Below are 55039 nucleotides of genomic sequence, written 5' to 3'. Positions count from 1 at the left end.
ATGAATTAGATGAATTAGATTATTCATTCATGTTAGTTACCCATATAGAAGAAAATGGATAAATTCATATTGCGCAACTATTAACACCAGCAGTTGACTGTCGAGACAAAGCGGGTAAGAAGGAAAATATGAAACCATTTGATATAAATGGAAAGGTAGTGAAAATGGAAAGTTTTTGTGCGAATGAATATACGTCATTGACATATCCATTAACAAATGTAGGAAGAAAATATCTAATAAATGAATTGAAGAGAAAGAATTTTATCACCTTCAACTCATGGAAATATTCAGCGAGAGGGTTCACAAAAATTTTCAACACTATGAAAAAAAACAACAATGCCATTTGAAAACAAATATGCTTACTTCTTATATACTCCTTTGCTGTTCTGGAGTATAAATGCGTTTTCCGTTCAACTTACATATGCAGACGAAGTTTCTGCGTTTAAAGCCGCAGGCTATAGCTTCGATGGCAAATCTTGGCGTAGTAATTGTCAGGAATTTCGCTTCACCTCATTGGGTGAAATAACTGTTGTACGAGATTTGAATGGTGATGATCAGCCTGAGGTGATTATCACAGAAAGTAATACATATTGTTATGGAAATACTGGCTATCACTATACTCTCGTCAGTAAATGGAACAATAGTAGTTGGAAGCTAATCACCAGTGGAGTTGGAATACCGAATTTTATAATTACTCAGGAACCTCACGGTTGGCCGGATATTGAGATAGGCGGCCCGGGTTTTTGTTTTCCTGTCATGCGTTGGAATGGCCGTAATTATGTATTTAGTCGGTATCAATATAACGAGGCTCCTTGTTCTCTACAATAATTCACGATGCTACATTAACAAAGCCCCAATAATGTGCACCGCAACACGCTTCACCGCCTGTACGCATGAGTGGCATATTTGTTATTGTAGTCAGTAGTTTAGAGCGGGTTACTACTTATGAAGTATGACCTTACCATTTTTGTCTACGGCATGGTGGCTAAAGTGGTTTTTGGCTATGTCGATATCGCAGAAATAAGAATAATCAGACATGGTGCCTCGATGCAATTAGTTACCACATAATTATGGCAGAGCCTCGGAAGTGGGAAGCCATGTCATTCTTTATAAGTATTAAGGGTAAATAAGTGAAAAAAGTTCTATTTCTTTTGCCATTGGCATTTAGTTTAAATGCAGCGGATAGCGCGAATTACGATGAGAAACGACGCTTGTTCTGCGAGTTGACGTCAATTAACCCATTGCTAAGTGATTTGGGAAAAGGGGATGTGAGAGATGGTTGGCTTCGAATCCAAGATGATATGTATTATTCCATAGAAATTGGTGGCTGGGTTATGTTGCGTTATGGTTCAAATGACGGCGTAAATATATCAAATACAAAAAATAGTCTTTATATTAAGGATTATGTCGGACTGACGAAATTTGATAAAAAGACAGGCAAGGTGACAATGAATTATTCTACAAAAGATATGTCACAAAAATTAGTGTGGTCATGTGATGTGGGCTTGAATCAGCCAAATAATAGCGAAATGTAATACTGATAACAAACGTATTAGGCGCTGCCGGATCCCCTAATAACTTCCCCAATCCTGCGTTTGCAATATAAAGCTACTGGTGAGGTGTCTACCTATCTTGGTGATTCTGAAGTTGTAGTGTCAGCGGGTTTGAAGGAAGAACCTATCAATTTAGCTAAAAAGGAAGATTAAAAAGCAATTGAGGATCGTGAATAAGAACAATCAGATGTGGACTCTGACGATGAGTCAAACAATGCTGAGATCCAGCGCTCGGTGTTGACGAAGCAACTGAGATGGTAGCCGAGAATGAAAAGGAAAAAGGAGGATGTGGATAATCCATATATGGACTCTTATCCACATCCTCCAGACATTCCACAAGAAGTTACACCGCTGGGTGTTGTGGAGGGTATGTATAACTTTGATGATGCAAGCGGCTTTGTTGCGTAATTCGAGGGAACTAAATCTACAACCTACACTCTGTTCAGCAACACTCACTTTTCCTCGTAGCCTCATATCTAAGCCTCGTTACAAAACAACCAAATGGAAGCAATACAACCCGAGCACTCATTAAACGTGGTTCTCTGACTCTTTGGATTGATGAGGAATCCATAAGCGGGTGGTCCAAAGCATGCAAAACCGGCGTGGTAGACCACGTCGGTTTAGTTATTTAGCGTTTAACACTGCCGCTCATGGTGAAGCGAGTCTTCTCTATGCCACTGGGGGCTTTACAATGATTTATCTATTCAATATTTAGGCTAGCCAATTTTCCGTTAAGTTGTCCGCATTAGACCTGCCTCAGTCGTGGAGCAAAGTAAGTTGAGGTCTCATTTAGTACTAAAACGAGAGGAGCAAGTCAGGACCAAGCCATTGATGCTACTGGCCTTAAGGTTTACTACGAAGGTGAGTGGAAAGTCAAAAAAACACGGGACGGAGGGCAGCGTAAAGTTATTTTAATTATATATTTCTTTTGCTTGGTCAAAGAAGCTGGATTGGAAGTAAGACGAGAAATAGGCTTATTGTTGACCTTATTTTTATCTTGGAGAGAAAAATTTGTCGCCAGTTTGTCGCCATTAGTAATTTTATTTTGTGGTAAGTGTCTGTTTTAAATTAACTTTTCTTATCGTTGTATACAATGGCTTCACTAATCCAGTCTGGCCTAGATCTAACACCAATCATTACTCACCACTACAAAGTGGATGACTTCCAGAAAGGCTTCGACATGATGCGCTCTGGTATGTCAGGTAAAGTAATCCTAGATTGGGAATAATTCTGAATTAGGAAGCTAACTTAAGAAAGCTTAATAGAAAGGCGACAGTTTTTACTGTCGCCTTTTTTGTGTCTATCCCGCTTTGATATGTGTTTGCACTTTTAGAAACGCTTGTGACAAGAAAAGCACATAACAAAGAGCGACATGATCAAAGGTCCTGTCGCCCATATCGTTTTTATTTCGAGGCTTATTAACCTGCCGCAGCCTGCATAATTAGGCCACAGATGTAAGCGCCGTATGTACCGAGTGCGTAACCAAGTACCGCCATTAGGATACCTACTGGCGCCAGAGCTGGGTGGAATGCAGCTGCTACGATAGGAGCCGATGCTGCGCCGCCAACGTTAGCTTGGCTACCGACAGCCATGAAGAACAGTGGTGCACGGATAAGCTTCGCCATCACAATCATTAGAATGGCATGGATAGTTAGCCATGTGATACCAATGAAGAAGTAGCCTGGATTGTCTAAGATAGCCGTCACATCCATTTGCATACCGATGGTTGCAACTAGGATGTAGATGAACGCTGAACCAACTTTAGACGCGCCGCTGTGCTCAAGGCTGCGTGTAGATTTGAAGCATGAAGCGATGAGCGCGAACGTTGTCACCATAACGATTAACCAGAAGAAGCCTGATGTAAGGCTGTATTTCGCGAGTTCTGGAGCGTTGGTCGAGATCCAAGGTGCGATTAGGTCACTGAATAAGTGAGCTAGACCGGTAAGACCGAATGCAATTCCCGTGATCTTCATTAGATCTGTTGTGGTTGTTGGGCGAGCGTTCTCTTCTTGGTATTTAGAAACCGTCTCTTTTAGCTCTTCGATAGATGATGTGTCAGCTTTTAACCATGCATCAATCTTCTTTTGGCGACCTGCCATGATAAGTAACACGGCCATCCAAATGTTCGCACAGATAACATCAACCGTAATCATTGCAGAGAATAACTGGTCATCAACCTCGAACACTTCTTTCATTGCTGCTTGATTTGCACCGCCGCCAATCCAAGAGCCAGCCACTGTTGTAAGGCCGCGCCATACATCGCCAGATACAAGGTCAGGGTTAACTTGGTCGATAATTAGAATCGCTAAAGGCCCGCCAATGATAATGCCGACAGTACCGGTTAGGAACATGATGACGGCTTTAGAACCAAGGCCAAATATTTTACGAAGGTCTGCTGAGATGATCAGAAGAACGAGTGCACTCGGTAATAGGTAGCGACTTGCAACGAAGTATAGCTTTGAGTTTGACGCATCGATGATGCCTAAACTATTCAATAGAGAAGGAACAAAGTAACAGAGCAATAGACCCGGAACGAACGAGTAGAATTTTTTCAGAGCGCTATTTTGGCTACTTTCCGTGATAAAAACACCGCCAAGAATAACAGCTAACATGCCCATTATTACTGCATCATTAGTAATCATTATTATATCTCCTTTAAGGTGAGCGCAACCGCCTCACTTTTTGAAGTGCAGGACTATACCGACAACTGGTATTCGTTACAAATTGTAACGATAGACATACTTTGAAACGTTTGTGTTAATTTTTATGGTTTGAATTTGTGAGTGCGGAGCGTTAATTATTGGCGATGTGAATGCTTTAGTGGCGACTTGTGAGGCGTGTTTAGATATATGCAATGTAACTCAAACGTTAGAGAATGGTCGCTACGAATTAGAACGACGACTGAAGGGCTTAAAAGAATGCATATATACCCACATTGATGGTGTGGTTTATGTGGGGAGGTAATGTTTTATAAATGTAAAAAGTGAATTCATTTTTGACGGGTAGCTTGAGATTGAAAATTATAACTGGATCACATAAATGTCGTGGTTCATCTGATTTAGGTTCCGTGTTTTGGCTTCATCGGTCGTGCTATTCGTATTTAGAGAATGAAAAAGCGACCCGAAAGCCGCTTTTTGAGTGGTTGTTAACCTCGAATTTGAGCTCTGCTTAGGTTTGTTCTTCCTCAAAGCCATCTGCATAGCCTTTCGGTGGCGGTGTCCAACCTCGTTCTGAGCGAGAGTGCTTGTCTGAACGGTCTTTTTTCATGTCTTCTTTCATTGCTTCTTCAAGGTGAATGAAGATTTGTCGGTAGTTGTTGTCGTAACGTGGGTTCTCTTCAGCGTCAGACCAAGCTTGGTATAGTTTTTCAGACTTACGGCTTTCAACACGTTGATACGTTGATTTTTGCTGTTCAACGAAGAATGGATGGTGCCCTAAAGAACGTAGAGCTTCTGAGCCCATTTCGAGTGCCGAGTGGTACGTTTCTGAGATTACAGAATCTGCACCGGCTTCTCGTAGGCGGTAACTGTGACCACGGTCGAATGCACGCGCTAAGATTTTCACATTAGGGTAGGTGTGTTTAACGTATTTCACTAATTCAACGCTTGAGTCTTGGTTGTCGATAGCGACGACAAACATTGCTGCTTCTTCGATTCCTGCGGTATGCAATAAGTCATGACGAGTTGCATCACCAAAGTAAGATTTGATATTGATGGAGCGTAACAAATCGACTTGGTTAGCTTGGTGATCCAGAACCACAGTATTGACATCATTCGACACCAGTAAGCGGTTAACGATTTGACCGAATCGGCCAATACCAGCAATGATCACCGTACCTTTCTCTTCGATAGTATCGGCTTCTCGGTCGTTAGACTTTTGCTCGTAACGAGGAAGTATCACTTTATCAAATAGAATGAATAAGCCTGGAGTTAGGAACATTGAAAGGGCAACAACCAGCGACAGAGTTTGAACTATATCAGCAGGCAATACGTGGTTTTGAGCCGAGAAGCTAAGTAGTACAAAACCGAATTCACCGGCTTGAGCCAAGCTCAACGTAAACAACCATCGGTCACTATTTTTGATTTTAAAGATCAGCGCCAATGTAAACAACACCAAGGCTTTAAGTAGCATAACGCCAAGAGTGAGGCCAATGATCAAACCAAAGTCGTTGAATAGAACATCAAAGTTGATGCCCGCACCTACCGTAATGAAGAACAAGCCAAGTAGCAGCCCTTTAAACGGGTCTATATTAGACTCAAGCTCGTGGCGGAATTCACTGTTCGCCAATACCACACCCGCAAGGAAGGTTCCTAAAGCTGGTGAGAGGCCGACTAGGCTCATTAGTGCAGCAATACCAATAACCAACATCAGTGCGGTTGCAGTAAAGATTTCTCGCAAGCCTGAGCTCGCCACAAAGCGGAACAGTGGACGACTCAAGAAGTGCCCGCCGACCACAACAATCGCAATAGATGCTGTGATCACAAGGCCATAAGCCCAGCCGGGTAGGCCAGCAACAAGACTCAACTCTTCATGGTGATCAGAAGTCGAAGCGACCGCGCTTTGTGCAGCTTCGATTAATTCTGGCAATGCCAATAGAGGGATAAATGCCAGCATCGGAATGACAGCGATATCTTGGAACAGTAAGACCGAGAAAGCATTCTTGCCGCCTTCTGTCTTGGAGAGCCCTTTCTCATTAAAGGTTTGGAGAACAATCGCGGTAGATGACAGTGCGAAGATCAAACCGATAGTCAGCGCGATCGTCCAAGGTTGCCCGAAGAACAGAGCAATCCCCATGACTATGGCCGTTGTGCCACCGACTTGTAGGCCGCCGAGCCCCATCAGGCGGTTTCTCATTGCCCAAAGCATCTTCGGCTCAAGCTCAAGCCCGACCAAGAACAGCATCATTACTACACCGAATTCGGCAAAGTGTTGAATGGTCGTGGTCTCTTCACCCACTAAGCCGATGATTGGGCCAATCACCACACCGGCAATCAGGTAACCAAGCACAGAGCCGAGGCCAAGCCTTTTGGCGATAGGGACGGCGATGACTGCCGCGAGCAAATAGATAAATGCTTGTAGAAAATATCCTGTCATGATCTAACCTCTGCTCATCATTTCATCGACATAATGGTTTAGCTTTTCAGCCTTGCTTGCCTTTTTAAGATCGACTTCGCCCGCAACAAAAGCCTCTAAAAGCGATTTGTAGCTATTTACATGATCTTGAATTCGGCCTTCTTCTAACGCAGTACGTGAACCAAACAAAGCCAATGGAGCCAAGTAGTTCATGCCGCACAAAGACGCCGTTTGTTCGATTGGGTGAAGCAGTTCACGGATGGTGAAGTGGTTATAACCGTCAGTTTGATAAGCCTCTTTTTTGCCGCCAGCGGTGATACTGCATAACAAGCTCTTACCTTGCAGTTCATTACCGTCGGTGCCGTAAGCAAATCCGTATTCTAGGACGAGGTCTTGCCATTCTTTAAGAATCGCGGGTGTTGAGTACCAATATAGTGGGAACTGAAAAATGATGATGTCATGGTCCAACAGGCGTTTCTGTTCACGATCGATATTGATCTTGAAGGTCGGGTATTCAGCATAAAGATCGACACAGGTGACGCCTTCAATACGCTTGGCTTGCTCAAATAAGGGTTTGTTCGCTTCAGAGCGATGCTGAGAAGGGTGGGCGAATAGCACCAAGACTCGATTTTTCGACATATAGCCCTCTTTGTCCATTAACGAATAATATTTATTGGAATTATAGATATACAATAATAGAAGAATGGTTGAACAACAACGAATTAGCCCATACTTATCTAGTTAGATGCACGTGTTTTTAGGGACTTAATTATATAAAACACCCGTCAATTTGAGTATTTCCGGCACACGCAGCCGATGACTGCGTAAAACTAATTATTCGCTAATAATAAAAGCGAAGAGGTGCACTTTATGTCACCGTTGAAGGCTAACGTAAATAATTCAATCACCCTACATAGAACGACAATGAATAAAGGAAAAGGTATGAGCACGGACTTGCGTCAACAATGTAATTTGCTGCTTTCTGGTCACTTCGATCCAACACCAGCACAAACCTTCGCGCAAATGGCTGAATGGTGCGAAACACATGATGTGGCGCACGACACCTACGGTGATGGCGATTTTATTGAGAGTTTTGAAAGCAAAGTGGCTGATTTTCTCGGCTATGAAGCCGCCGTGTTTGTGATTACTGGCACAATGAATCAACCGACAGCGTTAGAGATTGCTTGCCAAGAAAAAAGAAATCCTTTGGTGGCGATGCACGAATCCAGCCATATTATGCGCCATGAACGCCAAGGGTATCAGCTCCAGAACCGTTTCAATATACTTCCGGTTGGTAATGTATTTCGCACTTGGAATGTCGACGACTTAAAGGCTTGGCCTGATGAGATTGCCGCGGCATTGTATGAACTACCGATGCGAGAGATTGGTGGTCAGCTGCCTGAGTGGGGAGAGCTTGAAGCGATAAAGCAGTACTGCAAAGAACAATCGATTCATCTGCATATGGATGGTGCTCGTTTGTGGGAGTGTGGCGCGTATTATCAAAAGCCATATAGCGAGATTGCTAAGGGGTTCGATACAGCTTATGTTTCGCTCTATAAAGGGTTAAATGGTCTTGGGGGGTCACTCCTACTAGGTGATAAGGCTTTCGTAGCAAAAGCTTCAGCATGGATGAAGCGTCAGGGCGGAAATGTTTATCATCGCACGCCTTACGTAGTTTCGGCAGCAATGCAGTTTGATCAACGGATTGAGTTGATGCCAGCATTGTATGAGCGTACTAAGCAAATCTATCAAATCCTACAAGATTACCCTCAGTTTACGATTAACCCGCAACAACCGCAGGTCAACATGCTTCACCTCTATTTACCTGTGAGCTACGAAGACGGCATTATTGTGAGAGACAACATAGCGAAGAAACACAAGGTTTGGATAGGAAATCCAGCGATCAGCGAATTGCCAAACCAATGTAAGATTGAATGGTATGTGGGTGATAACTTACTGAATCTGCCTGATCATGAGCTGATCGACATTCTTGATTTTATTAACGAAGAGCTGATTTGATTACGGAAAAGTTGATTTGATTACAGAAGAGCTGACTGCAGAAGAACGGATCTAATGGAAATGGATACAGGAAATCGGTCCGGTATCCATTTATGCAGCTAGGCCGGCGGGCTCTGTCACATATACTGGTTGATGTACACGTCGACTAAGAACATGAACACTGGAACCGTACTGAGAAGCCCGAAGAAGAGGATTGGCACCCAATTTTTCATTTTCTTTTTAGGTTGCTCTGTATTGTTCATAGGTTCGGCCTTAAATTCGTTGTTGAGTCTGCGCTTAGGTTAGAGCTGAATGGTATCAAATAAATGGGTTGAGCCCTATGCGGATATAGAGAACCGTGGTGTGTATCAATCACATAAAATGTAAGTGATTCATAAACGGTTCATAAAGGTTCAACAATAATGAACCTATTACAACAAGCATTGCCTTACTCGGCATATGAAATAAACAGCATTCAAAGATTTGGAGAATACAGAATGAAAACAATAGGAAACATCATTTGGTTTCTGTTCGGTGGCGTATTTATGGGACTAGCTTGGTGGTTCTTCGGACTGCTCGCATTCCTAACCATCGTTGGTATTCCATGGGGTAGAGCGTGTTTTGTTATGGGTAACTTCTCATTCTTTCCATTTGGTCAGGAAGCGATTTCACGCGATGAACTGACCAATGAAATGGACATTGGCACGAGCCCGCTAGGTGTGATTGGTAACGTTATTTGGTTCTTATTTGCGGGAATCTGGCTTGCGATTGGTCACATCATGTCAGCAGTAGCGTGTTTCATTACCATCATCGGTATTCCGTTTGCGATTCAGCACCTTAAGCTCGCGGTTATCTCATTGGCGCCAATCGGTAAAACCGTTGTCGACAAGCGTGAAGCAGAAGCGGCACGAGTAAGAAACTACAAGGGTTAAGACTACAGCTTAAGCCTTATATAGAACTGAAAAAGCACATCACATGATGTGCTTTTTTTGTGTCCATGTTTTTATCTCACGATGCTCATCTCATAAATACTAACTAGGCGTTGTTGAGCTAGACATTATTGAATAGGACTTCAAGCCGTAGGGTGATGTTGGCCTCTTCGGTGTGTTTCTCATGGGGCTCTCGTTCCCATTGATAGCGCGGAATCAATTCGTAGAACAGCCACTCTTTCCAAACGTTTTCTCGGTAGGTTATCGACACTTGTGAATATTCGTAGTGGTTATACGGCTCGCTGGTTGCTGCAATCGTCGCGCTGTATTGTAGAGCTTGGTCTTGAGAAAGATAGTGATACAAAGTTAGCCCCGTACCGTACTCCCAGCCTTTAAGGTCGTCGTTATAACCTGCAAAGTTCGACCATCGCGCTAAGAAGTCATCACTCAAAGAAAGATCAAAATCGATATCGGTGATCTCGCCAGTTTCTTGCTTTTCTTGATACACACGTTGGGTCAGCCTGAATACGGCATCGGTAGTGAGAGGGTAGGTAAAGCGATAACGAGCTTCAATACGCGGACGCAGTGTCGCTTTAATATTGAAGCTACTGTAACCCTTCGCATAAGCATCGTAACGAAGGCCGAGTGCGCTCTCTAATTCCTCTGAATCTTGTGGAAAGAAATCAAAGAACTCTTCATCGCTGACAGATTCGTAGATTAATTTTAAGCGCTTACTCGCAAAGGGAAGATGTAAACGTGCGTTGAGCTTGGTTGAGTAGTCGACGTCACCACCTTCTGAGTAAATAAAATCGTTGTACCAACGGACAGAAGTGCCCGCTCGAGCATCTTCGGTAATGCGGTCATCGACAAAGAAACTGTCAAACCATAATGCGGGTTGGCAAAATTTACTGTTTAGGTAGTGGTAGGCTTTTTCGACAGGGGCGTCTTCTAGCGGCTGACTGTGGCACCCATTTTGTTCCTCTGCTTGAGCGGAGTGGACAACGAGTGAAGCTAATAATGAGGTGCTAACTATCCAACGACTCAATGGAACCTGTTTGTCATTCTATATATCAATAGTTTGACTATAACCAAGCGATCGCAACAATGCGACTTTTTAGTGGTGAGTAGCTAGTGATTCGTCGTTCTTGGTTGGCTATGAAGGCAAAGAATTGAAAGAGACAGGAAGATAAAAAAACGGGCTCAGAAGGTGAGCCCGTTTGTGTTAGCTATTTGTTTTTAGCAAGAGCCGCGTGTTTCTAGCTCGAATAACTTGTCGCTAGATTACATTGCCGCTTCGAAGATCGCTGAGATTTCTTCGTGAGTCGCTTGTTTAGGGTTAGTGAAACCACAAGCATCTTTTAGTGCGTTGTCAGACAGAGTCGGGATGTCTTCCAATTTAGCACCAAGTTGAGCGATACCTGTTGGGATGTTCACGTCATTTGCTAGTTGAACAATCGCGTTGATAGCTGCTTCTGCGCCTTGTTCTGCTGTCATACCTTCAACATTCACACCCATCGCTTTTGCAACATCACGTAGACGCTCTGGACAAACTTGCGCGTTGTAACGTTGAACGTGTGGTAGCAAGATAGCGTTACATACACCGTGTGGAAGGTCGTAGAAACCACCCAGTTGGTGCGCCATTGCATGAACATAGCCAAGAGAAGCGTTGTTGAATGCCATCCCCGCCATGAACTGTGCGTAAGCCATTTGCTCGCGAGCTTCAATGTCTTCACCGTGCGCTACTGCTGTTCTTAGATGTGCTTGCACAAGTTCGATTGCTTTAATCGCAACTGCGTCTGTGATTGGCGTTGCTGCGATTGAAACGTAAGCTTCGATTGCGTGTGTCAACGCATCCATGCCTGTTGCTGCCGTTAGTGATGCAGGTTTAGCAAGCATCAACTCAGGATCGTTTACTGAGATAAGCGGTGTTGTGTGCTTATCAACGATAGCCATCTTAATGTGACGAGCTTCGTCAGTAATGATGCAGAAACGCGTCATTTCAGAAGCTGTACCTGCTGTTGTGTTGATAGCAATTAGAGGCATCATTGGCTTTTCAGACTGGTCTACGCCTTCGTAATCTGCAATCTTGCCGCCATTAGAGGCAACCAGAGCGATACCTTTTGCACAGTCATGTGGCGAACCGCCACCTAGTGAAACAACGAAATCACAATCGTTGTCAGTTAGTAACTCAAGACCATCGTTCACGTTAGTGATGGTTGGGTTTGGTTGAGTACCGTCGAATACAACTGCGTCTACGCCACGTTGGCTAAGTAGGTCTTGTACCTGTTTAACCACGCCAATTTGGTTAAGGATCTTATCCGTTACGATCAGACCTTTTTTGAAGCCTTGAGACTGAATGCTATCAGCAGCATCTTTCAAACAGCCAGTACCCATGAAGTTGATTGTAGGGATGTAAAATGCAGTAGACATTGGAAAACTCCGTTAATTATGATTTTTTAATTTCCTACATGTTGTCGGCAATCAACTGGTCGACCATTGATCTGGAACAACTTTGATTCCGAACTACCACTTTGTGATTATGTGTTGTGATAGGGCTCATATAGCAATCGTTTTTATGGTTTTCTTATGTGTTTATTGTCAGTAATGGAAAGCGAACTATTGATTGATTTAATAACAGAATTACGTTCCATGACCATGAAAGTAAAGGCTATTCACTCAACGTCGGTTCAAGTTCAGTTTGTGTCGATGGTTTGCGTGAGTCATCGTTAGCTTCAATTTGAGGTTGCTGAGACTCATCGGTATCTAAGGCGTCAGAGGTGTCTTCTGGTTGTTCATCATAATACTTAACAAGGAATGGGGTGAGCATGACGGATGACGGTAAGAAGTGCTTCATGGTACCTCCCGGTACTTAAGTGTATTTCTTGTATGGTATTGGTTTAATATGTGGCAAAATTTGCGATACATCATGACTTGTTGCTTGTTTTCTATAAATTCTTAGAACTATATTCAGGCTCACAAAATTGATAGTAGAATGCACATCTGGCCTTTGAGGCAACGAGAAAATAAATACAAGCACTGCTCAACCGCGCGAATAATAGGACATAAAATGAAGTACGATTGGATATTCTTTGATGCAGATGAAACCTTGTTCCACTTTGATGCTTTTCAAGGAATGAAGCTGATGTTCTCCCGTTTTGGCGTGGACTTTAGCGAACAGGATTATTCAGTGTATCAAGAGGTTAATTTGCCGTTATGGGTCGATTACCAAGATGGCCGTATTACGGCTGCACAACTGAAGCACGCGCGTTTTGAAAGCTGGGCAACAAAGTTAGAGACAACCACGGCAGCACTAAACAGTGCGTTTTTAGCCGCAATGGCAGACATCTGTTCTCTGCTTCCTGGTGCAAAAGAGTTGATGGAGTCGTTACAAGGCAAAGTGAACATGGGCATCATCACCAATGGTTTCACAGAGCTGCAGTCAATCCGTTTGGAACGAACAGGAATGACAGACTACTTTGACCATGTGATCATTTCTGAGGAAGTCGGTGTCGCTAAACCAGACGCGGAAATTTTTGAGCATGCGCACAAGCTGATTGGATTGCCATCAAAGCAAAGAGTATTGATGGTCGGGGACAACCCACACTCTGATATTTTAGGTGGCTTGGATTTTGGTATTGAGACCTGTTGGTTGAACAGCCAAGAGAAAGCGACGCCAGCAGGAATTAACCCTCATTATCAGGTTAAGTCTCTGGCTGACCTGCAAGCACTTTTGTTGGCATAATTGCTAATTGCTAATTGCTAATTGCTAATTGCTTTTAGATTTTTGAGTAAATGATGGATAGCCGAGTACAGTTATGTGCTCGGCTACTTATTTTTACTTACTGCAACTTATCGATAGTGGTGTTTAAGCCTACCTTTGCTTAAGCTCGCTTTGATTACCTAATTACAATAAAAAGAAGGAAGAGGCGTGCTGAAATCTCATCGCCATAGCTGCTACGGCATTGCTGCCATTTTACTATGGAGCTGCTTAATTGCATTGTCTCGTAGTGTGTCAGAACAACTGGGCCCAATTGGTGGTGCCGCCAGTCTTTATACGGTGAGCTCACTGTTGTTAGTCTGTGTTATGGGGTTACCTAAGCTGTCGCGCTTCTCCAAATCGTATTTGTTGATCGGTGGTGCCTTATTCGTGTGCTACGAGATCTTCCTAGCTCTGGCTTTAGGAATGGCAAATAGCCGACATCAAGCCTTAGAAATGGCCGTTATCAACTATCTATGGCCTGCACTAACGGTGTTGTTTGCGGTACTGCTGAGTGACAAAAAGATTAACTGGTTGGTTTATCCAAGTATCGTCTTAGCGTTTTTTGGCGTGGCTTGGAGTATCAGCGGCGATCAGGGGCTTTCTGTCGAGCAAATCGCGGCTAATATTGCGACCAACCCTAAAACCTATTCGATGGCATTCTTCGGCGCGATTATTTGGGCGGTATATTGCAATTACACCCAACGCGTTGCTAAAGGGCAGAATGCGATTGTGCTTTTCTTTATCGCTACTGCGATCACTCTGTGGATCAAATACGCATTGAGTGATGAAACCGGCATGGTGATGACTTCAAGTGCTGCGATTGACTTAGTGCTTGCTGGGGCTTGTATGGGCGCTGGTTACGCGCTTTGGAACACGGCGATTCTAGGTGGCAACATGGTGTTTTTGGCAACCATGTCTTACTTTACGCCAATCTTCGCGACCTTACTGTCTTCTATGATTCTAGGTTTGTCATTGAGCATGAGTTTCTGGCAGGGCGTTTGTATGGTGACGATTGGTTCACTGGCTTGCTGGTGGGTAACTAGAGACAAAAAGCCGACGGTTAAGGCGTCGGCTTCTGAAGAGGTTCAGTCTTGAACTTAAGAGAGAATGCTCTTAGCTCGCGATATTGAGGTTCAATTGAAGCTCATAAGGCATTTTAGATAAGCGTCGCGTTAATTGATGGCGTGTTCGTTCAATATCATCAACCGTAATCGCATCTTGGTCGTTAGTATGAATATCAACATTGACTCTTAGTTCCGGGCCAACCTTAGTCACACCCATTAGCTCCAAATCTTGGTCCGCATCTTTGTCTACAGCGACAACATTCTTATCTACCGCGTCACAAATATCTTTGGTTGCCGACATCATTAGCAGTTCACGCATTGCTTCACGTAACATGTCGAACGGCACTTTGATAAAGTAGAAAGACATCAGCAACATCATCATTGGATCGGCATATACCGCGTATTCAGCAAACGGAGAGTAAGCCACCAACCAAGCAACAACGAAACCTGCCGTAACTGCCACACTCAACAGCGTATCCATTTGCCACTGTTTAGACTCAGCTTGAATCAAACCTGAAGAAATACGTTTGCTCTTGTTAGCGATGTACCACCAAGCGTAACCACAACCCAATACGTTGAAAATACCAAACAGAGTTGCGATAGAAGCATCAACTTCACGACCACCTGTCATCAGAGCACCAATCGCAGAATAAAGTGAATAACCGACCACAAGCAGAATCACAATCGCTTTAATGGCGATTACGATTGGCTCAATGATTGCTCGACCGAACGGGAACTCCCTGTCTGATGGGCGATTAATGTATTTCGAAGCAGCTAGTGACAATAAAGTTAACAGTAAACTGATAAGAGAATAGACACCGTCAAATACTATGACTAGAGAGCCAACGAGAAGACCCAACACCAATCCGCCAATCGCGAAGCCTGATGCTAAAAGGGCTGAGAACAATAGTACTCGATTTTCGTTTTGGCTTTTCCTGTCACACATAATATTTTCCAGATGTTTTTGATAACGTCATTGTTCTAATATTGAGCTAGCTTTACAAACTTTATCTGATGACGTTTATATGTCGGTAACCCGTTTTACATCCAAGTTGTTACTATTCAATTACTTAGTGGTAGATTTTGGTGTCAGTAAAGTTGACGATGACTGTTTTTCAGGAAATGTGAAACTGGCGCTAAATGGTTTATGATTAGTAAAACACATAGGTTGTGAAGGTCTCATAGGCTCGCAGTGTAAAGGAGCAGGTTGTTAAGGTTACAGAAATCGCATTGAAACTTTATACCTTAAACTTGGGTTTGAACCTGAACCTTGAACATAGAGCCGAGTTGAACTTGAAAAGGAATGGATGAAGATGAAATTTGATGATCTCAACGATAGCGAGTTGTGGGCGATTGCTAACCCGATCATGGACAATTTGATGGACGGTTCAACCAAGGTTGACCATGCTCAACACTGCCGAGACTTTACGCAGCGCATGAAGGATATTGTGACGCCTGAGTATCTGGAAAAGGTGTGTCATCATTATCAGCACAGTAATGGCTTTTTTGCTGAACGTGAGCCTGTGGCGCTATTCAGACGCTCCGATTCCATCGCCTTTGTTTGGAAGCAAGCGTATACCATTGCGAAAGGCGAATTTGTGGCAGAAATGGTGTTAGTTGAAGAAGACGGACGTTATTTAGTGGATCACGTGATGGTCTTCTAAAGAGAGGGCTTTCTATTTGTTAGACGATTTTAAGTGTCGAGATAGAACATTATCTGACACTTTAGAAATCAAACAAGTAATCGCTGATCTGATCCGCTAACCAATTCATTCCTGGGTGTTCTGCCATACCTGCCGCGGTAAACATACAGTAGTCTTCTTGAGTCAGGCCATAAGTGTGCTTGATCACCGCCAGTTCCTGTTCACGCAATAAATGGCGTATCAATGGCTCAGGCATTACGCCCCATGCATCTTCTCGTAGAATCGTATCCAACATAAAATCGAAGCTAGAAAAACCAATGTATCGGCGAGAGAAGGGCTCAAGCTCAGGGTTATCTTTTTCATTGAGATAAACCATGGTCGCTTGCATCGAATTTCTTAGTACTTCATCCGACACTCTTCGCATCGCACTTAAATCATGCCCTTTCTTACATACCGACATCATTCGGATCTTGCCGAGTGGGTTGTAGATAATTCTTGGGTCGTCGACACGCTCGTAATCGACACCAAACGCAAAATCAACTTGCTGAGTTTCGACAAGATTAGCCAAGTCGCCACTAGAAGCGAGAACGAAGTTGAAAGAAGTGGAAGGGTATTTGTTGTTTAGGGCGTGCGATAAACTTTGCCACATTTCATCGGGTAGGGAATCGTCGCGTGCGATCCAAATCTCTGCGTTGAATTCACCCGAAACATGTAAGCAGGTTTGCTTAATGCGTGCTGCCGTTACCAACATGCCTTCACAGTCTTTATATATGGCCTTACCTGCCTCAGACAGCTCGACATGGTTACCGCTTCGAACAAACAGTTCGACATCTAACTCTTTTTCCAAGGCTTTGATCGACATGCTCAGTTTGGTTCGGTTACATTCAAGCTGTCGCGCAGCTTCAGAGACGGATCCTAAATCAGCAACAGAACAAAAGGCTTGGACTTGAGAAAGGTTCATTTCATTTCCATATTGAGCGGGTGGCGGTGCATATTATCTGAATATTGTGCTGACTATCTTAGAAATAGTCCATCTTTGCATGATAACTCTATGACGAATTGACTAATTTGGTTTATTCTGGGGGCGTTCCGAACCTACAAGAAGTAAAGATGGAGGCCATGATGGCGAAACAATGGGACGAGTACGCACCTGATTGGGATAACGATCCCGCTACTGCTGTATTCGCACAGTCCGCATTTGACCAGTTAACACAGCTCGTTGATTTGAACGGAACCCGTGTCCTTGATTTTGGTTGTGGTACAGGATTACTCAGCCAGAAAATATCTCCTTTTGCAAAAGAGATCATCGCTCTCGATATCTCAGAAGGGATGATTGAAGAGTTAGATAAAAAAGAGCTGTCTAATGTAGAGCCTGTCGTTGATATCTTATCGCGCGGACTTGCAGCCCAACACCCAGCATTCAGAAATCAGTTTGACTTAGTGGTAGCCTCTTCGGTATGTGGCTTTATTCCGAACCTACAAGATACGGTCAGCCTTATTTATACTCTGTTAGAAAACGATGGGGTTTTTGTACACTGGGATTGGTACTTAGAAAACGACAGCGAAGATTTTGGGGTCAGCGAACAGCGCTCCCAGAATGTATTGAGCGCAGCAGGTTTTTCGATTGTTGAAGTCTCAACACCGTTTTCAATCGACACCCCACAAGGTACTTTGAAGGTTCTGATGGGTGTAGGCCGTAAACAAGTGGTTCCTCATCTATAGTTCACTTGTCTGTAGTTGACGTATCTGCAGTTGACATATAGATAGCTGATCAGATAACTGCACTCACGCTTAATTGACTAAACCCACATCAACGATCTTTGGATCCGTTATGTGGGTTTTCTATTTATACGCACTTGCGTTTTAAACTAAACGGTTCAATTAAGCGGCCTAATCTCTTCTGCTCATTCTTTCCCTTCCCCAACGACAATCATCGATAAACAACCATCGTTAATTGGCAAATGGCCAATTTAAAAACTGTCTATTCACAAAATTTACAAGCTATCTATTCATAAATTACTAAGTTACAAATGGTGTTTTCCATTTTGGAAATGTAGGCTTGCATACATTTCATTAGTGGAAATGTAAGTGTGAGATATAAAATAAGCCCATAAGAATATTAAGGGTTTAATCATGAGCCACCAATCTGCGTCATCTACTTCTTCAACACTTTCAGAACAACAACAACGCTTTAGCAATATCATTTCAGATGCCAACCTGTCCCCAAAACAGAAGTCGAGCTATCTTGCCTTAGAAGCTGAAGCCAGTCTGCCGTATATGCCGGTAAGCAATGAAGTAGAGCAAGCCTTACAACAAGGTGTGCTGTGTGACATGTTTGAAGGTCACGCCCCATTTAAGCCGCGCTATGTGCTTCCTGATTATTCTAAATACTTACATCAAGGCTCCAAGTATTTAGAGCTTAGCGCGGCTACTAATTTCGACGAAGCATTGAACATGCTCACCATCCTTTATCATCACGTTCCATCAGTGACTTCAATTCCGGTTTACTTAGGCCAGTTGGACGATGTGTTGATGCCTTTTGTTGGCGGTTTGACGGATGAGCAGGTATACCAAAAGCTGAAGCTGTTCTGGATCATGCTGGATCGCACGCTGCCAGATGCCTTCATGCACGTTAATATTGGCCCTAGTGACAACATTGTATGTCGCACTATTTTACGTGTGGATGCTGAACTCAAGCAGATCGCACCTAACTTAACCTTTATGTACGACCCTGCAGTCACATCTGATGACCTGCTTCGTCATGCTGCGAGCAATATCTGTGAATGCAGCAAGCCGCACATTGCCAATTATCCTGCACACGCCGCTGCGTACGGAGATAAGCGTTTTGGCATCGTGAGTTGCTACAACTCTTTGCCTCTGGCGGGTGGTTCAAACACGCTAGTACGTATGAACCTCAAGCAAGTGGCTCTGAAATCTGAAGACAGCGTAGACTTCTTACAGCAAGTACTACCTAACTACAGCAGCATCATGATCGAATTGATGAATGCACGTAGCCGCTTCTTACATGAAGAGTCTAACTTCTTCGAAGGCTTCTTAACCAAAGAAGGCTTAATTGAAGAAGATCGCTTTGCGCCAATGTTTGGTATTTATGGCATGGCTGAGGCGGTTAACATCTTAATGGAAAAAGAAGGCAAAGCAGGGCGCTATGGTCACGATGAACAAGCAAATCAGTTAGGCCATCGTATTTCTGAAAAGCTGGCTGAGATTGTTGAAAACTCGGAAGTGAAATATGGGCTGGAAGGTAAGGCTCTGTTACACGCTCAAGGTGGTATCAGCCTAGATGAAGATGTGACGCCGGGTGTACGCATCCCTTACGGAACAGAACCGGATCCAGTGTCTTACGTACGTGCGACGGCTGGTCACCACAAGTTCTACACGTCGGGTATCAGCGACATTCTGACCATCGACGAAACGGTGAAGTCCAATCCAGAAGCGATGTTCAACCTGTGCAAAGGGGCGATTCAAGCGGGTTACCGTGAGTTCACCGCTAACGTAGCATCGAACGATTTGGTTCGTGTGACAGGTTATATGATTAAGCTGTCTGACATTGCCAAATATGACGAGCAAGGTTCACGCACCAATACCACTTTCCTTGGTGCTGAAGCTGCAAAAAATACGGGCATACTAGAGCGTAAACCACGCGTAGCGAGCTTAGAGATGTCGCCGACATACGAATAGCTTTAACGTACGCATGTTATGTGTTTCTCGAATACGAACAATGTGAATTATGAAAATTTCTGATCTAACAACTCAAATGGCTAGGGTTAAAAATAATAAGACAGAAAAACAAGCGAAGGTCAGCCGTGTGCTGACCTTTTCTTGTGTTGATGGACCAGGAAATCGCTTGGTGCTGTTCCTACAGGGGTGTAATTTCGATTGCATCACTTGTCATAATCCACACACCATCAACCACTGTAACCATTGTGGAGACTGCGTGAGTGGCTGCCCGAGCAGTGCTCTGAGTCTTATTGAAGGCAAAGTGAAGTGGGATCCGTTAGCGTGTACCAACTGCGATCAGTGCGTCGATATCTGTGATCATAAGTCTAGCCCCAAAATCACCACGATGACGGTATCAGATGTGCTTGAACTGGTTAGGCACAATCAATTCTTCCTGAGCGGTATTACCGTTTCGGGTGGCGAGGCGACCATGCAATTGCCGTTTATCGTCGAGCTATTTCAGGCGATCAAAAGCGATCCGCAATTGGCACACTTAACGTGTTTTATTGATAGTAATGGCTCGTTGACACAGCAAGGTTGGGATAAGGTATTACCTTACCTTGATGGTGCGATGATCGACCTAAAATCATGGCAATCTGAAACGCATCAATGGTTAGTGGGTAGAGGGAACCATCGAGTGTTTGAAACCATTAACTACTTAGCTGATAAAGGCAGATTACATGAAGTTCGGTTACTGCATATTCCTAATAAAAGTGACCTAGATATCGAGGTAGAGCAGGTCGGGTATTACTTGAAGGGTTTGCCAAGTGATGTTCGAATTCGGTTAAATGCGTTTCAACATCATGGGGTAATTGGCGAAGCTTTAGAGTGGCCTAAATGCACCGAACAACAAATGCAGAGCTTTCACGATAAGCTCTACTTAATTGTTCAAAGGCCAATGCAAACACCTGAGGTTTATACCTAATATTTTCGGTCATCAATGCGAAAAGAGTTAGGCTTCTAAAAACAAGTCACACAACCATTTGATCGCCTGATCATTCATGTTTGGCTTGTTCCACACCAAGCTATACGCCACTTTTCCGTAATCAAAAGGAAGCGGTTTACTTACCAAGCCTTGTGCTTGTTTGGCATGCTCAGCCCATTGTTTTGAGCAAGTGAACAAGAAAGGTGTGTGGTGACATAACACCGCCGCCGCGCCAAAGTCCGCTACCGATATCGCCATATCTCTAGGCTTATGACATTGCACTAAGTTTTGCTCAAAGTAAGGCTTAGACAGTTCGTTATCTAAGATACCAATGTGTTTGTAGTCTAAATAGCCTTCAACTGTTAGTTCTTGCTGAGCGAGAGGGTGGTGAGCGCCCATCAAACAAACCATTTCATCAGGAAGAATCGTTTCCCACACCAGCTCTTTATTATCCGTTGGGGGTTGTGAGATATCGTGTGGCAACAGGATCAAGTTGACCTTACCACTGAGCAAAGCATCGAATCCAAGCTCCTGTTTCGAATAGATATTAAGTTTGGCTTTTGGTGCAAGTTCAGTGGTGATTTTGCTGATCTTCGAGGCAAACACTTCGAAGGTACTTTCACGCATCGAAAGTGAAAAGCTGCCTTGATACTCCTGAGGAGTAAAACTCTTTTGGTGAAGTAACCCGTTCATGCTGGAAAGAATCGCGTGAACAGTGGGCGCTATTTTCAGGGCAAAGGGAGTCGGGATCAGCTTGGTGCCGTCTCGATAGAAAAGTTCGTCATTAAGGATGTCACGCAGCTGAGACAATGTCTTACTCACACTCGAAGGGCTGACAAAGAGTTGCTCTGACGTTTGAGTGACGCTGTGGGTGTTCAGCATAATATGAAGCGCAGTGAGGTGTTTAAGGCTCACTCGCGATAAATGTAAGTAATCCATACACAACTCACTCAATGCGTGACAACGGTCGGTTTAAGGTTTTATAACAGAAACTAGCGCGCTAACTTGTGATGAGCGCGCGAAAAGTGACCCGCACAGAATGCGCCTACAATCGATAGCTCACCCGCCAAACATAAAGCCGCACAAACCTCAGCTAAGGCTTGTGATTTACCGTTGCCGTGTAGCCCTAGTAAATCGAGACACGCTTTTTGGCTTGGTAGGCCAGTACCGCCACCGACTGTTCCTAACATCAAGTTAGGCAGCGTTACACTCGCGTACAAACCACCTTCTTTGTTGAGCTCCATACGAGTCATACCAATCGCAGACTCAGCAACACACGCCGCGTCTTGACCGCAAGCAATGTAGAGTGCAGCAAGTGCATTGGCATAATGAGCATTGATACCAATCGTACCGCTTAGAGCGCCACCGACTGTGGTCATTTGTCCGAACTGCACCATCTTCTCTGGTGTGGTGTGGAGGTACTTAGCGACAAGCTCAGCAGAGATATTGACCTCGGCTGTGACTTTTTTACCACGAACGCTGCGCAAGGTTTGTGTATTGGCTTTCTTATCGCCTGATAAGTTGCCATCAAGGAAAGCATGATCGGGCTTAACCGGCGTATTTTCTATGATGTACTCAAATACCGCGTTGGTCGCGATAGTTACCATATTCTGACCAGAAGCGTCTCCGGTTAGAAATTCAAACACCAAGTAAACATGGTTACCTTCGATGTTGACATTGATGTCGGTAAGTTTGCCGTGCGACGTTGTTGATTCAGCTAAGGTTTTAAATTGGTCATACTGGGTCACTGCCCATGCTACAAACTGTCCTGCTTCAACTAATCCTTGGAATGCGAAACCAGGAGTGCGTGTTACGCCTTCATTGAGCAACATTGCACTTGCACCACCACAAGCTGTGATCAGCTTTGAACCACGGTTATACGACGCGACAAGCGCCGCTTCAGTGGTTGCAAGTGGGACTAGGTAGTCGCCTTTAGCAAACAGGCCATTGACTCTTAAAGGGCCAGATATACCAACAGGGACTTTTACCGTGCCAATAAAGTGCTCTATGTTTTTCTCATAAGCCTGAATCTGCCTTTGAGTATGAGGGTCGAGCAGTTCTTGCTGCGAGTCTGCATTATCGAGAGCCGCCCAGCGACGTGTAAGGTTTTTTTCAGTCAGGTAAGGGCTCGGAGTCAGTTTATTCACTGGCTTATCAAAATGAGGCTGGAGCTTCTTTTCTAATTCGTCTGCGGAGATGTCGCCTCCTAAAATAGAAACATAGTCACGGCGATGCAGATTTAGTTTTGGCATAAATAGTATGAAGTAAAGTTTGTGCAGCAAAATTGATTTGCGCTGATTCTACCGAGTAATAAACCAGAAACAAGTGCCTGATATAATGAGTTACAGTTTGTATGGATTTAGAGCCATTTGTTAGTCAAAAAGAGGGTAACCATCAAATCGATAAATAGTAGCTCGAATCAGATATGGATATCGAGAAGGCTACCAATGGCTTCGTTTTGACGATCAACCACACTCGCACCAACACGGTTGTAATTTGCGCTCTGTGTCAGCTTTAATAACGCTTCAGTAGAGGAAGAAGCTGGTTCAGGCTCTTTCTCTTTAAACGAAATGGGTTGTTCAGGTTCTATTTGATTGAAGCTCAAATCGCTAGTTTGGAAAGTGTCGTTGGTTTTTGGAGAGTGTTTGGAGTTTTGGTTAAGCTCGATAGCGGCTTCTTCAGCCATGTTGGTTGACTGCTGAATGATGGCGTAACCAGATTGAATACCAGATATCGACATAGCAGAACCTTTTATTGACGTATGAAATGAGTCTAGGCGGACGATATTTTGAGTGCAATGGAGAACGGCTACAAATTACTAAGATCAGGTGGATTTAAGCTAAAATAGTGACATTAGTCTATTAATTGAACAACTCATTCAGTACGTTTAACTCTTCATCTGTCAAAAGAGAAGGTTGATCTGTTTCAAGGTTTTCGTCTATTTCACCTTGAAGTGCTTTCAATTGCTGCGGGTTAAGGAGCTGTATTTTCTGCTTAAATGCTTCAAATTGCTGTGTATTCATAATGAGACCTTAGTTCAAATCCATATGCTCAATAGAGCATAGCTTACTGATTCAATAAATCAAACAAGATTAAGTGAATATTAAATGAAGTTTGAAGTTTCCTAAAACTAAGACAACTATAGATCCCTTTGGTTGTTTTTTGTCCGAGGAATGTTAGGCAAAGTTATGGATGAGTCAATCAAAGTCAGCAAGTTTACATGCGTGTAAGATTTGAACGGCCCTTGTAGATAAAGGGTAGGCAAGTGGTTGCTCTACCTAGATGAGCCTTTTGGTAGAGCAATGTACAAACACACGAAGTGTTCAAAAAATGAGCAGCTTCGTTGTCTTTTTGTTTTTACTGTTGTTTTGTTTTTCATCTTGAAACTTCTTTTTCAAGCGGCTTTTCAATCTTAACTTTAACTGCAAATTTTGTGGCTAAGGTATGCAGTTCTGGAAGCATTCGATAAATCAAATGTAGCTGTTGTAGAACCATTCTAACAGAGCTCTCATCCTCTTCTCTCCATTCACTTAAACGCTTATCAAGTTCAGGATCGTAAGCGTTTTTTACTTCGCATTGTTCTTGATGACAAAACAGCTGGTCGTTGAGAGCGTCGAGATGCTCGTGTATTACTCTGTGTGCGTCTAGTACCAGTTTGTGTGTTGCTTCGTCATCGATACGTGTTCTATGAGCTCCCAGAGCAGAGATATAGCTGAGTAGTGCATGATTGAGTGTTAGGAATCGGAAGCTCTCATCTTCAGATGTACGATACTTACCCGGCTCAACCAGCATGCTACTAACAGCGGCAGTCAGATTTGCATCATTGTTATGTGCACTGCGGCGTGCAATACGATAGCTAAGGCTGTCTTTTTTGCCTACACGGTATTGGCCAATGATCTGAGCGAGATAATCTTTATTGGAATCAAGCGCATCTGCCATCACCTTGTGAAGTCGTTTTGATTGCCAGTCCGGTAAAATATAGCTAACCGCTAAAACAGCGAGCGCGCTGCCAATGAAGGTATCTGCTAGTCTTGGCAATACAACTGCGTAGCCTTCCCCTAATTGATTGAAGCAAAAGAGCACAAGCAGTGTGATAAAGGCGGTCGCGAAACCGTAGTTATTGATACGGAAAGCGAAGAACATCACGCCACTGACCACAATGAATACCAGCTGACTCTCTTGAGATGGGAAAAAGGTCAACAACGGTACTCCAATCAACAAGCCTGCGACGGTGCCAATGACACGAGCCGTCAGCTTTTGTCGCGTTGCACTGTAGTTTGGTTGGCACACAAACAGTGTTGTTAGCAAAATCCAATAACCTCTTTCAATCTCAAAACCTTGGATAATTCCGTAACCGATCGTCAAAGTGATCGCCATACGAATTGCATGACGAAATAGCATTGAGTCGGTGTTCAAGTTGGCTTTGATCTTATGCCACATCGCCGTCAAAGTATGAGGGTTGGTATCGTCCAGTACGCCTTCTTCTAGTTTTTCTGCATCTGGGTTACTTATATTTGATAGCTGTTTTTCGACGGTAGCTAGGTTATTAAATAAGTAATCCAACTGGTTGAGCAGTGATTTCCATTCTGGGTTGTTCTGTTGATGCAGATGATTAAGTGAAGACATCAGTTCATCCAGTGCCAGAACAGATTTTTCGCCATGTTGGTATTCAGCGCCAACCTTCAGTGAGCTTGCTACTTCTTTACAAGCTTTAGCTTGGGCTTCGAGCAGATACTTAAATCGAAATAAAACGTCTGATCGCTCAAAGTGTTTTGCCAGCTCTTGATAACGGTAGTGGCTGGAGCTTACGCGTTCATGAATATCCTGTGCGATGAAGTAAGTATTAAGGAATCGGTCACTCGGTCCGTCAATGTGTCCGCGCTTAGAGCGGTTGAGTAGCGTTGCTTTGCACATGTTGAGCGCGTTAACAGTGCTAGCATTGAGTTTGGCTTCAATAATGCGATGTGGTTGGGGAATCAAATCTGAAACTGGATAGAAGAGCTCTGCTTTAGAGCCGATGTAATTGCCGATTTGATCGAATACTGTTGCTAGGTTTTGCTGCACTGGTTGCATCGGCCATACGATCTGCCAAATCATCGACATGAAGTAGTACCAAGCTGCGCCCGTTAACAATAGTAGAGGTTGAAACCAAAGGTTAGTGCTCTCGTGAGCCCCAAGCATGGCGTAGATAGCCACAAGTAATGATCCAAATGCGATACTGGCATATTTAGGGCCAATTGCCCCAAGTATAATAAAAGAGAAGGTTGAAACGAAAAGCCCTATCGCGAACAGCCAAGGCGTATCGAAGAGAATCTCAATAGAGAAGGCTGCAACGGCAAAACAGATAAAGGTTAGCGTGAGTGCTTTCAAACGTCCGGTAAAGCTATCATCACTTTCAGCAAGAGCCGCAGCAATAACCCCTAAAATTAATGGTGTGATCAGTGTGTTTTGACCATAATACCAAGCAGGTACTACAACACCGAGCAGAGTGATGAGAATTAATACGCTGTAATTTATGGTTTTATTCGCCCAATAAAGGCGTAGTTTTGCTGAGAAGTCCACAGTCGCTCACTTGACACACTAAAACCATAATCCTAACAGAAATCAAGCACAAGAATTTGATACTTATCCATAATTGCCCCTAGGTGGTCATGAAAGCGTCGATAAGCAGTGAGACATTATTAATTCTCACTGCATCATGATATAAATTCAATATTCCCAATTAAAGAGCACGCTCCAATGCAGCTAAGCGCTAATAAGACTGCACAGTTTTTTATTCAAAATGAATATCATCAAGTTGAGCTTGATGGTCCACGCCTGCTGTTATCTTCAGTAGGCAGTGAAGAACGTATCCCTTTCACTATTTGGAGTGGCAAGATCGCGATAAAGCGCGGATTGTTTTGGGGATCGTTGCAGTTTTTTGCTAATCAACAAGATGGCAAACAGCGAAGCTGGTTAGTCCAAGGCCTTCCATGGGAACAATGTCGTCAATTTGCGCGCGCATCGGTTGCTGCTTATCAGAAGTGGCATGACAGACAATGTGAACAGTTGGCAGAGCACGTTCCTCAATGGGAAGCTGAATTGACACGTCTTGAGCAACTTCCTGCTTTCCTACCGCATTCTAAAGTGAAGACTTGGGTCGACATGGTCAACGCAGGTCTGGAAAATATGACGATGACTCTAGAGGAAGCGGCACAGCGCATGCCAAACCGCATTGCTCGAATGCAGCCATGGTTGTCTGAAACGGAAATTCAGCAAGCCGAGAGGAATCAACAGTGGTTAGAGACAGAAAGACAAAATTGGGAAGTATTGTTTGCTCAATGTGAGTCGTCACCCCTGAACTTATCGCAACAATATGCGGTCTTGATGAATGATGATCACAACCTTATTTTAGCGGGCGCAGGCTCAGGTAAAACCAGTGTTCTCACCGCTCGCGTCGCGTATTTATTGCAAAGCCACCAAGCTCAAGCTGAAGAGTTGTTACTGCTCGCCTTTGGTCGTGAAGCCGCGGAAGAGATGAAGCAGCGCCTTAACAGCAAAATTGGCATATCAGCCGAGAAGGTGCAAGTCAGTACTTTCCACCAGTTGGGTCTAAAGATACTGAATCAAGTTGAACCCGAACGCGTGGTTATTTCTCCGCTCGCACTCGATGACAACCAACGCCAAGCATGGTGCATTGATTGGTTGAAGAAGCACTGGATGACGCCGACCAACTTTAAACGTTGGCAAAAGCACTTGTCTAAATGGCCAATTGCTTATTTAACCGGTGATGATGAGCTAGGTAGTCATGTTTCAAATCTTAAATTGATTGGTTGGCTTGAAAAGCAACTTGAACAGTTGAATGCATCGGGTTTAACGAAAAAAGAAGTACAGCAACAACTGATTGATCACCGTGACTATACGCGCCTCAATAGCGAGCTTTCACTGTGTTGGCCATGCGTAACCGCTTGGCAAAAGGAATTGAAAGAACAGAATCATATCGACTTCTCAATCATGATCAGCCGAGCGACACAGTATGTCGAGAAGGGGAAATTCATTTCGCCTTGGAAGTTCATCATGATCGATGAATATCAAGATATCTCACCAGATCGTTTAGCCTTGGTTGAAGCCTTGTGCAATCAATCGAAAGCGCAGCACCAAGCTTCTATTTTTGCCGTAGGTGATGACTGGCAGTCAATTTACCAGTTCGCGGGTGCAGATGTTGATCTAACGACGGGCTTTAAAGATCGTTTTGAGAGCTCGACAATTCATCATCTAGATACGACTTATCGATTTAACAATCAGTTAGGTTCGGTTGCCAATCGCTTTGTGCAGGAAAACCCGATTCAACTACCAAAAGAGCTCAACAGCTTCAAACAACAGAAGCAGAAGTCGGTTTATAGTGCGTCAAGCAAAGAAGTTGAGAAGATCCTCGATCAGATAAACAGGCAAGCAAAAGGTAAAGCCAATAAATCAGTGATGTTGCTTGGGCGAAATCATTACCACAAACCAGAGCTGTTGGAAGACTGGAAAAAGATCTATACCTCAATTGATATCAGCTTCATGACTTGTCACGCGAGTAAGGGTAAAGAAGCGGATTTCGTGATTATTCTTTGCGTTGATGAAGGACAGTTCCCCGCGAAGAAGAAACAATTGCACATTGATGGCGCGTTGACTGAATCTTCGGATGTGTTCCCTTATGCGGAAGAGCGTCGTTTGTTTTACGTGGCAATGACGCGAGCAAAAGAAAAAGTATGGATAACGCACAGTGGCGATGGTTCTGGCTTTGTGCAAGAACTGCATGGCTCTGATTACCCTGTCGTTCGTAAAAAGTGATGTCACTTGGCGTAATTGTCTAAGATTAGATCTTCAAGCCCTGCCTTAATATCACAAGGCAAACGTATAAAGCAGAAGGAATCCGCTATGGAACACGGCTCTATTAACTATATTGAATTTGCAGCGCGAGACATCGCCGCCACTAAGACGTTTTTCAGCCACGTGTTTGGTTGGATCTTTGAAGACTATGGTCCCGAGTATTCAGCTTTTGAAGGTAAAGGCTTAATGGGTGGGTTCTATTTAGCGGATCTAGCGTCCAATGCTGAAAGTGGTGCGGCGTTGATGGTTTTCTATAGCGAAGATCTTGAGCAAACCGTGCGTGAGGTGTTGGATGCTGGTGGAGAGATAAACCGTGAGATATTCAGCTTTCCCGGTGGGCGGCGTTTCCATTTTAGAGAGCCAAGTGGTAACGAAATGGCTGTGTGGAGTGATAAGTAGAGAATTAAGGTTCTGGTAAACAAAAAGCCAGCTATGCGAAATGATCCTGTAACGTTGGACATTTCTGTTAAGCGGTAATCAGGCCTGACTATCGAAGTCAGGCCTTTTAGTTTCACTTTATACGCTTGGTATTGTAGAACTAATTATGCATCAACCCATTTAAGGGCGAGGCAATTTAATCAAGATTAAGCTAGAAGCTCTTTCGCTGTGTTTACTACGTTTTCAGTAGTGAAACCGAACATCTTGAATAGCTCACCTGCTGGTGCAGACTCGCCGAACGTTGTCATACCGATGATCTTGCCACCGAAACCAACGTACTTGTACCAGAAGTCAGCGATGCCAGCTTCTACAGCGATACGTGCTGTAACGTCAGATGGAAGTACAGACTCACGGTACTGCGCGTCTTGCTTGTCGAACGCGTCAGTCGCAGGCATAGAAACTACGCGTACTTTCTTACCTTCAGCTGTTAGCTCAGCAGCAGCGTTAACCGCTAGCTCAACTTCAGAACCCGTTGCGATAAGGATAAGCTCTGGCTTGCCTTCACAATCTTTCAGGATGTAACCACCCTTAGCGATGTTTGCTACTTGCTCAGCGTCACGATCTTGTTGTGCAAGGTTTTGACGAGAGAAGATAAGTGCAGAAGGACCATCTTTACGCTCGATTGCTAGTTTCCAAGCCACTGCAGACTCAACTTGGTCACATGGACGCCATGTGCTCATGTTTGGAGTTAGACGTAGAGAAGCGATCTGCTCAACTGGTTGGTGAGTTGGACCATCTTCGCCTAGGCCGATAGAGTCATGCGTGTAAACTTGGATGTTCTGAGTTTTCATCAGAGCAGCCATACGCATAGCGTTACGAGCGTATTCCATGAACATTAGGAACGTTGCGCCGTATGGTACGAAACCACCGTGCAGAGCGATACCGTTCATGATAGCCGTCATACCGAATTCACGTACACCGTAGTGGATGTAGTTACCAGAGAAGTCGTTTGCTTCAAGAGACTTAGAACCAGACCACATAGTTAGGTTAGAAGGCGCAAGGTCAGCAGAGCCGCCCATGAATTCAGGTAGCATAGCACCGAATGCTTCTAGAGCATTTTGAGATGCTTTACGTGATGCGATGTTTGCTGGGTTAGCTTGAAGATCAGCGATGATTGCCGATGCTTTCTCTTCCCACTCAGCTGGTAGGTCACCGTTTACGCGGCGTTTGAATTCAGCTGCCAGCTCAGGGTATGCTGCTTCATAAGCTGCAAGTTTCTCGTTCCACGCTGCTTCCTTAGCTGCGCCTGCTTCTTTCGCATCCCACTCTGAGTAAACTTCCGACGGAATTTCAAAAGGACCGTGCTCCCAACCTAATTCTTTACGTGTTGCTGCAATTTCTTCAGCGCCTAGTGGTGCACCGTGACAGTCGTGCGTACCTGCTTTGTTTGGAGAACCAAAGCCAATTACTGTTTTAGTACAGATTAGAGTAGGGCGAGGATCTGCTTTAGCCGCTTCAATCGCTGCGTTGATAGCGTCAGAGTCGTGGCCATCTACTGCTGGGATTACGTGCCAGCCGTAAGCTTCGAAACGCTTAGGTGTATCGTCAGAGAACCAACCTTCAACTTCGCCATCGATAGAGATACCGTTGTCATCCCAGAAAGCAACCAGCTTACCAAGGCCTAGCGTGCCTGCTAGAGAACATGCTTCGTGAGAAATACCTTCCATCAGACAGCCATCACCCATGAATGCATAAGTGTAGTGGTCTACGATGTCGTGGCCTTCTTTGTTGAACTGTGCAGCTAGCGCTTTCTCAGCCATAGCCATACCAACAGCGTTAGTAATGCCTTGACCTAGAGGACCAGTCGTTGTTTCGATGCCTGGTGCGTAGCCGTACTCTGGGTGACCTGGAGTCTTAGAGTGCAGTTGACGGAAGTTCTTAAGGTCTTCAATTGAAAGCTCGTAACCTGCTAGGTGAAGCAGAGAGTAAATCAGCATTGAGCCGTGGCCGTTAGACAGGATAAAACGGTCGCGGTCAGCCCACTCTGGGTTTGCTGGGTTGTGGTTTAGGTGAGAACGCCAAAGTACTTCAGCGATGTCAGCCATACCCATAGGTGCGCCTGGGTGACCAGAGTTTGCTTGTTGTACGCCGTCCATGCTTAGAGCACGAATAGCGTTAGCTAGATGTTTGCGATTCATAAGAACTTCCGAATAAAAATTAAGAAAAACAAAATTGATAAAAGTAGGGGAACTGAACGTTCCCCTATTTGAATTTGGTAAGAGTGATTACAGCTTAGCTGCGATCATGTCTTCTAGTTTGCCTTGGTCAACGGCGAAGTTGCGGATGCCTTCAGCCAGTTTCTCAACAGCCATTGCATCTTGGTTGTGGTCCCATAGGAACTCAGCGTGAGTCATCGCTGCTGGACGCTCTTTAGTACCGTTAGAGTCGATAAGCTTCTCTACTACTTCGCCTTCTGCTGCTTCTAGGTCAGCTAGAAGTTGAGGAGCGATAGTTAGACGGTCACAACCAGCAAGTTCAAGGATCTCGCCGATGTTACGGAAGCTTGCGCCCATAACAACAGTTTTGTAGCCGTGGTCTTTGTAGTAGTTGTAGATATCTGAAACTGAGATTACGCCTGGATCTTCTGAAGCTTCGAAATCACGACCTTCTTTCGCTTTGTACCAGTCCATGATGCGACCTACGAAAGGAGAGATTAGGAATACGCCAGCTTCAGCACAAGCACGAGCTTGAGCGAAAGAGAATAGAAGCGTTAGGTTACAGTTGATGCCTTCTTTCTCTAGGATTTCAGCAGCACGGATACCTTCCCAAGTAGAAGCCAGTTTGATAAGGATGCGGTCGTTAGTGATGCCAGCGTCGTTGTACATTTTGATAAGTTGACGAGCTTTAGCAACGCTGCCTTCCATGTCGTAAGAAAGACGAGCATCTACTTCAGTAGAGATACGGCCAGGTACAACTTTCAGGATTTCTTTACCGATGTTCACGTTAAGCATGTCGCAAGTATCTTGAACTTGCTGTGCTTTATCGCCGCTTTGCGCTTTTGCGTATTCGATAGAAGCATCGATTAGAGGAGCGTACTCAGCAATTTGAGCAGCTTTAAGAATTAGAGATGGGTTAGTTGTTGCATCTTCAGGAGTGTACTTGCTGATAGCTTCGATATCGCCAGTGTCAGCTACAACAGTTGTTAGTTTACGAAGTTGCTCTAATTTATTGCTCATTTTGATCATCCTATGTATCGCATAACACCTCATTAATGGGAGAGGTGCGGGCATTTGCAAGCTAACTAATGAAGTTCTCAATGGTTGTACCAGTGAGCCAAACTTACATTAATTTAAATTTTTCTCCGAACGAACATTTGCACAGAACATTTGATCGCTCGATGAGTAAATGATGTAGCCATATTTATCCGATCTAGCCCCAAAGTCAACGGTAAATAGTGCTGTATGGTGACTTCAGTCAAATATATTTCGCTCTAGTAATCATGGGGTATGCAAGCAAACGTTTAACGAGCAAAGTGAGGTGAATTAATCAACAACAAAACCATGGTTATGGCGATGAGCAAATGTACCTTGCTGTTACATATGTTCGGGGTGTAAACTTGTGTATCACTTGCTTAAGCATCGAACACTTGTTCTTCAAGCAGGTAAAATAATTGTTAAATATTGGTTGAGTGGTATATGAGTAAGAATATCCAAGATGTTTCCGAAGAAAACACTGATCTCCTCACTGAAGTAGCGGTTGCTTATTATCAAGATGGTGCCACGCAAGAAGAGATATCTAAAAAGTACTCTATCTCTCGTGCAAAGGTTGGTCGAATGCTCAAGCAAGCCAGAGATGAGGGCATTGTTGAGATCACCGTGAAATATCACCCCGTCTTTAGTGCGAAGATCGAGCAACGTTTGATCGAACGGTTTGGTGTGAAGCGTGCGCTTGTGGCACTAGACCAACCAAATGAAGAGAAGCAGCGATTACAGGTTGCTGGTTTAGTGTCTAACTATCTTACCAGTACACTGAAAAACGGCATGGTGGTGACAGTAGGACAAGGGCGGAACGTATCGTCTGTTGCTCACCACACTGGCGTCATTACGCCACGTGACTGTAAATTTGTGTGTGGTATCGGCGGTATTCACCCTAGAGGCGGTATGTTTAATGCCGATCATATATGTAGACAACTCGCCAAGAAATACGGTGGATCTTCTGAAACCTTGTACGCGCCTGCTTATGCTGAAAACAAAGCACAAAAATCTGCGTTCATGGAAAATAGCACCGTCAAGCAAACGCTCGATCTTGCCCGAAAAGCCGATGTTGCATTAGTGGGTATTGGTGATATGAGTGAAAACAGCTACATGGTCGACCTAGGTTGGTTTACGGCGGGAGAGGTCGTCCAATCTCGTTTACTACAAGGCGTGGTCGGTGACTTTGCGGGTTATGACTTTTTTGATGTACACGGCAAAGCCGCAAACACTGTGATGAGTGACCGAGTCATCGGCTTAGGCCTGGAAGAGTTCCGCCCAATCGCTGAGGTAATTGCCATCGCTGCCGAGAACAGTAAGCCATTAGCTTTATTAGGTGCATTAAGAACCGGCGTAGTAGACGTGATTGCAACCAGCGTAAGTAATGCTTTGACGGTACTTAACTTGGATGAGCAGTTGAAACATGCGTCTCCATAGTTAACTCTTTTGTAAATATCTATTATTTTAATAAGTTCGTGGATTAATTAAACTGTCCAATAATAAAAGATAGAATTATCCATTATCTATATTTTATTATTATAAATTTATACGATCATAATTAATTCTTATACTTTGGCCTATAAATAATATTTATAGGTTTAGTTAGAAAGTTAATTGGTTAATATAATGCCTCATTGATAAAGTCTCGTTTTATTTAATAAATTAATTATCTCTTTCAGAGAAATTCAAATAACGAGATTATCCTAATGAGGACAAAATTAATTTGTACATTTATTACAGCACTCATTGCTGTTTGCTCTGTACAAGCGACTACTTTACCTGCGCCAACTTGGCACACAATGACCTTTATTGATGGCAGTACAAAAGAACTGCGCTTAATGGGGTCTCAATATATGTTTTGGTACCAAGACCATGATGGTCACCTATACGTTCAGGGTGTTGATAATCAGTGGTACTTTGCTAAATATGAAACAAGTGAAAAAGGAGGGGGGAGTGTTGTTTCAACTGGGGTGTTGGCTTCGAGTGATACTGAAATACCCGTTGAATCAAACATAAAAAACCTAAAGATTGATCCAATACATATCAATGAATCTTTTGACTCACCCGCTGCGAACCACAAAAGATTTACCCCAATGAATACTCAACGCTCACACCTAAACAGTCCTTCGAAAAAAAGGATCACTGAGCAGGCCTTATTGGTAATACAGGTCAGTTTTTTAGACGAACAGATTGAAAATGATTTTCAGTCGACGATATTTGGTGAAAACCAACAAAGTGTTCAAGATTATTTCCTAAAAAATAGTTATGGGAATTATAAAGTTGTTCCTGCCAAAGAAAATGAAGGAACAAAAAATGATGGTGTTATTAATATCACGCTGGATATAGATCATCCTAACTGCCATTCAAAGTCTGAGAAAAACTGCCAAACTAAGCTTAATAATGTGTTCACAAAGGCATATGAAGCGCTAGATGTTGACTTCGACCTTTCTCAATATGATTCGAACAACGATAATAGCATCTCAGCTCAAGAGCTGTCAGTCATGTTTGTCTTTGCTGGGAATGACAAATCTAGTGGTACACGAAAAACCCCGACAATTTGGCCTCATAAGTATGCTCATAGCACTGTCGAGATCGATGGAAAACGCATTAGTGCTTATTGCTTGTTCGCCGATTATCAAGGTGACCATCAGTCAACAATGGGGGTGATAGCACATGAGCTTGGACATCTGATGTTAGGACTTCCAGATTTATATTCTTATCAGCATGATGGTTCTATTGGTCATTGGGGGTTAATGGGAGGGGGCAGTTGGGGGAGAAAACCGACGGATCAGTATGCTGGCGAAACTCCGGTCAACATGTTGGCTTGGAGTAAAGAGGCATCTGGTTTTTTAAAGCCGAAAGTTCTCTCCAATAACGGGAGTATTGAAGTTGGTACAATCAAGGGTGAAAGCGTTATCCACCTTGACCCTTACCTTAAACAGTTTGGGCCTCGTGCTTATGTGGAAAATAGACGCAAAAACGATTATGACCAAGCGCTCCGTGGTGAGGGGTTATTAATCACAGCCGTGAATATAGATAACCAATTCAATAGTTCTGGTCCGATGCAAGTACAGGTATTCCAAGCCGATGGAGAGGGGTTATTAGAAAATGGATTCTCTTCTGGAGACTCTGGCGATGTCTTCCCAGGTAGAGAATCGGTTACCAATCTCTCCGATGATTCAGAACCTTCCTTAACAGCGATTACGGCGGGGCGAAAGACGGATATCTCAATAACCAATATTGTTAGCGATGATACCAAAGCGAGTTTCTCTTTGTTGGTACCTAACACCAACAACAAATCATCTTGGGTAACCTCTTTTGGGAGAACATACCCACGTTATGACGCGAATATTAATGTTCTAGGTTTCCCCATTGATGTGGTCAAGGGAAACCAAAGTATTGGAGGAATTCACTTTTACGCGAAAGCAACGAGCGCCGCGATGCCGATGTTTTATCGTTTGGTGGAATATCCATATCAATCAAGATTCGGCAATGCAGTTATTGACGAGCAAGCAGCTCGATTGTTACACAGAGGCATCGCGAGGCAGGGCGGCGGACAAATCATTTTCGACGAGAAAATTAAGCTTGGGCTAGGCACAAAGTTAATTGTCTTAGAGATTGAGAATGGTACCCCTGAATACTCAACTCAGTTTTTAGATGCGTATTTAGGGGATGGACAAAGGAAAAGTCAATTTTCAGGATCTATTTCTGATTACAAAACTCGAGGGTTGAGTCGCGGTTTCGGTCAGAATTTCCCTTTTGCAGCGCTTTTTGAGTTGCCAATAGATGCGAGGCCAATTGCTGTCGATGACATGATATCGACCGAGGAAGATACCCCTTTTATGCTTAATTTATTGGCTAATGATATCAATTTACCGAAGCCAAATAATTACTCTTTTGAAATCGCTCAGAAGCCAATGAAGGGCGTGATAAAGGATGGAACCTACTTCCCAAAGGTTGACCAGTTTGGCCGTGACAGCTTCACATACCGTTTGGTAGATAAGCTAGGGTATGAGACGGATTTTGCTAGTGTGGAAGTTGATATTAAGCCTGTGAATGACGCGCCAAAGTTAACAATAGATAGGCTCGAGGTGACGTCTAAGCCTGGTGAAACTGTTACTTTTACGGTAACCGATATTACCGACGTCGATTCTTCTGAACATGAAATTATGTGGTCTCAAATTCAAGGTCCAAGCCTGAAATTAAGTGGATCACGCTCCAAAGTCCTACAAGTGATAGTACCTAGTGATGCTTCGAAAGGAGAGCGATACCGATTTACAATTTTGGTACAGGACTCGTCAGGAGGTTATGCAAAGCAGTCTGTAGTTCTGGATGTGCAAAGAACGGAAGCTTTATTATTAGGCACCAAATCGTTGCAAGTAAAATATGGAGATACAATCGATTTAGTTCCTATTACTAACGGAGCTAACCACACATTATATATTTTAGAATTCCCACGCAGTGGTATTGCAAAAATTGTCGATAGTAAGATCATTTATAATGCTCCTGCTCAACGTAAGCTGGCTTTATATGACACTATCAAATATAAGGTTTTATCGGCCGATGGTGATGAGTGGGTCGGATCGTTTGATATAGAAGTTTTACCGAGTGTTTCAAACGCATCATCTGTGCCATTAAGTCAAGATAATTCATCCGGAGGAAGTTCCTCACTACCTATCCTCTTTATATTGTGTATGCTCTTTCGACTACGAAAGCAACGATAGAATAAATTGAAATGAAAGAGCTATATTTATTGGCTCTTTTTATTTTTCTGCACATACATGAGATAATCGGAAAAAGAATGTTCTGTCGCACTTCTTTCCCTTAGGTTACATTAATAGGTGTTTGGTTGCATTTTGGTGTAACGCTGATCACAAAAATAGATAATGGTTACTTTGAGTGTTTTTTGAGCTTTAATCCTATGCAGTGGGAATATTTACATTAATTTCAACGATTTTCGTCAACGAAAAGGTGGAGAGTGCATAGGTTTTGGTTATAATTGTGTTGATTGTCATTTGCATTGGAAAGGTGTTGTGTAAGGGCTTTGGTATGTGAATGACACACAAAACATGTTGTTTGTAAAAGCACATAAGGATTTGTGAATCAGTTGTTGGTTGTGGTGGGTGTGTTTATTTATATAGGTGCATATAAACATTATTTATGAGTATATAAATAATGTTTTTTTGTATCTGAATGACACTATTGTTACTTTGACGCTGATTTTTAATAAGAATAATTAATAAAATAACGCAACATCGGGGTAGTTTGCACCATGAAAAACGTCAACAGGTCTATCGACGTCAAATATTTAAGAACATTTTCGCACGTTGCTAAACACAAAAGTTTTACAGCAGCCGCTGAGTCTTTATTTATGACACAACCCGCTGTATCTCAGCATATTAAAAAGATCGAAAGTACAATCGGGGCGAGTATTTTTGATAGGAAAGAGGGATTTTTACTCACTAAACACGGAAAAGTATTACTTGATTATGCAGACCAAACAATGTCTATGTACGAAAGATTGTTTGAAGATTTGGAAAAGGTTGAATTAAGAGACCAATTCAATATAGCGATTTCTGAATCTTTTTGCTTCGATATGGTTGAGCGTGTAATCAATGAATTTCGAATGTTGAACAATATAGACTTGTCCATAAATAGTTTCACAAAGTCCTCTTTATTGGATTCTTCTCGTTACGATTTGATTTTTACAATGGATAGAATTTCACAAGAGAATGGAAAATCCTATCAACTGAATACCGTTAACTATGTTATCGCGCATTCTAATTCACTTGATCCGCATGAGTGTTATCCGCAGAGAGTTGTTTTTTGTAGTTCTCTTCCCAAATCTTATGTACAAGAGATACTCAACGATTATAAAATTGACTCAAATCATGTGACGAGTTGGGTGAAGACAAGTTCATGCCAATTCCTTAAAAATGAACTGGAAACGAATGGAACTATTTTAATATTTCCTGAATGGTCGATACGTCACAATAAATGCAAGACAATACCATTACGTCAAAAAGTAAACACGTACGTTTGGTGTAGTGATGAAATTTCACAAGAGTTAGAGACGTTAGGTATTAAAGATAAGATTCAACAATTATTTCAAATCAGTGATATTTCTAGCCCTATATTAGAGCACAATATTATGTAGTCAGTTTGCTAAAATGGATATAGTGCTAAAAAAGAAACAGCTCATAGCAATAGGTATTCCGTAAGGAATGCCTTTTGTAAAGCTAGGTAATCCTCTTACCTTTCCTACTATGTACATTGCGAAAACCAAAAAGCCTCCTAGAAAGCCTATACAAATCAATGTTATCGTAACTAGATTTGGCTGTATGCCAATGATTAAGGCACAGAGTAACTTCACATCTCCAGCTCCTATCACTTTTAGATACCAAAGTATAAAAAACACCACGAAACATAAAATCGCAATGGGTAGTGATGACATCAAGTAACCGTTATTTAACGCGACAATATTACTAAATATCAAAGCAATTTTGTTTAGGTTGTTTGGGATTTTTCTATGCCAACCATCAAAGAAGCATACAAACGACAGTATTAAAAAATTTGTTGATATTAATACAATGTTAACTAATAAATCTATATTCATAGTTAGAGGGTATACTCAATAAGTTTTTATTTCAACAGATGTCGATTTTATATTATTTATGGCTTTATAAATATACATTATCTCAATACCCAATAAATTTGTGTTATGTGTCCATAATAACTATTAATTTGATGTATGTTTTTGTATCAGGTAAATTTTCCTCGCAATTTCAATTAGACCAATGGTCAACATACTTTTTATAGGATTATTATGTACTACAAAACTTTAGCAAAAATGGCTGAACTTAAAATGAAGTTCGAAGATGATGTTCGTGGTGTGACTGCAGTTGAATATGCAATTATTGCCGTTGTAATGTCAGGAATTATATTAACTGCGTTCCAGAATGATACTATATCAGGAGGAATAGACGCAGCACTTGGCGCTGTAAAAGCTGATTTAGACGCAGCTAGTAAGTAATTGAAATATAATAATCTATAAGGGGCTTGTGCCCCTATTTTGGGCTTGATATGAACAGAATAATCATTCTTCTTTTTGTTGCTTTATCTATTTTTTCAACGCTGGTATATATTAATATTAACTATATTTCAACTGACGAAGAGCCACTTGAGGTTCACGAAAAAGAAGAACCTAAAGTCAGCATTTTAGTTACTCAAAAAGAAATTAGACGTTCTCAACCTTTAATCCCCAAGTATTATGAACAGAAGTTTGTTCACATATCTGATTTAGATGGTTACTACTATACGTTAGAAGACGATTTAGTTGTTAAACCTGGTGCTCTTTTTAAAGATGACATCAGTAAAGGTACTTATTTAACACAAGATATGATCTCCAATCCGGGAGACCGAGATTATATGTACTTGTCACTAAATGATGGTGAATTACCTTATTTTTATGAAGTAACAGGTATTGGAGTCGTACAAACGGCAACTCTTACTCCTGGCGATAAAGTGAGTTTTGTTTCAACAACGTCTTCAAAATCAAACCTGGTTGAGAATGGGTATGGTGATATTGGCGATCTCGTTAGCCGAGTAATTATCAGTGGGGCGCGTGTTTTGCAGGTAATAAAAGGCAGTGAAGATAGTGACTCCGAAGATGCAGAGGATAAAAAATACAGTTTAGTCATTGCATTGAATATGCGGAGTGTTTTGAAGCTAGAAATGGCTCAAAAAATTGGTGATGTGAATATTATTCCATCTGAAATAGAAAATCGCTATTTATCTATCCGCAGTAGTGACCTTTTAGAAACTCAGTTTGGTGTCAGAGAATTACGTGGTAAGGAATAACATGACTTTAAAGAAGAAAAATATAGCCTTGCTATTGTGCGGGATTCTTTCATGTCCATTGCTCGCATCAGAATTAATGAACTTGGATCAAGGCGCTGCGAAAACCATTAATTTGAAGAGACAGATATCGACGGTGTTTGTCGCGAATCAAGAAATAGCAGACTACAAAATTATCGATGAAAATAAGGTTGTAGTTTATGGCGTTGGCCAAGGAACGACCTCTGTGATTGTTTATGATCGCGGTGGAAACGAAATTTATAACGCAGAATTGGTAGTCAACCAAAGTTTAAGACTATTGAAGCAAACACTCATTGCTAGATTCCCTGATGAAAACGTTGTGGTTTCCAATGTAGGTGACCAAGTTGTATTAGATGGCATTGTCGGTAGTGAAGAGATTAAACAAAAAATCAATCGACTTGTTGGTGAAATGTTGAAGAAAGATCGTCGCCGCGCAGCTTATGAACTAAAGGATGCGGACGGTGAAGCCTTAGACGAGCTAGAGTACACGGCAAAGTACAACTACGATCAAGTCATTAATAACTTGAAAGTACTCACTACTGAGCAGATCAATGTCAAGCTAACGGTCGCGGAAGTATCTAGCTCATTTTTGACAGAATTAGGTGTTACTTATAGCGATAGTGGTGATCCGGGTACTTTTGTAAATAAGCTACTTGATTTTACGGCTCAAGATATCGTTTCAGTTATTTCCGCTAGTGGTGATGACAAAATCGGGCGTGTATTGGCCGAGCCCAACCTTTCTGTTATTTCAGGTGAGCAGGCTAGTTTCCTAGCCGGTGGCGAGATACCAATTGCTATCAGAGATGAAGACGGGATTACCATTTCTTATAAAGAATACGGCGTTAAGTTGGCCATGGTTGCAAAGGTAACTGACACAGAGAATATTCGCCTAACCTTGATCCCAGAGGTTAGCTCGATTGATGAATCAAACAAAACCACGACAGGCTTAATTTCTGTGCCTTCTTTACGAACTCGACGAGCTCAAACAACGGTTCACTTGAAAGATGGGCAAAGTTTTGTTTTGGCGGGGCTATTGACATCGGAAGAGCGTGAATCGTTAACCAAGATTCCAATCTTGGGAGATATTCCAATTCTAGGTGCGTTGTTTAGCCACTCTTCCACCAACCGTTCCAAGACTGAATTGATCATTGTTGCGACTGTAAACTTGGTTGATCCGGTTGAGCAAGAGCAGGTCAAATTGCCAAGCTTTAGACGCACAAGTGATCTCGAAAGACTCCTTAGAATTGATCTTTCGGAACTTGACGAACCAGAGCTTGAAAACACGATAAACCAAGGAGGATTCAACTAATGAGATGGATCGTTATTACTTTAATCGCTCTTATTGCTTCTGCTTGTTCTCATGTTGATACCCCAAACTCTAGTGTGATTGAGCAACTGGAGGAGCGCTTTGAATTTGATATGGCGAGTAGTGAAGATTCAATCTCTCGCTCGGTGGCCTTTATTCGTGAGCTCAATGCGAGAGAACCTAAGGCGACGTTCTACGTTAAATATAAACCGGATGCGAGTGAGTTTGTTGCCAAATTACGAGATCGATTTAAGTCGGAATCTATCGCAAAAGACAGATATAAAATCGAACTTGCCGATCATGACCAAGAAAAAAACATCTTAATCATAGGTCGATATGTCCGAATTAAAAGCAGCGAATGTGGAGTGATGGTGTTCTCGAAAAGGGAAGATTATCAATTTGGTTGTAGTGTTGAACATAACCGAAACATCAGCTTGGTTAACCCAATTAAGAAGGCGAAATAGTAATGGACTTGGATATCTTGTTTCGTAATTCGTCGTCGAAAGTGAAGTCGACGGTTGAGGCTACCGATCTCATTGTGTCTGATGATAATACCCTAACTGAATCTATTAATGATTTGTACGCTATTGAAGGTTTCCCTAAACCACTTGAAGTCACCGATATTGATTTAGATGGCGTTTGGAATCAGTCAAACATTAAGCTTAACCACGTTGTGTTGGATCTTCGTAGTGCCTCCAACGTTATAGAGCAAGTTTCCGAGATTTCGGTTCGTTTGGATGTGAATATATCTTTGCTTGTTCTCTGTGATGTTGATTCGATAAAGCTGCGTAACCAAGTGCATGCATTAGGTGCTAGTTATGTTCTTTGGGATCCTGAACTTGATTCATTACTTGCGGCAATTAAAACGACGCAAGAAGGTGAAAGCACCGTTAAAAAAACGCGTGTAGCCAAACGTATATTAGTTTTGGGTACCAAAGGTGGCATTGGAGTATCTTGCGTAAGTTCTGTTTTAGCACACTCCTTAGCAGAGCAAGCAAATCTAAAGACACTCTTGGTGGATCATGATTCAGGAGCACTAAATAGTGACATTTATATAGGTGTAAAAGGCTTGAAAGCCAAGCACAACAGTATAGATTTGAATCAGATCGATATCGACAGTGCGATAGCTAAGACCTATGTACATGGTGTGAAAGATAAGCTTGATTACTTGGTACTAGAGAAAAATGTTGCTTGCCTTACTGATCACGCATCTACATTGTACAACCTTTCCAATCAACTCATTGATCAATATAACTTTATCATAGATTCGGCGCCCTTATCTTGCTATGAAGAGATGCATGATCAGGAGTTATCAGATAAGTACCATCGCATCTTTATTGTCTGCGAACCTTCGGTTTCTTCACTGCGTTCTTATAACTCTTTGAAGAAGAAGATCGGGAAATCTGAACACCAAATCATCTTCAACCTTAATCGGCCAGCGAAAGACTTCATGATGACACTCGCGAGTGCGAAAGAGAGAATCAAAGCCAAAGATAGTATTGATTTCATGTACGAGCCGTCGCTAGAAAAAATCGTGGTACAGCAAGGTATTAATGAGTTGCTTAAATCTAAGTCTGCCACTGCCGTTCTAACTATGGTTGCCACGTTGACAGGCAAGAAAATTAAAACTAAATCACGTTTCAGTTTGTTTAGAAAATGAATCAATTAAAAGAAATTTACATCCAGCTTCGAGATGAGATCTTTGATGCTCTAGATGCCGCTACGCTTGTTGAAATTAGTAATCAAGAGCTAGAAGAACAACTCAAAGACTCGGTTAATATATTGATCGATAAGAAGCAGCTGCAAGTCAGCTCATTGAAACGTGTCGACTTAGTCAAAGCGTTACTCGATGAGTTGAAAGGCCTTGGGCCCCTGCAAGCTTTAGTCGATAACGATGATATATCGGATATCATGATCAACGGTCCTTCGGATATCTTCATAGAAATCAATGGCAAGGTTGAACAATCACCCATTCAATTTGTTAACGAAAAACAACTGAACACCATCGCTAAGCGAATCGCATCAAATGTGGGTCGTCGTATCGATGAATCAAAACCCCTTTGTGATGCTCGTTTAATGGATGGGAGCCGTGTAAATATTGTGATCCCCCCGTTAGCGATAGACGGTACCTCTATCTCGATTCGTAAATTCAAAGAGCAAAAAATTAGGCTTGAGAATCTTGCTGAGTTTGGTGCGATGTCTGTCGAAATGGCTAAGCTTTTGTCCATTGCGAGCCATTGCAAGTGCAACATATTGATCTCCGGTGGTACTGGTTCAGGTAAAACAACGTTATTGAACGCATTATCTGGCTTCATTGGCGAAACTGAACGTATTGTTACTATTGAAGATGCTGCGGAACTACAGCTACAAAAACCTCATATTGTTAGGCTTGAAACTCGACAAGCTAGCGTTGAAGGAACAGGAGAAATCACCGCTCGAGACCTTGTGATTAATGCCCTTCGTATGCGCCCGGACAGAATTATTGTTGGTGAGTGTCGTGGTGGTGAAGCCTTTGAAATGCTTCAAGCGATGAATACAGGGCATGATGGATCTATGTCGACATTGCACGCCAATACACCGCGTGATGCCATTGCTCGTACTGAGAGCATGGTAATGATGGCAACAGCCAGTCTGCCGATATCCGCAATACGTAGAACCATCGTTAGTGCAGTAGACCTTATCGTTCAAGTTAAGCGCCTCCACGATGGTAGCCGCAAGGTGATGTACATTTCTGAAATTATCGGGATGGAAGGGGATAGCGTGGTGATGGAAGACATTTTTCGTTACGAAGCGACTTCAAATTTCAAAGATGGAAAAATGGAAGGTGAGTTCAGAACACCCGGTTTATCGACTCGTTCTGTGATTTATGAACGCGCAAAATTCTTTGGTTTAGAACAAGCAGTGAAGGAGATATTTACATGACCTTAATACTGATTGCTTCATGGAGCGCTTTGCTACTTTACTTCCTTATCCATCGCTCTCGTCAAAGCAAAAAATTGAGTAGCTTAATTGAGATGGAAGCTGAGTTTGAAGGGGTTAAAGGTGTTCGCTCTGTTATCGATTCACAACAGTTTGAAGAGAGCTATAAAGCCAGAATCAGGAAAATGTACAAGAAGGTAATCAAGGTATTTCAACCTAATATGTCCTTGAAGCTGGTCTTGTTTATCTCTGTGACGACATCTGCAACTTATGCTCTCAATGAGTTTTTTTTACGTCAGGACTTTATAGTTTGTCTGATTGTTGTTGAGCCTCTCTTGTTCTTTGTCTTTTATAACAATCTAAAAGCAAGGCAAGTAGAGCGTTTTAAAACTAACTTTCCAGACGCTTTGAACATTTTGAGTGGGGCCATTTCTTCAGGGCAAAGCATCATTCATGCCTTCGAGTATGTAGGTAAGCAGCTTGATAACGAAGTGGGCAAAGAGTTCAAATTCATGGCTGAGCGTTTACTTATTGGTGAAGACCCTGATGACGTTCTTGAACGAAGTAGCAATACGTTTCCGTACTTAGAGTACTTTTTCTTTGCTTCAACGATAAGAATCAATTTGGCTAGAGGTGGACAACTCAAAGATGTGATCAACAAAATAAACCGACTTATGTTCGATTCAAGAGCTGTGGAGAAAAAGAAAAATGCCTTGACCTCAGAAGCTCGAGCTTCGGCAAAGATAATTGCCTGCTTACCGGTTATTTTTCTTATTATTTTGAAGTTTACGAGTCCTGAAAACTACAGTTTTGTGATGTTTGAAGAAGCTGGTCAACCTATTTTTTATTATGTATTAGCCAGTGAGCTAGTTGGTTTTTTTTGCATTTGGCTGATTTTGCGGGGTGTGAATTGATGGACTTTGAAACCGTTATTATTTGGAGTGTGATATTCATTATATCGATGGTCCTAGCAACGTATTGTTTACGGTTTTGGGATAATACGAGAGCGGATATAGAGACTCGAAAAATAATCGGTTCGACACGAGAAGAGAAGAAAAGAGCAGATTTATTCAAGGCTATATTGTCTAGGATTAGTTTTAATAAGCATGAAACAAAAAGAAAATTGGTCGCAGCTGGCTTTTACAGTGATTTCCTGGCCGACGTTTATTACTTACTAAAAATCGTTCCTTTTTGTGTTTGCTTAGCACTGATTGGCTTTGATTTTTATAGCGGCGACACGAAAACGGTATTCGCACTGTTATATCTAATGGGGGCTTTATTAATATTTATCATTGGTCCTGATTCTTATGTGTCGGCTCGAGGTAAATCTAACATCAAGCACATAAGTTCACGATTGCCATTTTTACTCGACTTAATGAATGTTTGCGTCCATACGGGGATGACTATCGAGTCTAGCTTGGAGTACTTGGCGAAAGAACTTCACTCAGTAGACAGTAACCTTGCTCATGTGGTCAGAGTAACTGTCGAACGATCTCGCCTGGTGGGCCTTGAAAAGGCATTAGAAGAATTTTATGAGCTTGTTCCAACTAGTGAATCACAAAGTTTTGTAATGACCATGGTGCAGAGCCTCCAATTTGGTTCATCAGTTGGTCCGGTATTAGTGACTTTAGCAAGCGATATTCGCGAGCTTAATATGATGGATTTAGAAGAACGAATCGGGAAAATGGGGGCGAAGATGTCGATTCCACTTATCGCTTTTATCATGGTTCCGATTATTATTTTAATTGCAGCTCCAGGTATTATGAGGGCGTTGATGTGATAAGAAATTTTGTATTGTCCGTTATTGTTTTGGTTCTCTTCTCCGGTTGTTCAACGGTTAATAACCAACTTGATACCAAAGAACAACTGCTTTTAGGGTCGGGTGACTCACAGAAACTCATTGAATTTTATAAGGCAAATATACAATCGGAACCTGAATATAAAGTTAAATTGGTTAATTTGTATTTAGATCTAAAAGATATCAAGTCTGCTGAGCTGTATCGCAGCACTTACAATGATAATGATCTTGATGAACCTGAATACATTTTAACTAATGCAAGGCTTTATTATCAAAAAAAGAATTTTGAGAAAGCACTGGAAGAGCTGAGTAAGTATCGGGATGAAGGTGGCAAAGAGTATGAGTATCAACTTTTAACTGGAAAAATATTGGCTCAGCAAAAGCGATTTGCCCAAGCGATCGAACATTTTGAGGAAAGTAGAAAACAAGGGGCTTCAGACAGGGAGGCTGGCAACAATATCGCAGTCGTCAAAATAATGCAGTCTGATTATTTGGGTGCAACAGACATTTTATATGACCTTTACCTTTCGAATCCGAATGATCAGAGAGTGAGCTCTAACTTGATTCTCTCTTCGGTTAAATCTCAGCGACCGGATATCGCGCTAGAGGTTTTGAAGCATTCGAATAGCGATGAGCAAGCTCACAAACAGTTGTCTGCATTAATGAGGTCAATATCTAAAAGCAAAGGGAAGAAGGCCGTGACACAGTCAACGATAGAAATGGAACAACACTTTATTGGCTCTCAAGCTAATTCAGGGGGCTTTGTAGCCCCGACGTCTCGCGTAAGTAAATTGGATGCTACCACAGAGTTTCAAGCATCTAGACACAGTGTCGATGGTTCTGTACTTGACCCAAGAAAACTTAAGCCCGGGGCAAAACCCATTTATCGTGTGCAAGTATTGGCGACGTATACGGCGATCCCCTCTGACTTTTTGAACTATTTGAAAACCAACTACGGCTCTGTTTATTCGTATACACATGGTTTATGGAAGCGTTACTGCATTGGTGACTTTAATGACTTAGATGAAGCGAAAGCGTTTTTAAACAGTATCGATATCAAGGGAGCATTCGTTGTTGATTACACTAAGAAAAGGTATGTCCGACTATGAGAAGGTTTAAGCGAAAGCAAAAGGGGTCATTGACGGTTGAAGTCGCTATGGGGATTCCGATTTTTCTGGCTATTGCCTTTGGCTGGGTAGAGATCTGTATTTTGACATTCTCAATGAGCATGACAGACCATGCTTTGACCACAGCGGTAATGCGTACCAAAAAAGCGGGCGACTCAAGCAGTAGCAATTCCATCAACTACGGCCAAATGATCAATGATGAGTTAACTAAAGCTGGCGGGGCATTATGGAGTAATGTAGTCAAAGAGGGGAGTGTAGTTATTCATGTTAACTACTTTCGTGACTACGAAGGCTTTCTCAAATGTACGGATACTTACGCTTCTACAGATGAGTGCCCAGATAAGAAAGATGAACCCGAAGACATGGCATTAGCTGTCTATGCTTTAGAGTATACCTACGACCCGATTGTATCCATTTGGTTTCCAGATATTGCTATTAAACGTGAAGTCATCACTATCCAAGAATATGAAAGATGTTCGTTCAAAATTGGTCAGGGGGCAGGTTGTGCAAGCTAAACAAAAAGGCGCATTTGCTGTTGAATTGGCGATGGTATTAGTTTTTGCTTCAGGGATCTTCGTTGCCGTAGTCAATCATATGCTAGCTATTAATAAGAAGGGCCAACTCGACAGAGCTTCTTATTCATTGACCACTATCTTTGCTGAACGAAAACAATTGTTTAATGCCAACATGGATATATGTGCGGGTGACTGTAGAAAGACAGAACACAACGCGTTTGTGATTGCTTCTGCTTCGATGAAACGAATGATTCCAAACTTTGATAAAACCAAGTTTGGGATGCGCATCGACGAAATAAGGCTTGAAGAAACCGCTTTATCTGGAGGTAGAGTGAATTACCGAAGGGTTCAAAAAACTCTAACCAAAGGGAGCATTCATGGGTGTGACTTTCCTGATATGAGCGATATAACTAAGCAAAAAGCGATAGAAATACTGCCAATCACATCACGAGGTCGCAGATTACCCATGTATCAGGTTTCATTATGTTATGAAACACCAATCAATGTGCTTGGTGTTGCTAACGGTGAAGTCTTTCGCCTTGTAAGTACATCTTATTCATTTGCGAGGGTTTGAGGTGAAATCGATAAAGAAAAACCGAGGTGTCGCAGGTATTTTGTTCGTTGGTCTCTTACCAGCGATGGTTATTTTTATGGCGTTTTCGATGCAAATGTCGCAACAGATGTTGGCTCACTCTCGGTTATTAGAAGCTGCAGAGGTTGCGAGCCTCGCACTTATTGCAAGCCCTAAAGAGGATGAAGATAAAAACGTAAAGTATGCACGTTACTTGGTTGATAGATACATTTTAGACAATTCAGAGGATGTGGATGTCGCCGTATTTACCCGTAAATGTGAATATAAAGATGGTTGTGTTCAAGCTAGCGGCGAATTAGCGCCATTTAGTGACTTTGTCGTTAGTGCTACCGCCAAATATACATCATGGATTTCGTATGAAGATGTCGATTTAGAACCTGAATTTACGGTTAGTGGACGAGCGGTCACGCGAAAGTATCTTCCTCAATCTGTCGACGTTTACTTCATCGGTGACTTTAGTGGTTCTATGGGTAACTCGTGGAAGAACGGAAAAATGAAGTTAGACGTTGTAAAAGAAACCATTAAACGAGTTGTTGATGACATCGAAAAATTTAATACGGAAGAAAAGAGTCGAGTCGCCTTACTTGGTTACAACCCGTTTCATGTTAAGCAGACCGATAAAACTGTAAGAGTTAACGCTTATGGCTATTACGGTTCATGGAGAAAAAAATACGCTTACAATTACGCTCGTTCCTCGCCAGGAACAACGGTTAGGCGAATGTTTGACAAACCCAAACTGTATAACGAAATACTCGAGCCAAAGAGGGGTATGAGTCGATACGAGGTTGAACGTCTCCATACCCACAACGTTAATTTTGCTAAGTATTATAAGTTTTATGATATTCCATTGACTGAAGACTATGATGAATTTCGGTCTCAACTAATGAATACCAAGCTGCAAGCTGGTGGAGGAACGTCGTCATGGAATGGGATCATTGCTGCCGCCCAAGAAGCTAATAAAGCAACGAATCTAAACCCTGAGCAAGTGTTTATTGTTTTATCTGATGGTCAGGATGGCGACAAGAACTATTTACAAAAACTAGTGGACCAAGGGCTGTGTAAAAAGCTGCGCTCAACTATATCGGCCAAACGAAATCGCTTCCAAAGTAACTCGCCGACTGAAGCTGAAAAAACCAAAGTCACGATGGGCGTCATTGGTATTAATTACAAAGTAAATGAAAGTGATGGCTTTGGGGATTGTTTTGGTAAGAAAAACATCTACCACGCAAAAGATGGTGAAGATGTGTACAAGTACATTCTGAATTTGATTAATGAAGAAACCGGAAAACTAAAGGATTAACATGAGATACCTAGTAATTATGTCTACGATACTACTGTCTCCATTGAGCTATGCAAACTGCTTGGGCAATGTCGGCGAATACGTCACTTCGAAAACGTTGGTGTCTTCTCATACTGTTACGACACAAGTGACTGGAAAGCTAATAAAGCTTGATGAAAAACCTCAAAATGAGGTGCTCAATAGAGAGAGTGAAGTCATTCAAATCGCAGCTCAAGATGATGTCTGTTTCTATGATAAAGCGACGCAATCTTTGGTGCTCAATTATCCAACTAACGTGTACCTATTGGATGAAAACCATAAACAAGTATTAGGGCAGTACCTTAGCTTGGTGGGAGATAAATCCAAGATTTATATAGAAGGTCATGCAGATAGCTTAGGCAGTAAAAGCTACAACAAAGCACTGTCATCTCGCCGAGCAGGACAAGTGGCGAGCTACTTGAAGAAAGATCTTCATCAAGGGAATCGCATTGTTGAATATGCGTATGGCGAAAGTGCACCAATTTGTAAAGTCACAGACAATAAGGCAACAGGTTGTAACCGACGAGTTGTGATAACAGTTAAGTCGTAATGGGCTTTGTTGTCGTTGTCTGTATTTTTATTTTTTGGGCCGCTCTGTTAAGTGGTGTGTAAAGAAAAGGGAACCCGTTTGGGTTCCCTTTTTAATCTATAGCGTTATTCGTTTAACCAGGTAAAGTACCCAAACAGTTACAACGTGGGTTCTGGTAGTTCTGTAGCCATAACTTGAGCCGGTGTTAGATACTTGCATAACTCATCATAAGGAATAGGGCGAGAGAAGTAGTAACCTTGCATTAAGTCACATCCGCATGCTTTTAGAATCGCGAAGTGTTCGTTTGATTCTACGCCTTCTGCCAACACCACCATACCGAAGTTTTTACCGATAGCGATGATGTTCTGGACCATTGTTAGTGACTGTTGATCGACTGCTATGTTTTCAATGAAACTCTTATCAATCTTAAGTTCGTCGATAGGGAGTGCTTTTAACATGCTCAATGACGAGTAGCCCGTACCGAAGTCATCCAGAGAGATCTTAATATCGTTTTCTTTGAGGGCTTCAAATAGTGGTTTCACTATAGCCACATCTTCAATGAACAAGCTTTCAGTAATCTCGAGCGTTAAACAGCTTGGTGAGAACTGATATTTCTCAAGCGTAGTGAATAGGTGTTCTGAGAACGACTTATGTGAAAACTGACGTACGGATATATTGATCGAAAGACCGATCTTTTGTTCTATCGTTCGGTGTAAATGAGCGATCTGCATAACGCTGGATTCAATAATAAAGGTGCCGAGTTTTTGCATTAAACCTGTGCTTTCAGCAATAGGAATAAATACGTCTGGCGGGACAAAACCCAGTTCATCATCTACCCAACGCACAAGCGCTTCTACACCGTGAGTACTTTCATCGGCACGAACCAATGGTTGAAAAACCATAAATAAAGCTTGTTTATCGATAGCGATACGAAGCCTTTGTTCTACTCTCATTTTGTAGAGGTGGGCGTCTTGCATCTCAGTAGTAAAAATACTGTATGAGTTTTGCTGCTGTTTCGCTTTGTACATCGAAATATCGGCAGAGCGTAACAGGCTATCTAAATCTCTTCCGTGGTCTGGGAAGCGGGCAATACCTACACTGCAACTCAACAAAAATTGAGCGCTTTCAACTTCATAAGGTTGAGAAAGTACTTCAATAATTCGTTCTGATAGTCGCTTAATTTCAGATTCACTATTCAGCGTTGTTAAAAACAAGAACTCATCACTGGATTCTCGTACCAATAGGCTGACTCTGGAGCGAAACCGCATCAAACGTAATGCAATTTGTTTGAGCACCTTGTCTCCGAAGTCATGTCCATGGGTATCATTAACACATTTGAAGTTATCGATGTCGATAAACAGCAGTGAGAATGGCTCTGACTCATCTTCAATCCACTTGCCAATGTTTTTACGCATATAGGAGCGGTTGGGGAGAGAGGTTAATGGATCGTGATTGGCTTGGTAAATCAATTGGCTGCGAGTTCGTTGCTCGTTCTTCGCAATCGATTTTACTAAAAAATAGAAACCAAACTGAAGAACAACAAAAACAAAGAAAAGAGTACCGAACTCTTTTGCGAATATACCATCAACGTGTTCTAGGTCTGTACGGCCGACAACCCAAAGCTTGTAGTCTGGAATGTATTTAGCGCTAACGAGCGATGGGAAAGCGCTATCATCGATACAGAAAGAATATGTGTATTTTCCTGTTTTCGCTTCTTTGACGCTGACAGTCACTTGCTCAGAAAAGCTTTTGGTAATGCGATCCATTAGATCGTTATCAACTGGTTTTAAATAAGCGTCTAGCGACTCGATATCGCTAGAAAAAAACTGACGATAGTTGTCGGTTCTAAGTAGAGTTAACGTGTTGTAATTGCCTGCGTGCGCATTGTTTTCAAACAATATTGTACTGTCTAAGCGTAAACCTGCGGTCATGACTGCATCAACGTTCTTGCCATCGAGAGAAATGGATTTTCTTAATGGGATCACGAGGCTGTTAAGAGAATCATGGAAATAGGTGCGCCCTAAAACCATTTTATTACTCGATATAGCCTCTAGAAATGAGTCTCTGGTGTACGGGAGATCCAGTAAATTAAATTGATCAGACAGTTGTAGGTTTGAGCTGATTGATAGGTAATCCCCTTGAGGATTTAGTAACCCGAAAGCGGCTATTGCAGGATGAGTATCAAGCAGTTTATCTAATATTGGTCGAATTTGAATCGAAGCCGTGCGGGTAAAGTCGGACTGCTGAGCAAGTTGATGCCCAACCACTTCAAGCAGTGCTTCTTGGCTAGTTAATAGAGAGTTTACTGAGCTAGAGAAGATCTCAACTTGGATATGCTGTTGCTTAGTAAAGTCATCTCTGTTTGATTGCCACTTGGTTATGCCAAAGGCGCTGAAAAGTATCAGGGTAAGCAGCACGATCATAGCGTACAGCGACCAGATATTTTTCTTAAATAGAGCCATGAGATGCCTTTTGTTGGTGACTACTTTTAACAGACTGCAAGTGACAACGTTTATATCGCCAGTGTGATTAATACAACGAGGCATAAAACATCAGAGATGAATATATCAATGATTAAATAGTGTAACGGCTAAGAACAGAGATTCTTGAATGAAATATTAACACTCATAAACGTGCTGACAATTAACCCATGATTAATCACAGTTTTTGTTAGCAATCGGATGGCTCTACACATAGGTAGTGTTAACTCTGTCACTACCTAGGTGTCTTCAAGTGACTACGTCTTCAAGTTACAACCGTGTTAAACGCTTGAGTTAATAAGTGCCTAGCTGATTGAGCAATAAGATGCTTAAGTGTCATGGGCTTCAGCCATAACCTTTAGTAAGCTCCGTATGCATGCGCAGTATATTCTAACAGTATCATTAAGCGAAGCTGAATTACTTTTTAGTTACGGCAATAGGTAGTTTTTCATTTGCGCCCCATTCAGTCCATGAGCCATCGTAAACGCCCATATCACTTGAATAACCAGCCAGTTTAGCGGCTAATAAAATGATGCAAGCCGTCACACCTGAGCCACAGCTAAAGAACATAGGTTGAGAGGGGGGTAAGTTTAGGGTCGAGAAAATGTCAACTAACTCTTCTTGAGGTTTCAATTTACCTGCATTTAAGACTTGTGCGAACGGCAAGCAAACTGAGTTTGGGATGTGGCCACTACGTAAGCCTTCACGTGGTTCAGGAACTTCTGAATCGAAGCGAGCTTGAGAACGCGCATCTACAATGTTCGCGTTCTTGTTATCGGAATAGCTTTCAATTTGTTGAGCATTAACAAAATAGTCGTCTTGAATACTCCCATCAAAATTCCCGGCTTGAACTTCTGTTTTATAGTTAGTGTCTGTTACGTAGCCTGCATCTATCCATGCAGGTAAACCGCCATCTAAGATATAAACGTTGTTATGTCCCATTGCCATAAACATCCACCATGCGCGAGGCGAGGCAAAAGTTCCTGAGTTATCGTAAACCACGATCGTACTGTCTTGATTGATACCAATTTCTTGTGCGCGTGTATTGAAGTGTTTTTCGGTCGGGAACATGTGAGGGAGCAGAGTGTGCTTGTTACAAAAGTCTTTGTCGTAATCGAAACGAATCGCACTAGGTATCACTTGTCCTTTGATCTTTTCTGACTCACTTGGGATCTGAAATTCGATACTGGCGTCGAGGATTACAATGTTGTCTTCTTCTAGCAAACGTTGTTGAAGTTGTTCTGGTGAAATGAGTGGCTGATTCATTCTTCTTATATCCATTCTTGTTGTTATATCGGCGACTAAGGCGCAGCCCGGCAGTGGATGAACTGATAGCTGCTTTGTCCGGTTATTTGATTGTTTAATGTATCAAGCACAACAATAGAATCAATAGGGCAGTCTGTTGTTGGTGGAATGGAAACGCGAAATATTTCGTTGTCTTGAGTTTCAACCGTGAGGTAGCGTCTATGTCCGTCTAGGGATTGAGTGAGCGTATTGGAGATGACTCTGGCTTCAATGCGTTCTCCGGTAGAAGATGTCATTGGGAAATAGGTGAGAAATAAAAGTAGCCCAATACCAATCGATAATATAACGAATCCTATTTTCAACTGTTTCATAAAGTAAGCCTTTGAAAGTCATCTTTAAAAGATAAGACAGGCTTTCGATAAAGTGAACATAACCAGTACTGAAAATTGAAACAGCGCCCAAATATAAAGGTGAGCCTCATTGCTCACCTTTATGCATTGTTATTCGACTTTCGACTTTCAACTTCGAGACTGCTGACTAACTCCAACTAAATTTAGCTATTGTTAAACTGAACTCAGCGCTTTTCATTCCTTTACGTTTACCAAGTGATTTGTGATCCGTCACTTGCAACGACTTGTTGCAGCGGCGCTTGACCATCATAAAACCAGATCTCAATTAACAGAATATCTTCGCTTAGCGGCGCCGAAAAGTTGGACGTAAATGTACCGTTGTCTAAAGGGCCTCCAATGACCTTACTTGAATAATCAGGCTTGTAAGTTAAGTCTGTCCTTGTGGTAAATCGACTATATACGGATACGAACGAACGATCGGTTGAGATGTGGCTGATATCAATATTGAGGTCAAATTGATCTACAGAGTTATAATCGAAACCATCAGGTATTACGAGCTCATCCATTTTGTACGCTTGCGGGCCGTTGGAGATAACCGCATTAACTGGTGTCGGTGCCGGATTTATAGCGACGGTGACTGGTGATGAGACCACTGATGGTGATGTAACTGGCGCTGACGCCACTGGTGTTGACGTCGCTGGCGTTGACGTCACTGGTGTTGACGTCACTGGTGTTGACGTCACTGGTGTTGACGTCACTGATGTTGACGTCACTGGCGCTGACGCCACTGGTGTTGACGTCACTGGTGTTGACGTC

The 55039-nt window shown here is 42.5% G+C and carries 49 protein-coding genes and 3 pseudogenes; 31 read left to right on the top strand and 21 right to left on the bottom strand.

Annotated elements, in window-relative coordinates; translation table 11 throughout:
* Window positions 1-336: 336 nt before the first annotated feature.
* Entirely contained in the window at window positions 337-828 is a 492-nt protein-coding gene (locus AB4513_RS19540; RefSeq protein WP_017082548.1) for a hypothetical protein, read from the top strand.
* A 25-nt stretch (window positions 829-853) separates the two neighbouring features.
* Here AB4513_RS19540 and AB4513_RS19535 read toward each other — a convergent pair.
* Window positions 854-1038, bottom strand: a pseudogene (locus AB4513_RS19535) (IS110 family transposase); the annotation flags it as partial.
* Between the two features lie 92 nt (window positions 1039-1130).
* On the opposite strand from AB4513_RS19535, the gene AB4513_RS19530 reads away from it, so the two are divergent.
* The 4 genes and pseudogenes from AB4513_RS19530 to tdh form a co-directional block, all read left to right on the top strand.
* The gene (locus AB4513_RS19530; RefSeq protein ID WP_102257267.1) at window positions 1131-1535 is read left to right on the top strand and encodes a hypothetical protein; all 405 of its coding nucleotides are present in this window, start codon (window positions 1131-1133) and stop codon (window positions 1533-1535) included.
* Window positions 1536-1820: 285 nt separating this feature from the next.
* Window positions 1821-1961 (top strand): hypothetical protein, encoded by a 141-nt coding sequence (locus tag AB4513_RS19525; protein ID WP_157936388.1) that lies wholly within the window; start codon window positions 1821-1823, stop codon window positions 1959-1961.
* A 64-nt stretch (window positions 1962-2025) separates the two neighbouring features.
* Window positions 2026-2461, top strand: a pseudogene (locus AB4513_RS19520) (transposase); the annotation flags it as partial.
* 176 nt (window positions 2462-2637) lie between these two features.
* Window positions 2638-2781 (top strand): annotated as a pseudogene (gene tdh, locus AB4513_RS19515) (L-threonine 3-dehydrogenase); the annotation flags it as partial.
* Between the two features lie 190 nt (window positions 2782-2971).
* Here the strand turns inward: tdh and AB4513_RS19510 are convergent.
* The 3 genes from AB4513_RS19510 to AB4513_RS19500 all read right to left on the bottom strand — a co-directional run bounded on the left by AB4513_RS19510 (window position 2972) and on the right by AB4513_RS19500 (window position 7265).
* Window positions 2972-4195, bottom strand: coding sequence for a DUF819 domain-containing protein (locus AB4513_RS19510; protein ID WP_009845595.1), 1224 nt, complete (start codon window positions 4193-4195; stop codon window positions 2972-2974).
* Window positions 4196-4721: 526 nt separating this feature from the next.
* Entirely contained in the window at window positions 4722-6647 is a 1926-nt protein-coding gene (locus AB4513_RS19505; protein WP_009845594.1) for a monovalent cation:proton antiporter-2 (CPA2) family protein, read from the bottom strand.
* A gap of 3 nt (window positions 6648-6650) precedes the next feature.
* Entirely contained in the window at window positions 6651-7265 is a 615-nt protein-coding gene (locus tag AB4513_RS19500; protein ID WP_009845593.1) for an NAD(P)H-dependent oxidoreductase, read from the bottom strand.
* A 303-nt stretch (window positions 7266-7568) separates the two neighbouring features.
* On the opposite strand from AB4513_RS19500, the gene AB4513_RS19495 reads away from it, so the two are divergent.
* Both AB4513_RS19495 and AB4513_RS19490 read left to right on the top strand, forming a co-directional pair.
* Window positions 7569-8645, top strand: a complete 1077-nt coding sequence (locus tag AB4513_RS19495; protein WP_102257266.1) for a low specificity L-threonine aldolase — start codon at window positions 7569-7571, stop codon at window positions 8643-8645.
* 476 nt (window positions 8646-9121) lie between these two features.
* Entirely contained in the window at window positions 9122-9556 is a 435-nt protein-coding gene (locus AB4513_RS19490; protein WP_004730224.1) for a YccF domain-containing protein, read from the top strand.
* A 118-nt stretch (window positions 9557-9674) separates the two neighbouring features.
* On the opposite strand, the gene AB4513_RS19485 is transcribed toward AB4513_RS19490, so the two are convergent.
* The 3 genes from AB4513_RS19485 to AB4513_RS19475 all read right to left on the bottom strand — a co-directional run bounded on the left by AB4513_RS19485 (window position 9675) and on the right by AB4513_RS19475 (window position 12407).
* Window positions 9675-10598 (bottom strand): hypothetical protein, encoded by a 924-nt coding sequence (locus AB4513_RS19485; protein WP_009845590.1) that lies wholly within the window; start codon window positions 10596-10598, stop codon window positions 9675-9677.
* Between the two features lie 236 nt (window positions 10599-10834).
* Window positions 10835-11983 carry an L-threonine dehydrogenase gene (gene yiaY / locus AB4513_RS19480; protein ID WP_009845589.1) on the bottom strand — a complete coding sequence of 383 codons (1149 nt, stop codon included), beginning with the start codon at window positions 11981-11983 and terminating at the stop codon, window positions 10835-10837.
* 238 nt (window positions 11984-12221) lie between these two features.
* Window positions 12222-12407, bottom strand: coding sequence for a hypothetical protein (locus AB4513_RS19475; RefSeq protein WP_009845588.1), 186 nt, complete (start codon window positions 12405-12407; stop codon window positions 12222-12224).
* 213 nt (window positions 12408-12620) lie between these two features.
* Here AB4513_RS19475 and yjjG point away from each other — a divergent pair, with 213 nt between their 5' ends.
* Together yjjG and yddG are read left to right on the top strand one after the other, a co-directional pair.
* The gene (gene yjjG / locus AB4513_RS19470; RefSeq protein ID WP_009845587.1) at window positions 12621-13295 is read left to right on the top strand and encodes a pyrimidine 5'-nucleotidase; all 675 of its coding nucleotides are present in this window, start codon (window positions 12621-12623) and stop codon (window positions 13293-13295) included.
* 186 nt (window positions 13296-13481) lie between these two features.
* Entirely contained in the window at window positions 13482-14408 is a 927-nt protein-coding gene (gene yddG / locus AB4513_RS19465; protein WP_009845586.1) for an aromatic amino acid DMT transporter YddG, read from the top strand.
* An 18-nt stretch (window positions 14409-14426) separates the two neighbouring features.
* On the opposite strand, the gene AB4513_RS19460 is transcribed toward yddG, so the two are convergent.
* A complete protein-coding gene (locus AB4513_RS19460) occupies window positions 14427-15323 on the bottom strand; it encodes a cation diffusion facilitator family transporter (RefSeq protein WP_102257265.1) in 897 nt (298 codons plus the stop codon).
* Window positions 15324-15690: 367 nt separating this feature from the next.
* Between AB4513_RS19460 and AB4513_RS19455 the strand changes: the two genes are divergently transcribed.
* Window positions 15691-16041, top strand: a complete 351-nt coding sequence (locus tag AB4513_RS19455) for a hypothetical protein (protein ID WP_009845584.1) — start codon at window positions 15691-15693, stop codon at window positions 16039-16041.
* A gap of 61 nt (window positions 16042-16102) precedes the next feature.
* Here the strand turns inward: AB4513_RS19455 and AB4513_RS19450 are convergent, their stop codons facing one another.
* Window positions 16103-16981: a LysR family transcriptional regulator gene (locus AB4513_RS19450; protein WP_009845583.1), complete on the bottom strand. Its 879-nt coding sequence runs from the start codon at window positions 16979-16981 to the stop codon at window positions 16103-16105.
* 161 nt (window positions 16982-17142) lie between these two features.
* On the opposite strand from AB4513_RS19450, the gene AB4513_RS19445 reads away from it, so the two are divergent.
* The 3 genes from AB4513_RS19445 to AB4513_RS19435 all read left to right on the top strand — a co-directional run bounded on the left by AB4513_RS19445 (window position 17143) and on the right by AB4513_RS19435 (window position 20683).
* The gene (locus AB4513_RS19445; protein ID WP_009845582.1) at window positions 17143-17742 is read left to right on the top strand and encodes a class I SAM-dependent methyltransferase; all 600 of its coding nucleotides are present in this window, start codon (window positions 17143-17145) and stop codon (window positions 17740-17742) included.
* A gap of 411 nt (window positions 17743-18153) precedes the next feature.
* Window positions 18154-19719: a YjjI family glycine radical enzyme gene (locus AB4513_RS19440; RefSeq protein WP_009845581.1), complete on the top strand. Its 1566-nt coding sequence runs from the start codon at window positions 18154-18156 to the stop codon at window positions 19717-19719.
* Window positions 19720-19768: 49 nt separating this feature from the next.
* Entirely contained in the window at window positions 19769-20683 is a 915-nt protein-coding gene (locus tag AB4513_RS19435; protein ID WP_050395117.1) for a YjjW family glycine radical enzyme activase, read from the top strand.
* Window positions 20684-20710: 27 nt separating this feature from the next.
* Here the strand turns inward: AB4513_RS19435 and AB4513_RS19430 are convergent, their stop codons facing one another.
* The 5 genes from AB4513_RS19430 to yccS all read right to left on the bottom strand — a co-directional run bounded on the left by AB4513_RS19430 (window position 20711) and on the right by yccS (window position 26245).
* On the bottom strand, window positions 20711-21622 hold the full coding sequence (locus AB4513_RS19430) for a LysR family transcriptional regulator (protein ID WP_009845579.1): 912 nt from the start codon (window positions 21620-21622) through the stop codon (window positions 20711-20713).
* A gap of 53 nt (window positions 21623-21675) precedes the next feature.
* The gene (locus AB4513_RS19425) at window positions 21676-22935 is read right to left on the bottom strand and encodes a hydroxymethylglutaryl-CoA reductase (RefSeq protein ID WP_009845578.1); all 1260 of its coding nucleotides are present in this window, start codon (window positions 22933-22935) and stop codon (window positions 21676-21678) included.
* A gap of 167 nt (window positions 22936-23102) precedes the next feature.
* Window positions 23103-23423, bottom strand: coding sequence for a hypothetical protein (locus tag AB4513_RS19420; RefSeq protein ID WP_009845577.1), 321 nt, complete (start codon window positions 23421-23423; stop codon window positions 23103-23105).
* A 121-nt stretch (window positions 23424-23544) separates the two neighbouring features.
* Window positions 23545-23706 (bottom strand): hypothetical protein, encoded by a 162-nt coding sequence (locus AB4513_RS19415; RefSeq protein WP_009845576.1) that lies wholly within the window; start codon window positions 23704-23706, stop codon window positions 23545-23547.
* 352 nt (window positions 23707-24058) lie between these two features.
* Window positions 24059-26245, bottom strand: a complete 2187-nt coding sequence (yccS, locus tag AB4513_RS19410; RefSeq protein ID WP_009845575.1) for a YccS family putative transporter — start codon at window positions 26243-26245, stop codon at window positions 24059-24061.
* Window positions 26246-26422: 177 nt separating this feature from the next.
* On the opposite strand from yccS, the gene helD reads away from it, so the two are divergent.
* On the top strand, window positions 26423-28498 hold the full coding sequence (gene helD, locus AB4513_RS19405) for a DNA helicase IV (RefSeq protein ID WP_102257264.1): 2076 nt from the start codon (window positions 26423-26425) through the stop codon (window positions 28496-28498).
* A gap of 87 nt (window positions 28499-28585) precedes the next feature.
* Window positions 28586-28936, top strand: a complete 351-nt coding sequence (locus AB4513_RS19400; protein ID WP_009845573.1) for a VOC family protein — start codon at window positions 28586-28588, stop codon at window positions 28934-28936.
* 185 nt (window positions 28937-29121) lie between these two features.
* Here AB4513_RS19400 and tkt read toward each other — a convergent pair whose 3' ends face one another.
* Together tkt and tal are read right to left on the bottom strand one after the other, a co-directional pair.
* Window positions 29122-31113, bottom strand: a complete 1992-nt coding sequence (tkt, locus tag AB4513_RS19395; RefSeq protein ID WP_009845572.1) for a transketolase — start codon at window positions 31111-31113, stop codon at window positions 29122-29124.
* Between the two features lie 87 nt (window positions 31114-31200).
* Window positions 31201-32151 carry a transaldolase gene (gene tal, locus AB4513_RS19390; RefSeq protein WP_009845571.1) on the bottom strand — a complete coding sequence of 317 codons (951 nt, stop codon included), beginning with the start codon at window positions 32149-32151 and terminating at the stop codon, window positions 31201-31203.
* Window positions 32152-32610: 459 nt separating this feature from the next.
* On the opposite strand from tal, the gene AB4513_RS19385 reads away from it, so the two are divergent.
* From AB4513_RS19385 to AB4513_RS19375, 3 genes are all read left to right on the top strand, one after another.
* Window positions 32611-33603: a sugar-binding transcriptional regulator gene (locus AB4513_RS19385; protein ID WP_009845570.1), complete on the top strand. Its 993-nt coding sequence runs from the start codon at window positions 32611-32613 to the stop codon at window positions 33601-33603.
* A gap of 269 nt (window positions 33604-33872) precedes the next feature.
* On the top strand, window positions 33873-36890 hold the full coding sequence (locus tag AB4513_RS19380) for a M6 family metalloprotease domain-containing protein (RefSeq protein ID WP_009845569.1): 3018 nt from the start codon (window positions 33873-33875) through the stop codon (window positions 36888-36890).
* A 548-nt stretch (window positions 36891-37438) separates the two neighbouring features.
* Window positions 37439-38323 carry a LysR family transcriptional regulator gene (locus tag AB4513_RS19375; protein WP_009845568.1) on the top strand — a complete coding sequence of 295 codons (885 nt, stop codon included), beginning with the start codon at window positions 37439-37441 and terminating at the stop codon, window positions 38321-38323.
* On the opposite strand, the gene AB4513_RS19370 is transcribed toward AB4513_RS19375, so the two are convergent.
* Entirely contained in the window at window positions 38324-38782 is a 459-nt protein-coding gene (locus AB4513_RS19370; protein ID WP_009845567.1) for a prepilin peptidase, read from the bottom strand.
* Window positions 38783-38992: 210 nt separating this feature from the next.
* On the opposite strand from AB4513_RS19370, the gene AB4513_RS19365 reads away from it, so the two are divergent.
* The 13 genes from AB4513_RS19365 to AB4513_RS19305 are packed head-to-tail and all read left to right on the top strand — an operon-like array spanning window position 38993 to window position 50169.
* Window positions 38993-39199, top strand: coding sequence for a Flp family type IVb pilin (locus tag AB4513_RS19365; RefSeq protein ID WP_009845566.1), 207 nt, complete (start codon window positions 38993-38995; stop codon window positions 39197-39199).
* 50 nt (window positions 39200-39249) lie between these two features.
* Window positions 39250-40026, top strand: a complete 777-nt coding sequence (locus AB4513_RS19360) for a pilus assembly protein CpaB (RefSeq protein WP_009845565.1) — start codon at window positions 39250-39252, stop codon at window positions 40024-40026.
* Window position 40027: 1 nt separating this feature from the next.
* Entirely contained in the window at window positions 40028-41353 is a 1326-nt protein-coding gene (locus tag AB4513_RS19355) for a type II and III secretion system protein family protein (protein ID WP_009845564.1), read from the top strand.
* Entirely contained in the window at window positions 41353-41814 is a 462-nt protein-coding gene (locus AB4513_RS19350; RefSeq protein ID WP_009845563.1) for a hypothetical protein, read from the top strand. Before AB4513_RS19355 ends, AB4513_RS19350 begins: the two co-directional genes overlap by 1 nt.
* Before the next feature lie 2 nt (window positions 41815-41816).
* Window positions 41817-43010: an AAA family ATPase gene (locus tag AB4513_RS19345; protein ID WP_009845562.1), complete on the top strand. Its 1194-nt coding sequence runs from the start codon at window positions 41817-41819 to the stop codon at window positions 43008-43010.
* The gene (locus AB4513_RS19340) at window positions 43007-44272 is read left to right on the top strand and encodes a CpaF family protein (RefSeq protein ID WP_009845561.1); all 1266 of its coding nucleotides are present in this window, start codon (window positions 43007-43009) and stop codon (window positions 44270-44272) included. The genes AB4513_RS19345 and AB4513_RS19340 overlap by 4 nt, the downstream gene beginning before the upstream one ends.
* Entirely contained in the window at window positions 44269-45183 is a 915-nt protein-coding gene (locus tag AB4513_RS19335) for a type II secretion system F family protein (protein WP_009845560.1), read from the top strand. Before AB4513_RS19340 ends, AB4513_RS19335 begins: the two co-directional genes overlap by 4 nt.
* On the top strand, window positions 45183-46049 hold the full coding sequence (locus tag AB4513_RS19330) for a type II secretion system F family protein (RefSeq protein ID WP_009845559.1): 867 nt from the start codon (window positions 45183-45185) through the stop codon (window positions 46047-46049). The genes AB4513_RS19335 and AB4513_RS19330 overlap by 1 nt, the downstream gene beginning before the upstream one ends.
* Window positions 46046-47176, top strand: coding sequence for a lipopolysaccharide assembly protein LapB (locus AB4513_RS19325; protein WP_009845558.1), 1131 nt, complete (start codon window positions 46046-46048; stop codon window positions 47174-47176). Before AB4513_RS19330 ends, AB4513_RS19325 begins: the two co-directional genes overlap by 4 nt.
* Window positions 47173-47709, top strand: a complete 537-nt coding sequence (locus tag AB4513_RS19320; protein ID WP_009845557.1) for a TadE/TadG family type IV pilus assembly protein — start codon at window positions 47173-47175, stop codon at window positions 47707-47709. The genes AB4513_RS19325 and AB4513_RS19320 overlap by 4 nt, the downstream gene beginning before the upstream one ends.
* Window positions 47699-48283 (top strand): tight adherence pilus pseudopilin TadF, encoded by a 585-nt coding sequence (gene tadF / locus AB4513_RS19315; protein WP_009845556.1) that lies wholly within the window; start codon window positions 47699-47701, stop codon window positions 48281-48283. The genes AB4513_RS19320 and tadF overlap by 11 nt, the downstream gene beginning before the upstream one ends.
* A 1-nt stretch (window position 48284) precedes the next feature.
* Window positions 48285-49601 carry a vWA domain-containing protein gene (locus tag AB4513_RS19310; RefSeq protein WP_009845555.1) on the top strand — a complete coding sequence of 439 codons (1317 nt, stop codon included), beginning with the start codon at window positions 48285-48287 and terminating at the stop codon, window positions 49599-49601.
* Window position 49602: 1 nt separating this feature from the next.
* Window positions 49603-50169, top strand: a complete 567-nt coding sequence (locus AB4513_RS19305; protein WP_012600426.1) for an OmpA family protein — start codon at window positions 49603-49605, stop codon at window positions 50167-50169.
* Window positions 50170-50306: 137 nt separating this feature from the next.
* On the opposite strand, the gene AB4513_RS19300 is transcribed toward AB4513_RS19305, so the two are convergent.
* The 4 genes from AB4513_RS19300 to AB4513_RS19285 all read right to left on the bottom strand — a co-directional run.
* The gene (locus AB4513_RS19300) at window positions 50307-52610 is read right to left on the bottom strand and encodes a bifunctional diguanylate cyclase/phosphodiesterase (RefSeq protein ID WP_009845553.1); all 2304 of its coding nucleotides are present in this window, start codon (window positions 52608-52610) and stop codon (window positions 50307-50309) included.
* A 435-nt stretch (window positions 52611-53045) separates the two neighbouring features.
* Window positions 53046-53894: a sulfurtransferase gene (locus AB4513_RS19295; RefSeq protein ID WP_009845552.1), complete on the bottom strand. Its 849-nt coding sequence runs from the start codon at window positions 53892-53894 to the stop codon at window positions 53046-53048.
* 35 nt (window positions 53895-53929) lie between these two features.
* Window positions 53930-54244 carry a hypothetical protein gene (locus AB4513_RS19290; protein ID WP_083784002.1) on the bottom strand — a complete coding sequence of 105 codons (315 nt, stop codon included), beginning with the start codon at window positions 54242-54244 and terminating at the stop codon, window positions 53930-53932.
* 227 nt (window positions 54245-54471) lie between these two features.
* The coding region (locus AB4513_RS19285) for a hypothetical protein (RefSeq protein ID WP_372081067.1) at window positions 54472-55039 on the bottom strand (568 nt) is incomplete at its 5' end.

This window comes from Vibrio sp. 10N.222.54.E6, assembly GCF_041473955.1.
In the GTDB taxonomy this organism is placed as follows: Bacteria; Pseudomonadota; Gammaproteobacteria; order Enterobacterales; family Vibrionaceae; genus Vibrio; species Vibrio tasmaniensis_A.
Note: the sequence above shows the minus strand (reverse complement) of the source record. Positions and strands in the feature narration are given on the sequence as shown.

What these genes read in the sequence shown, in the direction of transcription:
- AB4513_RS19540 (WP_017082548.1), top strand. Translation starts at nt 337, where the DNA reads ATGCCATTTGAAAACAAATATGCTTACTTCTTATATACTCCTTTGCTG.
- AB4513_RS19525 (WP_157936388.1), top strand. Translation starts at nt 1,821, where the DNA reads ATGAAAAGGAAAAAGGAGGATGTGGATAATCCATATATGGACTCTTAT.
- AB4513_RS19510 (WP_009845595.1), bottom strand. Translation starts at nt 4,195, where the DNA reads ATGATTACTAATGATGCAGTAATAATGGGCATGTTAGCTGTTATTCTT.
- AB4513_RS19505 (WP_009845594.1), bottom strand. Translation starts at nt 6,647, where the DNA reads ATGACAGGATATTTTCTACAAGCATTTATCTATTTGCTCGCGGCAGTC.
- AB4513_RS19500 (WP_009845593.1), bottom strand. Translation starts at nt 7,265, where the DNA reads ATGTCGAAAAATCGAGTCTTGGTGCTATTCGCCCACCCTTCTCAGCAT.
- AB4513_RS19495 (WP_102257266.1), top strand. Translation starts at nt 7,569, where the DNA reads ATGAGCACGGACTTGCGTCAACAATGTAATTTGCTGCTTTCTGGTCAC.
- AB4513_RS19490 (WP_004730224.1), top strand. Translation starts at nt 9,122, where the DNA reads ATGAAAACAATAGGAAACATCATTTGGTTTCTGTTCGGTGGCGTATTT.
- yiaY (WP_009845589.1), bottom strand. Translation starts at nt 11,983, where the DNA reads ATGTCTACTGCATTTTACATCCCTACAATCAACTTCATGGGTACTGGC.
- AB4513_RS19475 (WP_009845588.1), bottom strand. Translation starts at nt 12,407, where the DNA reads ATGAAGCACTTCTTACCGTCATCCGTCATGCTCACCCCATTCCTTGTT.
- yjjG (WP_009845587.1), top strand. Translation starts at nt 12,621, where the DNA reads ATGAAGTACGATTGGATATTCTTTGATGCAGATGAAACCTTGTTCCAC.
- AB4513_RS19460 (WP_102257265.1), bottom strand. Translation starts at nt 15,323, where the DNA reads ATGTGTGACAGGAAAAGCCAAAACGAAAATCGAGTACTATTGTTCTCA.
- AB4513_RS19455 (WP_009845584.1), top strand. Translation starts at nt 15,691, where the DNA reads ATGAAATTTGATGATCTCAACGATAGCGAGTTGTGGGCGATTGCTAAC.
- AB4513_RS19450 (WP_009845583.1), bottom strand. Translation starts at nt 16,981, where the DNA reads ATGAACCTTTCTCAAGTCCAAGCCTTTTGTTCTGTTGCTGATTTAGGA.
- AB4513_RS19445 (WP_009845582.1), top strand. Translation starts at nt 17,143, where the DNA reads ATGGCGAAACAATGGGACGAGTACGCACCTGATTGGGATAACGATCCC.
- AB4513_RS19440 (WP_009845581.1), top strand. Translation starts at nt 18,154, where the DNA reads ATGAGCCACCAATCTGCGTCATCTACTTCTTCAACACTTTCAGAACAA.
- AB4513_RS19435 (WP_050395117.1), top strand. Translation starts at nt 19,769, where the DNA reads ATGAAAATTTCTGATCTAACAACTCAAATGGCTAGGGTTAAAAATAAT.
- AB4513_RS19430 (WP_009845579.1), bottom strand. Translation starts at nt 21,622, where the DNA reads ATGGATTACTTACATTTATCGCGAGTGAGCCTTAAACACCTCACTGCG.
- AB4513_RS19425 (WP_009845578.1), bottom strand. Translation starts at nt 22,935, where the DNA reads ATGCCAAAACTAAATCTGCATCGCCGTGACTATGTTTCTATTTTAGGA.
- AB4513_RS19420 (WP_009845577.1), bottom strand. Translation starts at nt 23,423, where the DNA reads ATGTCGATATCTGGTATTCAATCTGGTTACGCCATCATTCAGCAGTCA.
- AB4513_RS19415 (WP_009845576.1), bottom strand. Translation starts at nt 23,706, where the DNA reads ATGAATACACAGCAATTTGAAGCATTTAAGCAGAAAATACAGCTCCTT.
- helD (WP_102257264.1), top strand. Translation starts at nt 26,423, where the DNA reads ATGCAGCTAAGCGCTAATAAGACTGCACAGTTTTTTATTCAAAATGAA.
- AB4513_RS19400 (WP_009845573.1), top strand. Translation starts at nt 28,586, where the DNA reads ATGGAACACGGCTCTATTAACTATATTGAATTTGCAGCGCGAGACATC.
- tkt (WP_009845572.1), bottom strand. Translation starts at nt 31,113, where the DNA reads ATGAATCGCAAACATCTAGCTAACGCTATTCGTGCTCTAAGCATGGAC.
- tal (WP_009845571.1), bottom strand. Translation starts at nt 32,151, where the DNA reads ATGAGCAATAAATTAGAGCAACTTCGTAAACTAACAACTGTTGTAGCT.
- AB4513_RS19385 (WP_009845570.1), top strand. Translation starts at nt 32,611, where the DNA reads ATGAGTAAGAATATCCAAGATGTTTCCGAAGAAAACACTGATCTCCTC.
- AB4513_RS19380 (WP_009845569.1), top strand. Translation starts at nt 33,873, where the DNA reads ATGAGGACAAAATTAATTTGTACATTTATTACAGCACTCATTGCTGTT.
- AB4513_RS19375 (WP_009845568.1), top strand. Translation starts at nt 37,439, where the DNA reads ATGAAAAACGTCAACAGGTCTATCGACGTCAAATATTTAAGAACATTT.
- AB4513_RS19370 (WP_009845567.1), bottom strand. Translation starts at nt 38,782, where the DNA reads ATGAATATAGATTTATTAGTTAACATTGTATTAATATCAACAAATTTT.
- AB4513_RS19365 (WP_009845566.1), top strand. Translation starts at nt 38,993, where the DNA reads ATGTACTACAAAACTTTAGCAAAAATGGCTGAACTTAAAATGAAGTTC.
- AB4513_RS19360 (WP_009845565.1), top strand. Translation starts at nt 39,250, where the DNA reads ATGAACAGAATAATCATTCTTCTTTTTGTTGCTTTATCTATTTTTTCA.
- AB4513_RS19355 (WP_009845564.1), top strand. Translation starts at nt 40,028, where the DNA reads ATGACTTTAAAGAAGAAAAATATAGCCTTGCTATTGTGCGGGATTCTT.
- AB4513_RS19350 (WP_009845563.1), top strand. Translation starts at nt 41,353, where the DNA reads ATGAGATGGATCGTTATTACTTTAATCGCTCTTATTGCTTCTGCTTGT.
- AB4513_RS19345 (WP_009845562.1), top strand. Translation starts at nt 41,817, where the DNA reads ATGGACTTGGATATCTTGTTTCGTAATTCGTCGTCGAAAGTGAAGTCG.
- AB4513_RS19340 (WP_009845561.1), top strand. Translation starts at nt 43,007, where the DNA reads ATGAATCAATTAAAAGAAATTTACATCCAGCTTCGAGATGAGATCTTT.
- AB4513_RS19335 (WP_009845560.1), top strand. Translation starts at nt 44,269, where the DNA reads ATGACCTTAATACTGATTGCTTCATGGAGCGCTTTGCTACTTTACTTC.
- AB4513_RS19330 (WP_009845559.1), top strand. Translation starts at nt 45,183, where the DNA reads ATGGACTTTGAAACCGTTATTATTTGGAGTGTGATATTCATTATATCG.
- AB4513_RS19320 (WP_009845557.1), top strand. Translation starts at nt 47,173, where the DNA reads ATGAGAAGGTTTAAGCGAAAGCAAAAGGGGTCATTGACGGTTGAAGTC.
- AB4513_RS19305 (WP_012600426.1), top strand. Translation starts at nt 49,603, where the DNA reads ATGAGATACCTAGTAATTATGTCTACGATACTACTGTCTCCATTGAGC.
- AB4513_RS19300 (WP_009845553.1), bottom strand. Translation starts at nt 52,610, where the DNA reads ATGGCTCTATTTAAGAAAAATATCTGGTCGCTGTACGCTATGATCGTG.
- AB4513_RS19295 (WP_009845552.1), bottom strand. Translation starts at nt 53,894, where the DNA reads ATGAATCAGCCACTCATTTCACCAGAACAACTTCAACAACGTTTGCTA.
- AB4513_RS19290 (WP_083784002.1), bottom strand. Translation starts at nt 54,244, where the DNA reads ATGAAACAGTTGAAAATAGGATTCGTTATATTATCGATTGGTATTGGG.